The 57,671-nt window shown below is 72.7% G+C and carries 37 protein-coding genes (2 of these 37 only partly in view); 19 read left to right on the top strand and 18 right to left on the bottom strand.

Translation table 11 applies throughout. From position 1 onward, the window contains the following. Window positions 1-380 carry the 3' portion of a LacI family DNA-binding transcriptional regulator gene (locus ACFYWX_RS19775; protein WP_389425336.1) on the top strand. The gene continues 637 nt to the left of window position 1, outside the view, so 380 of the gene's 1,017 nt are visible here — the last part of the coding sequence; its start codon lies beyond the left edge, outside the window; its stop codon occupies window positions 378-380. A gap of 138 nt (window positions 381-518) precedes the next feature. On the opposite strand, the gene ACFYWX_RS19770 is transcribed toward ACFYWX_RS19775, so the two are convergent. After that, window positions 519-2,123, bottom strand: coding sequence for an MFS transporter (locus ACFYWX_RS19770; RefSeq protein WP_389425335.1), 1,605 nt, complete (start codon window positions 2,121-2,123; stop codon window positions 519-521). A gap of 163 nt (window positions 2,124-2,286) precedes the next feature. Continuing rightward, entirely contained in the window at window positions 2,287-3,138 is an 852-nt protein-coding gene (locus ACFYWX_RS19765; RefSeq protein WP_389425334.1) for a PaaX family transcriptional regulator C-terminal domain-containing protein, read from the bottom strand. Window positions 3,139-3,326: 188 nt separating this feature from the next. Here ACFYWX_RS19765 and rox point away from each other — a divergent pair, with 188 nt between their 5' ends. Further along, window positions 3,327-4,754, top strand: coding sequence for a rifampin monooxygenase (rox, locus tag ACFYWX_RS19760; protein ID WP_389425333.1), 1,428 nt, complete (start codon window positions 3,327-3,329; stop codon window positions 4,752-4,754). A gap of 41 nt (window positions 4,755-4,795) precedes the next feature. Here rox and ACFYWX_RS19755 read toward each other — a convergent pair whose 3' ends face one another. After that, the gene (locus tag ACFYWX_RS19755; RefSeq protein WP_389425332.1) at window positions 4,796-6,157 is read right to left on the bottom strand and encodes a 6-phospho-beta-glucosidase; all 1,362 of its coding nucleotides are present in this window, start codon (window positions 6,155-6,157) and stop codon (window positions 4,796-4,798) included. Beyond that, window positions 6,154-6,906: a DeoR/GlpR family DNA-binding transcription regulator gene (locus ACFYWX_RS19750; protein WP_389425331.1), complete on the bottom strand. Its 753-nt coding sequence runs from the start codon at window positions 6,904-6,906 to the stop codon at window positions 6,154-6,156. Before ACFYWX_RS19750 ends, ACFYWX_RS19755 begins: the two co-directional genes overlap by 4 nt. 348 nt (window positions 6,907-7,254) lie before the next feature. On the opposite strand from ACFYWX_RS19750, the gene ACFYWX_RS19745 reads away from it, so the two are divergent. From ACFYWX_RS19745 to ACFYWX_RS19735, 3 genes are read left to right on the top strand one after another with little or no spacing between them, the layout of a single operon-like run. Continuing rightward, on the top strand, window positions 7,255-8,535 hold the full coding sequence (locus ACFYWX_RS19745; RefSeq protein WP_389425330.1) for an extracellular solute-binding protein: 1,281 nt from the start codon (window positions 7,255-7,257) through the stop codon (window positions 8,533-8,535). A gap of 1 nt (window position 8,536) precedes the next feature. After that, a complete protein-coding gene (locus ACFYWX_RS19740) occupies window positions 8,537-9,595 on the top strand; it encodes a carbohydrate ABC transporter permease (RefSeq protein WP_389425329.1) in 1,059 nt (352 codons plus the stop codon). Then, the gene (locus tag ACFYWX_RS19735) at window positions 9,592-10,425 is read left to right on the top strand and encodes a carbohydrate ABC transporter permease (RefSeq protein WP_389425328.1); all 834 of its coding nucleotides are present in this window, start codon (window positions 9,592-9,594) and stop codon (window positions 10,423-10,425) included. Before ACFYWX_RS19740 ends, ACFYWX_RS19735 begins: the two co-directional genes overlap by 4 nt. A 7-nt stretch (window positions 10,426-10,432) precedes the next feature. On the opposite strand, the gene ACFYWX_RS19730 is transcribed toward ACFYWX_RS19735, so the two are convergent. Beyond that, window positions 10,433-11,062, bottom strand: coding sequence for a substrate-binding domain-containing protein (locus ACFYWX_RS19730; protein WP_389425327.1), 630 nt, complete (start codon window positions 11,060-11,062; stop codon window positions 10,433-10,435). A 51-nt stretch (window positions 11,063-11,113) separates the two neighbouring features. Here ACFYWX_RS19730 and ACFYWX_RS19725 point away from each other — a divergent pair, with 51 nt between their 5' ends. The 4 genes from ACFYWX_RS19725 (at window position 11,114) to ACFYWX_RS19710 (ending at window position 18,004) form a co-directional block, all read left to right on the top strand. Then, window positions 11,114-14,101: a SpoIIE family protein phosphatase gene (locus ACFYWX_RS19725; RefSeq protein ID WP_389425326.1), complete on the top strand. Its 2,988-nt coding sequence runs from the start codon at window positions 11,114-11,116 to the stop codon at window positions 14,099-14,101. Between the two features lie 39 nt (window positions 14,102-14,140). Further along, complete coding sequence (locus ACFYWX_RS19720) at window positions 14,141-15,640, top strand: sugar ABC transporter ATP-binding protein (protein ID WP_389425325.1); 1,500 nt, start codon at window positions 14,141-14,143, stop codon at window positions 15,638-15,640. Continuing rightward, window positions 15,637-16,776, top strand: a complete 1,140-nt coding sequence (locus ACFYWX_RS19715; protein ID WP_389425324.1) for an ABC transporter permease — start codon at window positions 15,637-15,639, stop codon at window positions 16,774-16,776. Before ACFYWX_RS19720 ends, ACFYWX_RS19715 begins: the two co-directional genes overlap by 4 nt. A 64-nt stretch (window positions 16,777-16,840) precedes the next feature. Next, window positions 16,841-18,004 (top strand): substrate-binding domain-containing protein, encoded by a 1,164-nt coding sequence (locus ACFYWX_RS19710; RefSeq protein WP_389425323.1) that lies wholly within the window; start codon window positions 16,841-16,843, stop codon window positions 18,002-18,004. 37 nt (window positions 18,005-18,041) lie between these two features. Here the strand turns inward: ACFYWX_RS19710 and ACFYWX_RS19705 are convergent, their stop codons facing one another. From ACFYWX_RS19705 to ACFYWX_RS19695, 3 genes are all read right to left on the bottom strand, one after another. Then, entirely contained in the window at window positions 18,042-20,564 is a 2,523-nt protein-coding gene (locus ACFYWX_RS19705) for a SpoIIE family protein phosphatase (RefSeq protein WP_389425322.1), read from the bottom strand. Between the two features lie 83 nt (window positions 20,565-20,647). After that, window positions 20,648-21,547 carry an amidohydrolase family protein gene (locus ACFYWX_RS19700; protein ID WP_389425321.1) on the bottom strand — a complete coding sequence of 300 codons (900 nt, stop codon included), beginning with the start codon at window positions 21,545-21,547 and terminating at the stop codon, window positions 20,648-20,650. Window positions 21,548-21,683: 136 nt separating this feature from the next. Continuing rightward, window positions 21,684-22,946, bottom strand: coding sequence for an ROK family protein (locus ACFYWX_RS19695; RefSeq protein ID WP_389425320.1), 1,263 nt, complete (start codon window positions 22,944-22,946; stop codon window positions 21,684-21,686). 183 nt (window positions 22,947-23,129) lie between these two features. Between ACFYWX_RS19695 and ACFYWX_RS19690 the strand changes: the two genes are divergently transcribed. The 7 genes from ACFYWX_RS19690 (at window position 23,130) to ACFYWX_RS19660 (ending at window position 33,523) form a co-directional block, all read left to right on the top strand. Next, complete coding sequence (locus ACFYWX_RS19690; RefSeq protein WP_389425319.1) at window positions 23,130-24,464, top strand: ABC transporter substrate-binding protein; 1,335 nt, start codon at window positions 23,130-23,132, stop codon at window positions 24,462-24,464. Between the two features lie 17 nt (window positions 24,465-24,481). Then, window positions 24,482-25,432, top strand: coding sequence for a carbohydrate ABC transporter permease (locus tag ACFYWX_RS19685; RefSeq protein WP_389425318.1), 951 nt, complete (start codon window positions 24,482-24,484; stop codon window positions 25,430-25,432). Then, a complete protein-coding gene (locus ACFYWX_RS19680; RefSeq protein WP_389425317.1) occupies window positions 25,429-26,253 on the top strand; it encodes a carbohydrate ABC transporter permease in 825 nt (274 codons plus the stop codon). Before ACFYWX_RS19685 ends, ACFYWX_RS19680 begins: the two co-directional genes overlap by 4 nt. A gap of 14 nt (window positions 26,254-26,267) precedes the next feature. After that, window positions 26,268-27,284: a Gfo/Idh/MocA family protein gene (locus ACFYWX_RS19675; protein WP_389425316.1), complete on the top strand. Its 1,017-nt coding sequence runs from the start codon at window positions 26,268-26,270 to the stop codon at window positions 27,282-27,284. After that, window positions 27,281-28,330: a Gfo/Idh/MocA family protein gene (locus ACFYWX_RS19670; protein ID WP_389425315.1), complete on the top strand. Its 1,050-nt coding sequence runs from the start codon at window positions 27,281-27,283 to the stop codon at window positions 28,328-28,330. The genes ACFYWX_RS19675 and ACFYWX_RS19670 overlap by 4 nt, the downstream gene beginning before the upstream one ends. 74 nt (window positions 28,331-28,404) lie before the next feature. Continuing rightward, a complete protein-coding gene (locus ACFYWX_RS19665; RefSeq protein ID WP_389425314.1) occupies window positions 28,405-31,779 on the top strand; it encodes a pyruvate carboxylase in 3,375 nt (1,124 codons plus the stop codon). 190 nt (window positions 31,780-31,969) lie between these two features. Continuing rightward, window positions 31,970-33,523: an MFS transporter gene (locus ACFYWX_RS19660; protein ID WP_389425313.1), complete on the top strand. Its 1,554-nt coding sequence runs from the start codon at window positions 31,970-31,972 to the stop codon at window positions 33,521-33,523. 26 nt (window positions 33,524-33,549) lie between these two features. Here the strand turns inward: ACFYWX_RS19660 and ACFYWX_RS19655 are convergent, their stop codons facing one another. The 3 genes from ACFYWX_RS19655 to ACFYWX_RS19645 form a co-directional block, all read right to left on the bottom strand. Beyond that, complete coding sequence (locus tag ACFYWX_RS19655; RefSeq protein WP_389425312.1) at window positions 33,550-36,462, bottom strand: ATP-binding protein; 2,913 nt, start codon at window positions 36,460-36,462, stop codon at window positions 33,550-33,552. 167 nt (window positions 36,463-36,629) lie between these two features. Further along, window positions 36,630-37,637 (bottom strand): (-)-alpha-amorphene synthase, encoded by a 1,008-nt coding sequence (locus tag ACFYWX_RS19650; RefSeq protein WP_389425311.1) that lies wholly within the window; start codon window positions 37,635-37,637, stop codon window positions 36,630-36,632. Continuing rightward, window positions 37,621-39,102 carry a cytochrome P450 gene (locus tag ACFYWX_RS19645; RefSeq protein ID WP_389425310.1) on the bottom strand — a complete coding sequence of 494 codons (1,482 nt, stop codon included), beginning with the start codon at window positions 39,100-39,102 and terminating at the stop codon, window positions 37,621-37,623. The genes ACFYWX_RS19650 and ACFYWX_RS19645 overlap by 17 nt, the downstream gene beginning before the upstream one ends. Window positions 39,103-39,435: 333 nt before the next feature. Here ACFYWX_RS19645 and ACFYWX_RS19640 point away from each other — a divergent pair, with 333 nt between their 5' ends. The 3 genes from ACFYWX_RS19640 to ACFYWX_RS19630 all read left to right on the top strand — a co-directional run bounded on the left by ACFYWX_RS19640 (window position 39,436) and on the right by ACFYWX_RS19630 (window position 42,678). Then, window positions 39,436-39,615, top strand: a complete 180-nt coding sequence (locus ACFYWX_RS19640) for a CsbD family protein (protein WP_389425309.1) — start codon at window positions 39,436-39,438, stop codon at window positions 39,613-39,615. 199 nt (window positions 39,616-39,814) lie between these two features. Then, window positions 39,815-41,584: a glycoside hydrolase family 15 protein gene (locus tag ACFYWX_RS19635; protein ID WP_389425308.1), complete on the top strand. Its 1,770-nt coding sequence runs from the start codon at window positions 39,815-39,817 to the stop codon at window positions 41,582-41,584. A 74-nt stretch (window positions 41,585-41,658) separates the two neighbouring features. Beyond that, entirely contained in the window at window positions 41,659-42,678 is a 1,020-nt protein-coding gene (locus ACFYWX_RS19630; protein ID WP_389425307.1) for a sigma-70 family RNA polymerase sigma factor, read from the top strand. A gap of 30 nt (window positions 42,679-42,708) precedes the next feature. Here the strand turns inward: ACFYWX_RS19630 and ACFYWX_RS19625 are convergent, their stop codons facing one another. The 7 genes from ACFYWX_RS19625 to ACFYWX_RS19595 all read right to left on the bottom strand — a co-directional run. Next, entirely contained in the window at window positions 42,709-44,574 is a 1,866-nt protein-coding gene (locus tag ACFYWX_RS19625; RefSeq protein WP_389425306.1) for a hypothetical protein, read from the bottom strand. After that, on the bottom strand, window positions 44,571-48,503 hold the full coding sequence (locus ACFYWX_RS19620) for a DUF5682 family protein (protein WP_389425305.1): 3,933 nt from the start codon (window positions 48,501-48,503) through the stop codon (window positions 44,571-44,573). The genes ACFYWX_RS19625 and ACFYWX_RS19620 overlap by 4 nt, the downstream gene beginning before the upstream one ends. Window positions 48,504-48,507: 4 nt before the next feature. After that, the gene (locus tag ACFYWX_RS19615; protein ID WP_389425304.1) at window positions 48,508-49,677 is read right to left on the bottom strand and encodes an AAA family ATPase; all 1,170 of its coding nucleotides are present in this window, start codon (window positions 49,675-49,677) and stop codon (window positions 48,508-48,510) included. Further along, window positions 49,674-54,773: a hypothetical protein gene (locus tag ACFYWX_RS19610; protein WP_389425303.1), complete on the bottom strand. Its 5,100-nt coding sequence runs from the start codon at window positions 54,771-54,773 to the stop codon at window positions 49,674-49,676. The genes ACFYWX_RS19615 and ACFYWX_RS19610 overlap by 4 nt, the downstream gene beginning before the upstream one ends. Further along, complete coding sequence (locus ACFYWX_RS19605; RefSeq protein ID WP_389425302.1) at window positions 54,770-55,624, bottom strand: DUF4132 domain-containing protein; 855 nt, start codon at window positions 55,622-55,624, stop codon at window positions 54,770-54,772. Before ACFYWX_RS19605 ends, ACFYWX_RS19610 begins: the two co-directional genes overlap by 4 nt. Window positions 55,625-55,743: 119 nt before the next feature. Then, window positions 55,744-57,396 carry a protein kinase gene (locus ACFYWX_RS19600; RefSeq protein WP_389425301.1) on the bottom strand — a complete coding sequence of 551 codons (1,653 nt, stop codon included), beginning with the start codon at window positions 57,394-57,396 and terminating at the stop codon, window positions 55,744-55,746. Between the two features lie 124 nt (window positions 57,397-57,520). Next, window positions 57,521-57,671, bottom strand: the 3' end of a protein-coding gene (locus ACFYWX_RS19595; protein ID WP_389425300.1) for a cold-shock protein. The gene runs 239 nt beyond the window's last position; the window shows 151 of its 390 coding nt (coding positions 240-390); the start codon falls outside the window, past its right edge — the gene reads right to left on this strand; the stop codon is at window positions 57,521-57,523.

Below are 57,671 nucleotides of genomic sequence, written 5' to 3'. Positions count from 1 at the left end.
CCGGGCTGCCGTACGACAGGGCGCTGGTGGTGGGTGGTCACGACGTGCGGGCGGCAGCCGTCGAGACCGAGCGTCTGCTGAGCCTGGCGGAGCCGCCCACCGCGCTGTTCGCGGCGAACAACTTCGCGTCGATGGGGGCCGTGCTGGGCCTCGCCCGGGCCGGCCGCAAGGATGTCGCGCTTGTCGGGTTCGACGACATCCCGCTCGCCGAGGCCCTCGAACCCGCCCTCACCGTGGTCGCCCAGGAGCCGGCGGCCATGGGGGCGACGGCCGCGACGATCGCGCTGGCCCGGCTGGACGGCGATCGCTCCCGGGCGCGCTCCACGGAGATCCCCACCCGTCTCGTTCCACGCGGCTCGGGGGAGCTGCGGCCCCGCTGAGGTCCTCCGGCTGAAGCAGGGCACCCACGGCTGACGGCCGGAGCGCTGCGGCGGCCGGTCCCCTCCGCGTCGGGGACGCGAGCGCGCGTGGTGCCGGACCCGGGGGCACCGGCACCACACACTCGGGGTGGTCGCCGTTCAGGCGGCCGCGGATTCCTCCGTCTTCGTGATGCCCACCGTCGCGGCCGCGGTCTCCTTGCCGCGCAGCGCGATCACGCTGAGGAGGCAGCAGGCCAGGGCGGCCATGCCGCAGACGACGTAGCCGATCGCGTAGCCGTTGCCGAGGGCTTCCAGGGCGATGGGCACCGCGCCTCCCGGCGGGGACGACGGCGGGACCGAGTTCGACGCGAGGGGACCGCCCTCGGCCGCGACCTGGGCCGCCGCCGCCTTGACGTCGGTGGAGAGGCCGGACGCGGCGAGGTTCCGGGTGAACTCGTCGGCGGCGCGGCTGAGGGCGATCGCGCCGATGACGGCCGGGCCGAGCGTGAAGCCGAAGTCGCGCAGCAGGCTCGTCGACGCGCTGGCCATGCCGGCGTAGTGGACCGGCACCGTGTTGACGGCGGTCGCGGTGATGGAGGACACCGTGAGGGCGAAGCCCACACCGACCAGTCCGATGGGGAGGATCAGCGAGGTCAGGGCGCGGTCCTCCACCGGAAGCGCCGCGGCCAGGAAGTCTCCCGCGGCCATCAGCGCCAGGCCCAGGCCGAGCACCCAGCGCGCGCTGACCCGCTCCAGCAGCCGGGAGATCACCGGCATCAGCAGGAGCGTCCAGCAGTTGAGCAGGATGAAGGCGAACGAGCCGCGCAATGGGCTCTGGTGCTGGATCGGGCCGAGCCGGATGCTGGTCGCGTAGGCGGTGCCGAGGTAGCTGAACATGCCGACCACCGCCACGAACGACGCCACCGCGAACGCCCGGTTCTTGAACAGGTCGAGGCGGAGCAGGGGAGAGGCGGCACGCCGTTCCGCGACGACGAACGCAGCGATGAACACCGCGGCGACCACGTAGGCGATCACCACCGGTGTCGCCGTCCAGCCGTCCGCCGGGCCCTGGATCACCGCGTACAGCAGGGCGAACATGCCGATGCCGATGGTGATCTGGCCTGCGAGGTCCAGTGAACGGCCCTCCGGTGCGCTGGAGTTCTGCGCGAGGAACTGACTGAGCAGCGTGCTGACGACGGCCAGGCCCGTGACCACGATGAAGGCCCAGCGCCAGGAGCCGTAGTTGCCGGTGATGCCGCCCAGGACCGGGGCGATGAAGCCGCCGCTGGACAGGGCGGCGGCCCAGATGGTGATGGTGCGGGCGCGGTCCCGGGCCGAGTGGGTGCCCGCGGCGATCATCGCGAGCGAGGTCGGGAAGAGCGCGGCCGCGCCCAGGCCGGCGATGGCCTGGCCCACCCAGAGCATGTGGATGCCGGTGCTGGCGGCGGCCACCGCCTCGCCGGCGACGAGCAGCGCGCCGCCGCCGACCAGCAGCCGCTTGCGTCCGAAGAGGTCGCCGAGGACGCCGAAGGTCAGCTCCAGGACCGAGACGGGCAGCAGGAACGCGTCCGAGATCCAGGTCAGCTGCGATCCGACGGGATGCAGGTCCTCCTGGAAGAGTCCGTTGAGGGTGGCCGGCATGGCCAGGGCGATCTGGGCCAGGCAGACCGCGAAGCAGCCGGCGACGAGGGTGCCGATGGGCAGACCGCCGGACGGTTGAGGATCGGCGGTGGAATCAGGCTGGGTGCGCGTTTCGGTGGACACGTGATGCTCCCCTTTGAGCGGAATGAGCAGGATGTTCGGGGAAGGCGACGCCGAGAACGCGATGAATGTAGGGCAGTTTTTCGACGGCGGTCAATGTGTTGCCCAGCTTTGACGGGCAGGGCTCTCCGCTGCGGGTGCTACGGGATCACAGCGGGGGTGGGTCCTACGGCGTGGCCACCGCGATCACGTCCAGCGCGCTCGCGGCCTCCTGGCGGGCCGACTCCTCGTAGCGGTGCGCCAGTTCCTGGAAGCGTTCCTCCGCGGCGGCCGCCGGCCAGCCCTGCGGCAGGTGCTCGGCGGGCAGATGCGGATCCTGTCGCACCTGTTCCAGCCAGTCGGTGTGCAACAGCAGCTGCCGTACGAGGGTGGCGGCCTCGCCCGCGTCCTGCGAGTCGGCCCCGTGGGCGTCCGCGCTCCACCGGGTCAGGAACGCCTCGTACCCCTTGGCGATGGACTCCACGTCGAACGCCGTGTGCAGCACGGTGCGCGCGTCGGTCGGGCCGACGGCCGTGGCCCCCTGGAAGACCCGCAGATACGAGTCGAGGCCGAGCCCCGCCACCACCTCGGGCACGTCCACCGTGCCGGGTGCCACCCACAGGCCGTTCTGGAGCGGGCCGAAACCGTTCCAGACCAGCCGGGACCGCAGGTCGTGCCGCTCACTGCGCCATGCCTCCGGGAGCGAGAAGCCGACGAGGGTCCAGGTGCCGTCCCAGTCCCGGTTGACCGCCCCGGTGTGCCAGATCCGGTCGTGGCCGTCCTGGAGGACGCGGGTGGCTCGCTCGGTCGGCCCGAAGTACGTCTTGCGGCCCCGGCGGTGCCGTTCGAGCAGCCCGCGTTTGACCATGCGGGTGAGCGTGGACCGTACGGCGTCCTCGGTGATCCCGGCCTGTCCGAACACCTCGATCAGGCTGCCGGCCGACAGGGCGACGTCCCGTCTCAGGGCGTGGACACCGAAGAACGTCAGCATCAACGACTGCGGCCTGGGGGCACTGCCTGCCTGATCGAAGCTGGTCACGGGGGAAGCGTAGAGCCGTGACGCTCTTGAGGTCAGCGCGCCGGCAGCCACGGCAAAAGAAAAAGCAAGGAGAGAACCACTCCTTGCCACTCTCAACGTATAGCGCACCGGGGGGCTTGCGGCAAGACCCCGGTCCTGCCGCAGAATCATCGGCCGAAGGAAGAATCTGCGCACCTCATGGGGGTTTTGTGATCGACGCGATCGTCGCCGGCGGTGGACCGACCGGGTTGATGGTGGCCATCGAACTGCGGCTGGCCGGGGTGCACACGGTCGTACTGGAGAAGCTGGTCGAGCCGACCCGGCAGTCCCGCGGGCAGGGCCTGCACGCGCGCAGCGTCGAGGTGATGGACCAGCGAGGCATGCTGGACCGGTTCCTCGCGGTGAGTGAGAAGTTCCAGGTCGGCGGTCTCTTCGGCGGCATCGCCAAGCCGTGGCCGGACCGGCTGGACACGGGGCACCCGTACGGCCTCGCCACCCCGCAGCCGGTCACCGAGCGGCTGCTCAACGAGCGTGCCCTCGAACTCGGTGTCGAGATCCGGCGTGGCTGCGAAGTGGTCGGGCTCAGCCAGGACGAGGACGGGGTGGCCGTCGAGCTGGCGGACGGCACGCACCTGCGCTCGCGCTACCTCGTCGGGTGCGACGGCGCCCGCAGTACGGTGCGCAAGCAGCTCGGCGTCGGTTTCCCCGGTGAGCCCGCCACGGTCGAGACGCTGCTTGGGGAAATGGAGGTGACCGAGGATCCGGCGACGGTCGCCGCCGTCGTGGAGGAAGTCCGCAAGACGCAACTGCGGTTCGGCGCCATGCCCCTGGAGGACGGGGTGTACCGCCTCGTCGTGCCCGCCGACGGGGTGGCCGAGGACCGCACGACCCCGACGACCCTCGAGGAGTTCAAGCAGCAGCTGCAAAACGTCGCGGGCACCGACTTCGGCGCGCACTCGCCGCGCTGGCTGTCCCGGTTCGGCGACGCCACCCGGCAGGCCGAGCGCTACCGCGTCGGCCGGGTGCTGCTGGCCGGTGACGCGGCGCACATCCACCCGCCGACCGGCGGGCAGGGCCTCAACCTCGGCGTGCAGGACGCGTTCAACCTCGGCTGGAAGCTGGCCGCCGAGGTCAACGGCTGGGCGCCGGAGGGCCTGTTGGACAGCTACCACGCCGAACGGCACCCGGTGGGCGCCCGCGTGCTGGACAACACCCGCGCGCAGATCACGCTGCTGGGAACCGATCCGGGTGCGACCGCGCTGCGGGAGCTGTTCTCGAAGTTGATGGACTTCGAGGAGGTGAACCGGTACGTGACCGGGATGATCACCGCGGTCGAGGTGCGCTACGACTTCGGCGAGGGCCACGAACTGCTCGGTCGGCGGCTGCGGGACGTGCAGTTGAAGCGGGGTCGCCTCTACGAGCTGATGCACGGCGGCCGCGGGCTGCTGCTCGACCAGACCGGCCGGCTCTCGGTGGAGGGCTGGGCGGACCGGGTCGATCACGTCGTCGACGTCAGCGAGGAACTGGACGTACCGGCGGTGCTGCTGCGTCCGGACGGCCACGTGGCGTGGGTCGGTGAGGATCAGCGGGATCTGCTCAGCCGACTGCCACGGTGGTTCGGAGCTGCCGCCGGCTGAGCACCCATGCGTGGGCTGCGCCGACACCTGCCGACCTGGGCTCAGCGGCCCAGGTAGGCGAGTTCGGAGAAGTGGCGCTGGTAGGCGTCCAGCAGGCGTTTCGCGACGGCGTACGAGTCGATGAGCGGGTGGATCGTCAGTGCCTTGACCGCGTGGGCGCGGTCCGCGGTGGTGGCGGCGTGGATCACCGCGCGTTCGACTGCCTTGACCGCGCACACCAGGCCCTGGCCGTGGTCGGGCAGCGAAGCGCCGGCGATGGGGCGTGCGCCGTTGGCGTCCACGTGGCAGGGGACCTCGATCACGGCGTCGTCGTCGAGGACCGGGATCCGGCCGCGGTTACGGACGTTGAGGACGAGGGTGGTGCGCTCGTCCAGGGCGATGGCCCGCATGAGGGCGAGGGCGACCTGCTCGTATCCGCCGGACTCCAGGTCGCAGGAGTCCCGTTCGCCCATGCCGACGGCGTCGCGGTTCTCGGCCATGTAGGTGGTCTCGCGCTCCAGGCGGGTGGCGTCCCAGGCGTTCCAGGCGGCGCGGGGCGCGGGCGGGTCGCCTGCGACGGTGCCCATGGAGTCGTAGAAGCGCTGCTGCTGGGAGTGGAGGAAGGCGCCGCGGGTCTGTTCCAAGGCTCGGGCGGAGCCGACCGACTCGCGGTGGAAGTAGTAGTAGTGGAGGTACTCGTTGGGCAGCGCGCCGAGGGTGCGCAGCAGGTCGGCGCCGAAGAGTTTGCCCTCCTCGAAGGAGGTCAGCGCGGCCTCGTTCTCGAACAGGGAGGGCAGCAGGTCCCGGCCGTCGGCGTACAGGCCGCACAGCCAGCCCAGGTGGTTCAGGCCCACGTAGTCCAGGCGGACGCGGGTGGGGTCGGCGCCGAGCGCGCCGGCCACGCGTCGGCCGAGGCCCACCGGGGAGTCGCAGATCCCGATCACGCGGTCGCCCAGGTGGGCGGTCATGGCCTCGGTGACCATGCCGGCGGGGTTGGTGAAGTTGATGACCCAGGCGTCGGGCGCCAGGGCGGCGACGCGACGGGCGATGTCGAGTGCCACCGGGATGGTGCGCAGCCCGTAGGAGATTCCGCCCGCGCCGACGGTCTCCTGGCCGAGGACACCTTCCTCCAGGGCGATCCGTTCGTCCGCCGCGCGCCCGGCGAGCCCGCCGACGCGGATCGCGGAGAACACGAAGTCGGCTCCGGTGACCGCCTCGTCCAGGTCGGTGGTGACGGTGACGGCGGGCGGGTCGGGGTGTCCGGCCGCCTGGTCGGCGAGGACCTTGCGGATGGTCGTCAGCCGGGAGGCGTCCAGGTCGTACAGGGTCACGTCGGTGACCCGCCCTTCGCCGCGGTCGCCCAGCAGCGCCCGGTAGACCAGCGGGACCCGGAAGCCCCCGCCGCCCAGGATCGTGAGTCTCATACTTCGACCACCTCAACTCCTGCCTCACGCAGTCGGCCACACGTCTTCTCGTCCGCCGGGGCGTTGGTCACCACGACGTCGAGTTCCTCGGGACCGCACACTCGGGCCATTCCGGTGCCGGGGAACTTGCCCGCGTCCGCCAGCAGGACCACCTGGGCGCTGGCGGCGATCATCGCCCGCTTGACGGGCACCTCGACGGCGGTGGTGTCCAGCACCTGGCCGTCGGGGCGGACCCCGCTGGTGCCGAGGAACAAGCGGTCGGCGTGGACCTGCCGCAGGTTGTCCTCGGTGAGGAAGCCGACCAGTGAGCGGTAGTCGCGACGGACCACGCCGCCCAGCAGGATCAGCTGGACGTCCTTGTCGTCCTGGAGCTCCTCGTAGACGGCGAGGTTGCTGGTGATCACGGTCAGCGACCGGCCGTGCAGATGGCGGGCCACCCGGTGGGCGGTGGTGCCGATGTCGAGCAGTACCGTCTCGCCGTCCCTGACCAGATCGGCGCACCACGCGGCCAGCGCGTCCTTGGCCTCGACGTGGACCGCGGCCACGTCGGCGAACGGGTCGTCCTCGCCGACGACGGGGGCGGCACCGCCGTAGACCCGCTTGAGCAGCCCCTCGTCCTCCAGCTGTGCGAGGTCGCGCCGGATCGTGGCCTGGCTGGCCCCGATCTTCTCGGCCAGGGAGACCACCGTGGTGGGCCCGTCCGCGCGCAGGGCACGCAGGATCAGCTGATGTCTTCGGTCAGGGAGCATGCCGCTGACCATACTCGCGAACTCGCCAAACTCAAGCAAAGTCGCGCATGAATGTCTCGATTGCTGCTTGACCCTTGTCAAACTCGCGCACCGGGTGCACTCTCTTGCGTAATTCGGAGCCAGGTCCGGACCCCACTCCGGTCGGCCGAAGCGGATCAACGGCGCATTCCGCCGTCACTGACGCGTCGGCACCGTCTGAGAGGACCAGGTCACAAACCCCGGGTGGCTGAAGGGTTCAACTCCACGCCGATGCTCTTCAGCCACCCGGCCCTCGCCGCAGCCCGTCGTAGCCACGACTCACCGGTCCTCGCCGGACATGCCTGACACGTCGAAAAATAGGAGTAGATCGTGGACCTTTCCCGCAGACGATTCCTTCAGGCCGCCGTACTGACGGCCGCCACGGCCGGCGCCACCGCGGCGTGCGGCGGTGGCGGCTCCGGGTCGAGCGGCAGCAAGGACAGCAAGAACCTGACCCTCTGGTACTGGGCCGGCGGTCTGAGCGACAAGGTCGTCGCGGACGCCAAGAAGCACTTCTCCGACGTCACCCTCAAGACCTCCGTGGTCGGCGGCGACTTCAAGACCAAGCTGCTCACCGGTCTGCGGGCCGCTCAGTCCGCCCCGGACATCACCGGCATCAAGGGCGAGGACATCGCCTCCTTCCTGCCCAACGCCAACCGCTTCATCGACCTGAAGACCGTCGGTGCGGACAAGCTGGTCCCGCAGTACCTGTCGTGGAAGCTGAAGCAGGCCACCACGCAGGACGGCAAGCTCATCGGCTTCCCGATCGACATCGGCCCCTGTGCCACGTTCTACCGCGAGGACCTCTTCGCGAAGGCGGGGCTGCCCACCGACCCCGCCAAGGTCTCCGCCGAGCTGTCCACCTGGGAGGACTACTTCAAGGCCGGGGTCGAGCTGCACAAGGCCGTACCCAAGACCTTCCTGGTCAACAACATCGGCTCCGTGTTCTCGATGATCATCGGCCAGGGCACCCAGCGGTTCATCGACGAGGACAACAAGTTCATCGGCGACCAGGACCACATCCGCGCCGCCTGGACCACCGCCGTGAAGCCCTACACCCTCGGCATCGACGCCAAGATCAACGACAACACCTGGAACGCCGCGATCGGCAACGGAGCCCTGGGCACCGAGATCGGTGCCGCATGGCACGCACTGGACATCAGCAACGCCGCCCCGGGCACCAAGGGCAAGTGGCGGGTGGCGAGCCTGCCGGGCGGGCCGTCCAACCTCGGCGGGTCCTTCCTGGCCATCCCCGCGACCAGCGGCAACCCCGACGAGGCCTTCAAGATCATCAGCTGGATCCTCAGCCCGGAGAACCAGGCCCGCGGCTTCACCGACGCGGCCCTGTTCCCGACCGCCCCGGCCGCGTACAAGCTGCCCGCGCTCACCGGGGGCGACGCCTTCTTCGGTGGCCAGAAGACCATCGAGATCTTCGGCCCGGCGGCCGAGAAGATCCCCGCCGCCTACGAGGCCCCGGCCGACGCGGCGGTCTCGGCGCCCTACTTCGCCGAGCTGACCAGCATCGAGGCCAAGGGCAAGGACCCCGACGCGGCCTGGAAGGACGCGGTCAGCCAGGCCAAGCAGATCGCCCAGCGGCAGGGAGTGAAGTGACATGTCGTCAAGCCCGGTAGCCGGCCCGGCCGCCACCGGACCGTCCTCCGGAACCGACACCGCACCCACCGGCCGACCGGCCCCGGACCGCCCGCGCGGCGGTCCGGGCCGGCACGGCCGCAGGGTCCGGCCGGTGTCGGCCGGGGCCCGGCCCGGGCCGCGGCGGCGGGTCGCCAGGCACTGGCCGCAGTACCTGGCAGTCTCGCCGTACTACCTGCTCTTCTCGGTCTTCATGCTCTTCCCGGTGATCTACACCGTGTACCTGGCGTTCCAGAAGTGGGACGGCATCGGGGACATGCACTTCGTCGGATTCCAGCAGTTCCGCTTCCTGTGGGACGACCCGATTTTCTGGATGTCCATCCGCAACACCCTGGTCATCTGGGTGCTGTCCACGGTGCCGATGCTCTTCCTCGCGCTGGTGCTCGCGGTGCTGGTGAACTCGACCAAGCGTTTCACGGCCTTCTACCGGGTCGCCCTGTTCATCCCCAGCATCACCTCGCTGGTCGCCATCGCGATCTTCTTCGGCGCGATCTTCAGCAACAACTTCGGCCTGATCAACGCCATCCTCAGATCGGTGCACGTGTCCGCCGTGCCGTGGATGAGCAACGAGTGGACGATCAAGCTGGTGATCGCGGCGCTGATGACCTGGCAGTGGACCGGCTACAACGCGATCATCTATCTGGCCGGTCTCCAGGCGATCCCCTCGGAGCTCTACGAGGCCGCCAAGATGGACGGGGCCAGTCCGCTGCGGATCTTCTTCTCCATCACGATCCCGCTGCTGCGGCCCATCATCCTGTTCACCGTGGTCGTCTCCACCGTCACCGGCCTGCAGAGCTTCACCGAACCACAGGTGCTGTTCGGCAGTGACGCGGCCACGAACCCCAACTCCGGAGGGCCCGGCCAGGCGGGCCTGACCACGTTGCTGTACTTCTACCACCAGGCCTTCGACAACAACGACTTCGGCTACGGCGCCGCCATCGTCTGGGCCTTCTTCCTGCTGATCCTGCTCATCGTCCTCATCAACTGGCGCCTGGTGCAGCGTAAGGAGCGACGGCCATGAACGCCCTGAACCGCAAGCGTGTCCGGGGGCTGAGCGTCCATCTGATCCTGATGCTCGGTGTGGTCATCTCGGTGTTCCCGTTCTACTGGATCGTCGTCATGGCGACGAACACCTCGCAGGACATCTACAGCTACCCGCCGAAGCTGTGGTTCGGCGGCAACCTGATGACCAACGTCCAGCACCTCTTCGCCAAGATGGACTTCTTCGGCTCGCTGTTCAACACGGTGATCGTGGCGGTCTGTACGACGGCGCTGGTGCTGTTCTTCGACTCCCTGGCGGCCTTCGCCTTCGCCAAGTACGAGTTCCCCGGCAAGAAGATCCTGTTCGGCGTGCTGCTGTCGATGTACATCCTGCCGACGCAGCTGGCGATCATCCCGCAGTACGAGATCATGGTGCAGCTGGGCTGGCTGGGCACGCTCCAGGCGCTCATCGTGCCGGCCGCGGCGAACGCCTTCGGCATCTTCTGGATGCGCCAGTACACCAGCAGCGGTGTCCCCGACGAACTGCTGGACGCGGCCCGCATCGAGGGCGCCGGGTTCTTCCGCCAGTACTGGCACGTGGTGCTGCCCTGCGTGCGCCCCGCCCTGGCGTTCCTCGGCATCTACACCTTCATCGCCGCCTGGAACGACTACGTCCTGCCGTTGGTGATGCTGGTCAACCCGGACAAGCTCACCCTCCAGGTCGCGCTGGCGCAGCTGTACGCCGGTCACTCCACCGACTACAGCATGGTGATGGCCGGAGTGCTCCTCGCGGTCATACCGCTGGTGCTGGTGTTCACCTTCTTCGCCCGCGGTTTCATCGCCGACGCGACGAAGGGCGCCCTGCGCTGAGGAGCGCTCAGCCGCCGGCGTGAGCCTGCGTCCTGCGGGTGGTCGTCGAGGTCCGCAGCACGAGTTCCGTGGCGAGTTCGATGCGCGGGGACGCGGGCGGCCGCCCCTGGGAGAGGTCCAGGAGCACCCGGGTCGCCTCGCGCCCCAGCTCCTCGAACGGCTGTCGCACCGCGCTCAGCGGCGGGCACGCCATGGCCGCCACCAGGGTGTCGTCGAAGGACATGACGGCCAGGTCGCCGGGGACGGCGAGCCCGTGCCGACGAGCGGCCTCCAGCACGCCGAGCGCCTGCGCGTCGCTGGCCGCGAAGACGGCCGTGGGCGGGTCGTCGGCCCGCAGGATCTGCAGGCCGGCGGCGAGCGCCTCGGCGTAGTCGAAGTCGGTCGAGCGGACGATCGCCGGGTCGTAGGCGATCCGGGCCTCCTCCAGCGCGGCCCGGTAGCCGTGCACGCGCGCAGCCCCGGCCAGGGAGTGCGAGCGGCCCGCGACCATGCCGATGCGGGTGTGCCCGAAACACTTTCGGAAACGCGGCGCGTCGCCCGGAGGCGGAGCCGGGGCCAGGAGCTGTCCAGTCGGCGTGTATCGGGCCCACGACGGTCCGACAGTGACTCGTACCCCTGATGCCCGTATCCTCGTCAATGCCAGATTTTTCCGAAATGTGGATTATCGCAGGCGCGAATGAGGCGAGATGTGATTCGGTCCGGCGGGGATCCGACACCTACGGGGCGTGCGGCAGGTGGCACGGGACCCGCCCGTTCCCGTGAGCGGTTTCTCCAGGGCGAGCCGGTCGAGACCGGTGTGCGCACGTCGATCCTGGACTCCTGGCGACGCTGCCGGTCCCTGGCCCTCGCGCCGGACCGGTCGGACCTTCCCTTCCGGGAGGACTTCGATCCGGACGGCCGGATCGTCCGCGCGGCCGTGCCCGTGCTCGACCGGCTCCAGTCCAGGTTCGCCGGCAGCGAGATGAACATCTCCGTCGCCGACGCGAACGGGACGGTCCTCCTGCGCCGTTTCGGCCGGGCGTCCATGGCGGACCGGCTCCCGGCGATCCAGACCGTCCCGGGGTTCGTGTTCGCCGAGCAGTTCGCCGGTACCAACGGCATCGGCCTCGCCCTGGCGGAACGGCAGCTCATCCGCGTCTACGGCGCCGAGCACTTCGCCGAGCGCTCCCAGGGCAGCGCCTGCCGCGCCCTGCCCGTCCGCGACCCGCTCAGCGGGCGCATCGAGGGCGTCCTGTGCCTCGGCTATCCGCGCAGTGCCGAGGACCCGGCCCTGACCACCGTGATCCGTAAGGCGGCCGAGGCCATCGAGCGGCGGCTCCTCGCGCAGAGCTCCGAGCGTGAGCGGGCCCTGCTGCGGGCGTACCTGGACACCACGGCCGCCCCTCACCACGGTGTCGCGGTGGACGCGCTGTCCCTCGAACTGCATCCCCGCGACCACGCGATCGTCATGGAGAAGGCCGCCGAGCTGATCTCCGGCGGCCAGCGGGCCGCCGTCGACGTGCCCCTTCCCGACGGGCGACGGATCACGCTGGTGAGCCGCCCGCTCACGAGCGCCTCCGGGGTGGAGGGCGTCGCCATCGAGGCCGTCCTCCCTGGCTCCGCACCGGGCGAGCTCCTCGTCATACCGCGCCAGACCGACGAGCCCGCGCGCACGTCCGGCGAGCCGGGGCGTCGCATCGACGAGCCGCCGCGCCAGAACGACGAGCCGCTGGGGCCGCTCGTCGTGCCCGGCGTCACCCCCTTCCTTCCGCTGTTCGGGCCCGTTCCCGTCGCCGCCGCGCCCGCCCGCCTCTCCGTCGGCGGGCCGCCGTCCGCGCACCTTCCCGACGGCGCACCCGGCCAGATCCTCACGAACGGCACGGACGGTGCGGACGGCAGGACCGTGGCGGCCGCCGAAGCCGGCGGTGTGACGGGTGACGGCTCGGACCCGCCGTCCGGGGCGAGGGGGCTCGTGCTGGTGGGGGAGCCGCACGTGGGGACGTACGCCCTGGACGCGCGGCGCCGCCTGGAGCTGCTGTCGGAGGCCGGCGCCCGGATCGGCACCACCCTGGACGTGCGCCGCACCGCCGAGGAACTCGCCGAGACGGCGGTCCCACGACTGGCGGACTACGTCACCGTCGACCTGTCCGAAGCCGTGCTGCGCGGCGAGGAGTCCGCCGACCCGATCGACGACCTGCTGCGCACGGTGGTCCACGGCATCCGCGACGACCTTCCCTTCAGCCCCGTCGGCGCGCGGGTCGGCTTCGGCCCGACGACACCGCAGCTGCGGAGCCTGACCAGCGGGGAAGCGGTGCTGGAACCCGACCTGAAGGCCGCGGCGGGCTGGCTCGCGCAGGACCCCGAGCACACCGAACGGCTGCTGGGCCACGTCCACTCGCTCATCGCGGTCCCGCTGGTCGCCCGCGGTGTCGTCCTGGGGGTCGTCGGCTTCTACCGCGGGCACGACCCCACCCCCTTCGACGACGACGACTGCTCGCTGGCCCGGGAGCTCGCCGCACGCGCCGCCCTCTCCGTCGACAACGCCCGCCGCTACACGCACGAACGCGCCATGGTCCTGGCCCTGCAGCGCAGCCTGCTCCCGCACGGCCTGCCCGAGCAGGACGCCGTCGAGGTCGCCCATCGCTACCTGCCCGCCGAATCCGACGTGGGCGGAGACTGGTACGACGTCATTCCCCTCTCGGGGACCCGCGTCGGCCTCTTCGTCGGCGACGTCGTCGGCCACGGCATGCTCTCCGCCGCCACCATGGGCCGGCTGCGCACCGCCGCCCGCAGCTTCGCCGAACTCGACTTCCCGCCCGACGAGGTCCTCACCCACCTCGACAACGTCGTGGGGCGCCTGGACCGGGAGGATCCCGTCGCCGGTCCCGGCATGATCGGCGCGACCTGCCTGTACGCCGTCTACGACCCGACCTCGCAGCAGTGCACCATGGCCCGCGCCGGCCACCCCCCGCCCGCGGTGGTCCGCCCCGACGGCACCGTGTTCTTCCCCGACCTGCCGGCCGGGCCCCCGCTCGGCCTCGGAGGGCTGCCCTTCGAGTCCGTCGAGGTCCACCTCCCCGAGGGCAGCGAGCTGGTCCTCTACACGGACGGACTCATCGAGGACCGGCACCGCGACGTCGACGCGGTCCTCGACCAGCTGCGCGGAGCCCTGGCCCATCCGCAGCTCACACCCGAGGAGGTCTGTGAGACGGTCCTTGACACCGTGGCTCCCGCGCACCCCTGCGACGACATCGCCCTGCTCGTCGCCCGCACCCATGCCCTGGACCCTCGCCGGATCGCCACCTGGGATCTGCCCGCCGACCCGGCCCTGGTCAGCGAGGTCCGTGCCGGCGCCCTGCGGCAGCTGGCCGAGTGGGGACTCGACGAGGCCGCGTTCGCGGCGGAGCTGATGCTCAGCGAACTGGTCACCAACGCCATCCGGCACGGTGCCGGGCCCATCCGGGTACGGCTGCTCCACGACCGCACCCTGATCTGCGAGGTCTCCGACAGCAGCAACACCGCCCCGCACCTGCGCCGGGCGGCCAGCACCGACGAGGGCGGCCGCGGCCTGTTCCTCGTCGCGCAGCTGGCGCTGAGCTGGGGGACGCGCTACATCCCGGAGGGCAAGGTCATCTGGGCCGAGTGCGGGCTCGACGGCGTGCAACGCACGGAGGGTGGAATGCCTGAAATGGCATGATTTGACCCGCTAGTATCCCTCGTGATGAACGTCGGGAAGATGGAACCTCTGGTCCGTGTCCGAGGGCTCCGCAAGCAGTTCGGCGGGACCCTCGCGCTGGACGACGTCGACCTCGACGTCCACGCCGGTGGCGTCCTCGCCCTCCTCGGCCCCAACGGTGCCGGAAAGTCCACGCTCATCAAGGTGCTCGCCGGTGTCCACCACGCCGACGCCGGGCAGGTCACGGTGGCCGGGCACCCGCTCGGGAGCCATGCCGCCACCCGCAGCATGTCCTTCATCCACCAGGACCTCGGTCTCGTGGAGTGGATGACGGTCGCCGAGAACATCGCCCTCAGCACCGGATACCAGCGACGCGCCGGTCTGATCTCCTGGCGGCGCACCCGCGAGCACTGCTCCGACGCCCTGCGGACCGTCGCCGGACACCTCGACCCCGACGTGCCGATCGCCCGGCTCGCCCCGGCCGAGCGTTCGCTGGTCGCCATCGCCCGGGCCCTGGCCGCACGCGCGAGGCTCATCGTCCTCGACGAGCCCACCGCCCGCCTCCCCGCCGCGGACTGCGCCCGGCTCTTCCGCGTCCTGCACGCCCTGCGCGACCGAGGGCACGGCATCCTCTACGTCAGCCACCGCCTGGACGAGGTGTACGAGGTCGCCGACTCCTTCGCCGTCCTGCGCGACGGGCACCTCGTCAGCCACGGCCCGCTGGCGGCCCACAGCCCCGCCCGACTGGTGCGCGACATCGTCGGCGAGGAACCGACCGACTACCGCCCCACCACGGTGCCGGCCGGCGGCCCGGCCGTCCTGACCCTCGACGGCGTACGGACCCCCGGTGCGGGACCGGTCGGCCTCCAGCTCGGGGCGGGCGAGGCCCTGGGGCTGGTCGGCCTCTCGGGCGCCGGACACATGAACCTGGGCCGGGCCCTCGCCGGTGCCCGGCCCCTCCTCGACGGGCGGGTCCTCCTCGGCGGCCGGCGCTACCACCCCGGCACGGTCGCCGACGCCGTCGGCCTCGGTGTCGCGCTGGTGCCCGGCGACAGACAACGCGAGGGGTGCCTGGCCGACCTGACCGTGCGGGAGAACCTGCTGGCCAACCCCCACGCGGGAGGCCTGCCCGCGTCGCGCTGGATCAGCCCCCGCCGTGAACGCGCCGCGGCCACCGCCCTGGCCGAACGCCTCTCGGTGCGTCCCCGCGACAGCGAGGCCGTCATCGCCACCCTGTCCGGCGGAAACCAGCAGAAGGTCGTGATCGGCCGATGGCTGCGGGGTGGCCTGCGCGTGCTGATCCTCGAAGAGCCCACGGCCAGTGTGGACATCGGTGCCAAAGCCGCGATCCACCGCCTGCTCGACGAGGCGCTGGCCGCGGGGCTCGCGGTCCTGCTCGTCTCCAGCGACTTCGAGGAGGTCGCGAGCGTGTGCCGACGTGCCCTGGTCTTCGTCCGCGGGTCCGTGACGGCCGAGCTGAGCGGTGCGGCCCTCACCGTCGCCGGGCTCACCCGGGCGGCTTCGGCCGTGCCCCCCGCCGGGACCGCGGCGAACCCATGACCGCCCCGTCCTCCCCGTTTCCGCCCCGCCCGCGACGGCGACGACAGGACGGGCCGAGCCGACTCGGCCGCCTGGGCGGGCACCTCGTCGGCGCCTACGGCCTCGTCGCCCTCACCGTCCTGCTCTGCCTGTTCTTCTCCCTCACCCTGCCGCGCACCTTCCCCACGCTGGACACCGTCGACGCGATCCTGTCGAACCAGTCGATCCCGGCCGTCCTCGCGCTCGCCGCCATGGTCCCCATCGTGACCGGCTCGTTCGACCTCTCCATCGGCTATGCCCTGGGACTGGCGCACGTCATGGTGCTGCAGCTCGTCGTGAACGACGGCTGGCCCTGGCCGCTCGCCTGCCTCACCGTGATCGTCGGAGGGGCGGTCGTGGGCGTCCTCAACGGTGTCCTCGTCGAGTTCGGCCGCATCGACTCCTTCATCGCCACCCTCGGCACCGGCAGCATGCTGTACGCCGTGACCGGTTGGGTCACCGACGGCGGCCGGATCGTCCCGGGCCCGCAGGGCCTCCCGGCCGCCTTCACCGACCTCTACGACTCCACGTTCCTCGGCCTGCCGGTCCCCGCCTTCTACGTCCTCGCCCTCGCCGTCGTCCTCTGGGTGGTGCTGGAGCGGCTGCCGCTCGGCCGGTACCTCTACGTCATCGGCTCCAACCCGCGCGCCGCCGACCTCGTCGGCATCCCGACCCGCACCTACACCGTCTACGCCTTCACCGCCTCGGGGCTGATCGTCGGCTTCGCCGGTGTGCTGCTCGCGGCCCAGCAGCAGATCGGCAACCCGAGCGTCGGCCTCGACTATCTGCTGCCCGCCTTCGTCGGCGCCCTGCTCGGCTCCACGGCGATCAGACCCGGGCGGCCCAACGCCATGGGCACACTGGTCGCCGTCGCCGTCCTCGCTGTCGGCCTCACCGGCATCGGCCAGATGGGCGCCGACTTCTGGACGGTCCCGCTGTTCTACGGCGGCACCCTGCTCGTCGCCGTCGGCCTGGCCGGTTACGCCGCCCGCCGCAGGCTGCGCACCGGCGCCGCCCTGGCCCGCGACTCGCCCGCCGCACCGCCTCGCCCGCCCGCTCCGCCAAGTCCGCCGACCTCCCCGACCGACGACACCGGCCCGGCAGACTCCCCTCCCTGACCCACTCTCCCCAGGGCACCACCTCCGTGCCCTCCCGCCGCTCATTCCTCCGCGAGGAGCTCCCGTGCACGGCAACCGCAAAGCCACCCCCGGCGCCCTCACAGTCCGGCTCGCCGCCTGCGCGCTGCTGGGCACGGCAACCGTCCTCGTCGGCTGCGAACGCGGCTCGTCGGACGGCCCGGGGGGCTCCACGACGGCCCCGAGCGGCTGCCCCGCGGTCCAGGCCAGGGCCCAGGCGTCCGTGAGACAGGCGGAGAAGGCCGACATCCCCTGGAACGGGCCGACCAGCGGCCCGACGGCGGTGTCCGGCAAGACCCTCGTCTTCGTCGCCCAGACCATGACCAATCCCGGAGTCGCGGGCGCGGCGAACGGCGTGAAGGACGCGGCACGGGAGATCGGCTGGAACGTCCGGGTGATCGACGGCGGAGGCACCCCCGCCGGCGTCCAGGCGGCGATGAGCGAGGCCCTGACCCTCAAGCCCTCGGGCATCGTCATCGGCGGATTCGACCCCGACTCGACCTCGCGGCAGGTCGCGCGGGCCGACGCGGCACGCATCCCGCTCATCGGCTGGCACGCGGTCGCCACCCCCGGTCCCAGCCGGCGGCCCCCGCTCTTCACCAACGTCACCACCAAGGTCGAGAACGTGGCCGCGATCAGCGCGCAGTGGGTGATCGCGCAGTCCAACGGCAACGCCGGGGTCGTGCTCTTCAGCGACGCCTCGATCCCCTTCGCCCGGAACAAGGCAGAGCTGATCAGGAAGCAACTGCGCACCTGCTCAGGGGTGAAGCTCCTGTCGTACGAGAACATCCCGATCCCGGACGCGAGCAGCCGCACCCCCCGTGAGGTCTCCTCCCTGCTGTCCCGCTTCGGGAGCAAGTGGACCTACTCCGTCGCCATCAACGACCTGTACTTCGCCGACGCGGCCCCCGCCCTCCGGGCGGCCGGTCGGAAGGGCTCCGGCCCGCCGTTCAACATCGGCGCCGGTGACGGTGACCCCTCCGCCTTCCAGCGCATCGAGAACAGGCAGTACCAGGCGGCCACCGTGCCCGAGCCGCTGTCCCTGCAGGGCTGGCAGATCATCGACGAGTTCAACCGCGCCTTCTCCGGCCGTCCCGCCAGCGGATACGTGGCCCCCGTGCACATCACCACGGCCGCCAACAGCGCGGGTGCCACCACGTGGGACCCGACGGGCTACCAGGAGGCGTACCGGAAAATCTGGGGCAGGTAGAAGAACGGTCGTCAGCGGGCCGCACGGCGTGGGTGCCTCACGCCGGGACGTACTCGGTGAGCAGGAGTGCGATGTCGTCCGCCCGGTCCGTCGACCGGCGGGCCTCCCGCAGCAGGGCGTCGGCCACCTCGTCCAGGCGGCTCCCGCCCATGCGGGCCAGTGAGGCCCGGAGCCGCTCGAGGCCGGAACCGATGTCCGAGTGGCGCCGCTCGACCAGCCCGTCCGTGTACAGGGCCAGGACCGATCCGGGCGCGAGGCGCAGCTCCGACTCCGGATAGGCGGCCGGCGCCTCGACGCCGAGCAGCGGGCCGCCCGGCACGTCCAGGATCTCGGTGTGTCCGTCGGGCAGGCGCAGCAGGGGAGGGCAGTGGCCCGCGCGGACGATGCGCACGACGCCCGAGGGGGGATGGACGCGGGCGTAGCAGCAGCTGGCGAGCAGCACGGGGTCGAGGTCCAGGTGGAGCCGGTTGGTGCCGGCGACGACCTCGGCGGGCCGGTGGCCGGCGGTGACGAAGGCCCGGACCGCGCTGCGCAGCTGGCCCATGACGGCCGCGGCGGCGACGTTGTGCCCCTCGACGTCCCCGACGATCAGCGCGACCTCCTCGCCGGTCGGAATGACGTCGTACCAGTCGCCGCCGATGTCCATTCCCCTGGTGCTCGGCAGGTAGCGCCCGGTGACGCGCAGGCCGGGCACTGTGGGCAGCCGGTGCGGCAGCAGTCCGTCCTGGAGCCCGCGGGCGAGGGCGAACTCGGCGTCGTAGAGCCTGGCGCGTTCGAGGGCCTGGGCGATCAGGCCGCCCAGCGCGGTGAGGACGCCGCGCTCCTCCTCGGGGAACCGGTGGACCTCGTCGAAGCCGAGCATGCAGGCGCCGACCGGGCGGTTGGAGGCGATCAACGGCAGGAACGCCCAGGAGTTGGAGTGGGCGGCCAGGATCCCGGGGTACGTCTCGAGGAGCTTCTCCCGGGACTCGATGAACAAGGGAGCGCCGGAGGTCAGCGCGTCCGTCACCGGCAGCCGGGCGTGCAGCGGGGTGCCTTCGAACCGGGCGAGGAAGCGCTTCGAGTAGCCGCGCTGCGCGATCTGGCGCAGGCGCCCCTCCTCCACCACGGCGATCGCCAGCCTCTGGCCGCCGAACGCGGGCAACAGCTGGTCGGCGACGGCATCGCACACCTCGCGCGCGGTGACGGCCTCGGTGAGGGCGCTGCCCAGCTGGAGCACGCGGTAGAGGGCGCCGAGGCGCGGGGCCACGGGCGGGGGTGCGGAAAGGACGGGCGGCGCCTCCTCCGGGACGGGCGTACCGGGTCCGGTGTCGGCCGGGACGGGCTGATTCACGGGTGCCGCCCACCCCGTCATGCCCTGTGCGCCCGGGTGGAGGGAGAAGACCAGCCACTCGTCGGGCGGGCGGCGGACCAGGAAGGAGACCGGTTGCTGGGAGACCACGGCGGCGCGGTAGCGGTCCTCGTACACGGGATCCGCCAGCCACGGCAGGACGTCCCAGGGGCGGTGGCCGAGCAGTTCGTCCTGGCGGACCCGCAGCAGACTCTCCAGGCTGTGGTTGGCGTAGGCGACCCGTCCGTCCGGGGAGAGCGCGAAGAAGCCGTCCGCGAGCCGCTCGATCGCCGCGACGGCGGCCATGCCGCTCCCCGAGTCGAGTACGGCGCCGACCAGATGGGACGACGCCTGCGGGTCGTCCGGGCTGCCGGGCACCCGTCCCCACAGCTCCACGAGGCGGTGGCCCCCACCTCTGTCCAGGATGCGCAGGCAGTGCGCGAGCACACGGCCCCGCGTGACGGCGGCACGGGCGGCGGACCGGAAGCCGGGCAGATCCACCGGTTCGATCCTGGCCGCCAGGGTGTCCGCCCGTCCGTCGAACTCGCGCGGCGGGATCGCGAAGATCGCGCACAGTTCGTCGTCGGCCGTGAGATCTCCCGTGTCCAGGTTCCAGTCGAAGAGGCCCACCCGGATCACCGGTGCGGACGGCACCGGGACCACCATCGGAGCCGTCTCGTCGTCGTACTCGCCGAGTGCCCCGTGTGCGCTCAGGCCGGCGAGGGTGGTGCCCAGACGGTCGGCCACGGCGTGCAGCTGTCGGCGTTGCCCTCTCGACAGCCCCGTCCCGTCCGGCATGGACGTCCACACCACCGCCAGCGCCCCGAAGGTTCGCCCGCCGGATCGCACGGGGACGGAGGCGGAGCCGAACGGGTAGGGCACGGCCAGCGAGAGCTGGGGGAAACGCCGCATCGTCTCCTGCGCGCCGGCCAGGTGAACCATGCGGCCCGAGCGGTAGGCGTCCGCCACCGGGATACGGCTGTTCACCGGGATCCGCCGCCACCCGCCGAGCAGGGAGGGTGGCGTCCCGCACGCCGCGGCCAGGACGAGCGAGCGACGGTCGCCGGAGACCAGGAACACGCTTCCGGCATGCGCTCCGGTCGCCTCCACGGCCCGGACCACGGCGCTGACCAGCGCGTCGTCGCGCTCGGGCGCCTCGCTCACCGGCGCGGCGCCGAACGGGTACGCGTGCGATGCCACAGCGTTGGCCGACACGTTGCCCTCGATCACCCGGCAGAGTTTGTCCCATTTTAATGGGATTATCTGCGGTCGACGGCCCTCAGAGGCGGCCAGTGGACGCGGCAGGCCCTCCGTCAGTCCTTTCCGGTGAGGAGCCGTCGTGGATTGGTGATGCGGAACGCGTACGCCGCTGCTCCGCCCAGGCCGAAGCCGGGGTGCTGGGGCGGCTGGGCGTAGGGCCGGTCCGAGCCCTGTACGACGGCGTCCACACCGAGGGCGCGGACGACGGCGTCGACGGCGGTCGGACCGTACGAGGACGTCTCGACGAACACGTCCGGGTCCCCGAGGCCGCCCCCGTCGCCGCGGGCGGCGAACCGCTCCCCGTGCAGCGGGGCGAGCCCCGCCAGCAGCGCGAAGCACACCCGCAGCCGTGGATGGCGCGGCCGGCCGAAGGCACGGAAGGCGAACCAGGCGGCGTGCATCTGCTGCACGTAGGGCACCATCGCGGGCCACCAGCCGGGCCCCGTGGGCTCGGCGGCCGCGGGGCCCGGGTGGACGAACAGCGGCAGGCCGCGCTCTTCGAGCAGGTCGAGCAGGGGAGCGCAGCGCGTGTAACCGGTCGCGTCGGCAAGGGCGTTCGCGGGGAGCTGGAGGCCGGCGAAGCCCTGGTCGAGCACGGCGGCCGTCGCCCCGGCGTCGATGTCCCGTACGCAGGCGGCGGCCCAGGCGCCGAACGGCTCGGGGAGTGCGGCCGCGCCCTCGTGGTAGGCGTCGAGCAGGGGCCGCGCCTCGGCCGCGGGCAGCCACTCCACGCCGATCGGGGCGGACAGCGAGACGAGCGCCCGGCCGAGCCCGTCGGTGGCGGCGAGCTCCGTACGCCGGGCGACATCGTGGTCGGCGGGCGGGATCCCGTAGGGCGGCTCACCGTCCAGGAACAGGGTCCAGCCGTCCAGGAACGGGGGTGCGCGGCGGGAGCGCAGGGCCGCCACCAGCGAGGGGGTCCACAGATGCTGGTGCACGTCGACGTTGGTCATGACGCTCCTCCCACCAAGGCTGACGCCCCTCCTGTCAAGGCGCCCCGTGCGCTTTGGACGCCGTCGGAATCCAGGATCTCGCGACTCACCACCTTCACGTCCACCCCGCGGGGTCGACTTCGTCCAGGAGTAGCCGTCATCGCTGCCCGGGCCCGGGCTGAGGGGTGTTGAGGCTGGTCGGCCGGGTCCGGAGGACCACCTCGACCGAGGACAGCGCGAAGCGCACCGCGCCGGTGAGGACGGCGTCGTCGCCCAGGGCGGACAGGTGCCAGCCCGGCGGGTCGACGAGGAGGCCGTCGGCGTGGTGCTGGGCGGCGGCCAGCAGGGTCTTCGCCGCGGGGAGCAGGGCCGGGTCGGGGAAGAGCCCGGTGCCGAGGACGACCAGGGCCGGGTCGAGGGCGAGAAGGACCGGGGCGAGTCCTTCGGCGAGCCGCCGTCCGTACGCCTCGACGGCGGCGACCGCGTCCGCATCGGCCGCAGCCGCGTCACGAACGGTGCCGGTGGGGAGCGGATCCAGTCCGGGGCTGTCGGTCGGGCCGCCACCGGAGAAGCGGATGAAGCCGATCTCGCCGGCCGCGCCGTGGTGGCCGCGCAACAGGCGGCCACCGGTGATGACGCCGGAGCCGAGGCGTTCGCCGAGCAGGACGAAGACCATCTCACCTGTCGCGGGGTCGGGCACCGCCTCGCCGGCCGTCCCCCCGACCCCGCGCCACTGTTCGCCGAGCGCGGCCAGGTTGGCGTCGTTCTCGACGGCCACCGGACAGCCGAGGAGGTCGCGCAGGACGCCGGCGACGTCCACCTCGGTCCAGGTACGGAGGTTGTCGGCCTGGCGGACGCGGGTGTTGTCCCGGTCGACCAGGCCGGGGGTGCCGAGCGTGGCGGCCCACACTCGGGAGGCGTCCACGTCCGCCCGGTCCAGGGTGGCCCGGATCGCCGAGGTCACCGCCCGCGCGCGGGCCGGTCCCGTGACGTCGGCGCGGACCGCGCGGCGCTCGACGGTGACCGGTTCGCCGTCGAGGTCGGCCAGGCAGGCGGTGACGGACCGCGGCCGCACGTCGACGCCGACGACGAAGCCCGCATGGGGCTGGAAGCGGAAACGGCGGGCCGGGCGACCGGGGGAGCGCTGCCCGCGGGCGGACGGCGTGGGAGCGACCTCGATGAGGCCGCGGTCGACCAGTTCCTCCACGATCGCCTCAACGGTGGGCCGGGACAGGCTGGTTGCTTTCACCAACTCGGACAGCCGGGGGTGCGGGTCGGCGGAGCGGACGACGGCGAGCACGGCCGCCGCGTTGGTGGCGCGCAGGTCGGCCACGCCCACGACCGAGGGGACCGCCGACGGCGTGCGCGGCTCCGTGGCACCGCTGAGCGGCCACAGGGCATCCGGTTCCGATGTGGGCAAGGGTCGACCTCCTGCTGTCGGGAACAGTCTGCACGCCGCTCTTGACGCGCCCTGGCCGGAACTCGATTATGAAACGCAACTGCTTTATTAAAACACTCGGCGCCCGCATCTGCCCGCGCCCCCCGCACCTCCATGGCACTCGCCCGCGCAGCACCCCCTCTCCCGCCGTTCCAGGAGTCCGCCATGAGCCACGTTCCCGCTCCACCGTCCAGACGCGCGTTCCTCGCAGCCGCCGCCGGCTCCTCGCTGCTCGTCGCGTGCGGCAGCTCTCTCACCCCCGGCGCCAAGTCCTCCGACGCGAACAGCGCGTCCCCCGTCTCCACGGCCGTCCCGACCGAAAAGATCACCCTGGTCGTCGCAGACGCGGACGACACCACCATGACCCCGGAGCTGCTCGCGGCGTTCCGCGAGAAGTACCCCAACGTCAGCTTCAAGCGCCAGTACACCGGCTGGGACGACTACCTCAAGAGCATCAACACCACGATGTCGGCCGACTCCGCCCCCGACATAGCCCAGTTCGTCTCCGGCATGAACAACCTGGTCAAGGGGCACCTGCTGCTCGATGTCGGCGGCTACGGCAAGGCGTACGGCTGGGCGGGCAAGTTCCCCGGCCTGGACCAGATCACCTTCAGCGCCGACGGGAAGACGGCCGGCACCGGCGCCCTCTACGGCGTGCCCGGCGGGCTGTCCTTCGAGGGCGTCTACTACAACAAGGCCAAGGTGCGGAAACTGGGCCTGACCGTGCCCCCGGCCACGGTGGCCGAGCTGGAGGCCCTGTTCGAGAAGGCCAAGGCCACCGGGGAGACCGCGCTCGTCGCGGGCAACCTCGACGGCGGCCTCAACCACCCCTTCAACGTGCTGCTGTCGGTCCACCTCAAGCCGGCGGACCGCGAGGCCTGGGCGTTCGGCCGCAAAGGCGCCAAGATCACCGGCCCCGAAGCGGTCACGGCCGCGAGTACCCTCAAGCGCTGGGTCGACAAGGGCTATGTCACCCCCAAGGTCAACGGCACCAGCGACAACGACGCCACCGCCGCCTTCGCCAAGGGCGAGGGCGTCTTCCGGATCAGCGGCAACTGGGCCGCCGCCGCGGTCGACAAGGGCCTCGGTGAGAACGCCGGGCTGTTCACCATGCCACCGAGCACCGAGGGTGGCCCCCTGCGCACCACCGGAGCCGGCGTCTACTACTGCGTCTCCAGCAAGTCGAAGAACCAGTCCGCCGCAGCCGCCTTCCTGGACTTCTGCGCCACTCGGCAGGCCTCCGCCGTCACCGCCAAGGCGGGCTTCATGGCGCCCGACGCCGGCGCCATGCCACACCAGACCGGCCTCCTCGGAGACGTACGGACCGGCTGGCAGGCGATCGTGAAGGACTCCGGGCTCCAGCCGTTCATCCAGAACGCCTCCACCCCGACGATGCCCGACACCCTCACCACGCAACTCCAGCTGCTCGCCGGGGGCAAGGTCACCGTCGAGAAGTTCCTCGCGGCCCTCCAGGCCGACTTCGACCAGTTCCACTCCTGACCGGCCCGCCTCACGACATGACGACGACCACCACACCTCGACGGGCAGCGCGCCCCGTCCACAAGGACACCGGCCCGCCGACCCGCTCGCCGTGCACGACCCGCAGGCGCCGCCGCGCCGTGGCGCTGCTGTACGCCCTGCCGGCGCTGCTGCCGTACACCCTGTTCGCCGTCCTCCCGGCCCTGCACACCGCCTACCTGTCGCTGTTCGACTGGGACGGGGTGACCCTGCCGTCCTTCACCGGACTCGACAACTACCGCCGGGTGGCCACCGATCCGCAGCTGCGGGCGGCGGCCTGGCACGCCGGGGCGCTCATCGTCTTCTTCTCCGTCCTGCCCATCACCATCGGCCTGGTGTCGGCAGCCCTGGTCGCCCGCCGGTCGGGCCGCCGCGGCACCTCACTCATCCGTACGCTGCTCTTCCTGCCACAGGTCGTGCCGCTGGTCGCGGTCGCCGTCATCTGGCGCTGGGTGTACGCCGAGGACGGCACCCTCAACCAGGCTCTGCGGGCGGTCGGCCTCGGCCGGCTGACCGACTCCTGGCTGGGCAGCTTCACCTGGGCGCTGCCGGCCGTGGGACTCGTCGGGACCTGGGTGGTGGCGGGCCTGTGCATGGTGCTGTTCCTGTCCGGGACGCAACGCATCGACCAGGAGATCTACGAGGCCGCGCGGATGGACGGCGCGGGCCCGGTCCGCGAGTTCTGGTCCATCACCGTCCCGCTGCTGCGGCCGGAGATGGCGGTTGCCCTGTCGATCACCGTGATCGCCGCCCTGTCCAGCTTCGACCTGATCTACATCACCACCGGCGGCGGCCCCGGCAACAGCACCGTGGTGCCCGGGATCCTCATCTACCGACTGGCCTTCGGCGGCGGCGCGGTGGGCTTGGCGAGCGCGCTCGCGGTGGTGCTGACAGCCGTCATCTCAGTGGCCGTCGTCATCATCAACCGACTTGCCAGGAGCCCATCATGACGGCGCGTCAGCCACGAGGACTCGCGGCACCCGTCGTACTGACGGTCTTCGTGGCCGCGGTGGTCGTACCGTTCCTGTCCCTGCTCCTCGCGTCCCTCCAGCCCGCGGGGACACCGCTGACCGGGCTCGCCCGGCCGGACGGCGTCCACCTGGAGAACTTCGTCCACGCCTGGTCCGCCGCGGGCTTCGGGCCGCTGCTGCGCTCCAGCGCCGTGATCGCGCTCGCCGTCGTCCCCGCGGCCGTGGTGTGCGCCACCCTGGCCGGGTACGCGCTGGCCACCATGGACGTCCCTGGCGGCGGCAAGCTCTACGGCTACCTGCTGCTCGGGCTCTCCATCCCGACCGAGGTCACCGTCATCCCGCTCTACTACGACCTGCGCGCCCTCGGGCTCACCAACACGGTGCCGGGACTGGCCCTCGCCGAGATCGCCGCCTTCATGCCGTTCGGCGTCTTCTGGATGCGGGCCCACTTCGCCACCGTTCCGCGCAGCCTCATCGAGGCCGCCCGGCTGGACGGGGCCTCCTCCTGGACGACGCTGTGGCGCGTGCTCATGCCCAGCTCCCGCCCGGCCGTGACCACCCTCGGCGTCCTGTACTTCGTATGGAGCTGGAACCAGTTCCTGCTCCCGCTGATCCTGATCCAGGACCCCGCGAAACGCACCGCCCCGGCCGGACTGGGCTTCTTCACCGGCCAGTACGACGTCGACGTTCCCCTGCTCGCGGCGGCCACGCTGATCGTGATCGCCCCGGTCGTCCTCGTCTACCTGTTCTTCCAGCGGCATTTCATCAACGGCGTGCTCAGCGGCGCCCTCAAGGGCTAGGAGACCCCCACCCGATGGCACAACTCGACGTCGCGCTGATCGGCGCGGGCGGCATAGCACGCGCCCATCTGCCCGCATGGACCGCACTCGGCGCCCGAGTGCGCGTCTACGCCCCCGACGGCCAAGCCCCCACCCTCGCAAGCGAGTTCGGCCAGACCGCGGTCGCCTCACGCGAGGAGGCCATGGACGGTGCGGACGTGGTCGACGTCTGCACCCCCACCGACACCCACCACGAGATCACCCTGGCCGCCGTGGCCTCCGGGGCACACGTCCTGTGCGAGAAGCCGCTGGCGCTGCGGGCCGCCGACGCCGCGGAGATGGCCGCCGCGGCCGCGGCCGCGGGGGTCCGGCTCTACCCGGGGCACGTGGTGCGCTTCTTCCCTGCCTACGCCAGGCTGCGCGCCCTCGTAGCCGACGGCGGACTCGGCCGGGTCGCCGTGGCCCGCTTGACCCGCACCGGCCGGTACCCGACGTGGAGCGGCTGGTTCGCCGACCCGGCGCGCTCCGGCGGGATCCTGGTCGACCAGATGATCCACGACATGGACATCGCCCGCTGGCTGTTCGGCGAGGTCGTCCGCGTCCACGCACACCAGAGCGGCCACCTCACCGCCCCGGCACCCGAGGGCGCGGTCGCCACCGGGACCGCGGTGCTCACCCACGAGAGCGGCGTCATCACCCAGATCGTGGGCGTGTGGGCGCCGCCCGCCACACCGTTCCGCACGACCTTCCACCTCGCCGGCACCGGCGGAACGGTACGGCACGACTCGCTCGCCTCGCCCGGTCTCCGGACCGTCGGCGCGGTGGGCGCCGGCGCGGCGGAGGGCATCCCGGCGGGCGACTTCGGCGAGTCGCCGTACACCACCCAGATACGAGAGCTCGCCGACGCCTTCGCGGGGGGACCCGAGCCGCGCGTGGGCCCGGCGGACGGTGTGGCGGCCGTCCGTATCGCCGCGGCCGCCGCCGAGTCGGCCCGGACCGGACGGGCGGTCGAGCTCGGCACGCCGCGCGAACCCGAAGGAGCATCCGCGTGAGGATCGCCGTACTGTCCTTCGCCCACGTCCACGCCCCGACCTACGTCGAGCTGCTGCGCGACCGCGACGACGTGGAGCTGCTCACCGCCGACCCCGACGCCCCGCCGGACGACCCGGACCGGGGGGCGGCGCTGGCCGAGCGGCTCGGCGTGGCGTACCTCGCCGACTGGGACGAGGTGTTCGCGCTGCGGCCCGACGCGGTCATCGTGACCAGCGAGAACGCCCGGCACCGGCATCTGGTGGAGCGGGCCGCCGCGGCCGGCGCGCACGTCCTGTGCGAGAAGCCGCTCGCCACGACGGAGACGGACGCCCGGGCGATGATCGACGCGTGCGCCCGCGCCGGAGTCGGCCTGATGACCGCCTACCCGGTCCGCTTCGGCGCGGCCTTCGCCGCCCTCCACGGCGCCGTCGCGGACGGCTCGCTCGGCTCACTGGTCAGCGTCCACGGCTCCAACAACGGCTGGAACCCGGCCGCTTCCCGGCCGTGGTTCGGTGACCGGGACCTCGCGGGCGGAGGCGCGGTGATGGACCACACCGTGCACATCGCCGACCTGATGGACGTGCTGCTCGACGGCGAGCAGGCGGTGGAGGTCTACGCCCAGGCCAACGACGTCCTGGGCCCGGCGGACGCGGACGTCGAGACGGCGGGACTGGTCACCGTCCGCTACCCCGGCGGTGTCGTCGTCGCCATCGACTGCAGCTGGAGCCAGCCGAAGGACCACCCGACCTGGGGCGGCCTGGCGCTGACCTGCGTGGCCGAGCGGGGGATCGTGGAGTTCGACGCCTTCCCCCGGCTGCTCGGCGGTTTCGACTCCCACACCGCCCGCCCCCGCTGGGAACCCGGTGGCGACGACCTCGACGCGGCCATGCTGGAGGAGTTTTTCGACGCCGCCCGTACCGGCCGCCGCCCCCGGCCGGACGGCGAGGCGGGACTGCGCAGCCTGCGCGTCGTCCTGGCGGCCTACGCGTCACTGCGGACCGGGCAACCCGTGCCCCTGCCCGACACAAGCGAGGACAATCCGGTACGGATCCTCCCGCCCGAGTGACTTGGCTCTCATGGCAAGGTGGGCACATAGCCGCGACCATGGTGTTCCTCACCAGCAGCCCGAAGGGACCGAGGATGCTCCGCAAGGTACTGGTCGCCAATCGCGGCGAGATCGCGATTCGCGCCTTCCGCGCCGGATATGAACTGGGCGCGAGGACCGTCGCGGTCTTCCCCCACGAGGACCGCAACTCGCTGCACCGGCTCAAGGCCGACGAGGCCTACGAGATCGGCGAGCCGGGGCACCCGGTGCGGGCGTATCTCTCCGTCGAGGAGATCATCCGCGCGGCCCGGCTGGCAGGCGCCGACGCCGTCTACCCGGGCTACGGTTTCCTCTCCGAGAACCCCGAGCTGGCCCGGGCCTGCGAGGAGGCCGGCATCACGTTCGTCGGGCCGAGCGCGCACATCCTCGAGCTCACGGGGAACAAGGCGCGCGCGGTGGCAGCCGCCCGCGCGGCCGGCGTACCCGTGCTGGGCTCGTCGGAGCCGTCCACCGACGTCGACGAGCTGGTGCGGGCCGCCGAGGACGTCGGCTTCCCCGTGTTCGTCAAGGCGGTCGCGGGCGGCGGCGGCCGTGGCATGCGCCGCGTCGAGGACCCCGCCGCGCTGCGCGAGTCCATCGAGGCGGCCGCGCGCGAGGCGGCCTCCGCGTTCGGTGACCCCACCGTCTTCCTGGAGAAGGCCGTCGTCGAGCCCCGCCACATCGAGGTGCAGATCCTCGCCGACGGACAGGGCAACGTCATGCACCTGTTCGAACGCGACTGTTCGGTGCAGCGCCGCCACCAGAAGGTCATCGAGCTGGCACCCGCCCCGAACCTCGATCCGGCGCTGCGCGAGCGGATCTGCGCCGACGCCGTACGGTTCGCCCAGGAGATCGGCTACCGCAACGCGGGCACCGTGGAGTTCCTGCTCGACCGCGAGGGCAACCACGTCTTCATCGAGATGAACCCGCGCATCCAGGTCGAGCACACGGTCACCGAGGAGGTCACCGACGTCGACCTCGTGCAGTCACAGCTGCGCATCGCCGCCGGGGAGACCCTCGCCGACCTCGGTCTCTCCCAGGAGACGGTCACCCTGCGCGGCGCCGCGCTCCAGTGCCGTATCACCACCGAGGACCCCGCCAACGGCTTCCGCCCGGACACCGGCCGCATCAGCGCCTACCGCTCGCCCGGCGGCTCCGGCATCCGCCTCGACGGCGGCACCACCCACGCCGGTACGGAGATCAGCGCGCACTTCGACTCCATGCTGGTCAAACTCTCCTGCCGGGGCCGGGACTTTCCCACCGCGGTCCGTCGCGCCCGGCGTGCCGTGGCCGAGTTCCGCATCCGCGGCGTGGCCACCAACATCCCGTTCCTGCAGGCCGTCCTCGACGACCCGGACTTCCAGGCCGGTCGGGTCACCACGTCGTTCATCGAGCAGCGCCCGCACCTGCTGACCGCACGCCACTCCGCCGACCGCGGCACGAAGCTGCTCACCTACCTCGCCGACGTGACCGTCAACAAGCCCCACGGCGAGCGGCCCCAGCTGATCGACCCCACCACCAAGCTGCCGCGCCCGACCGTCACCGAGCCGCCCGCCGGTTCCAAGCAGAAGCTCACCGAACTCGGTCCCGAGGGCTTCGCCCGGTGGCTGCGCGAGGCACCGACCATCGGCGTCACCGACACCACGTTCCGCGACGCCCACCAGTCGCTGCTCGCCACCCGGGTGCGCACCAAGGACATGCTCGCCGTCGCCCCCGTCGTGGCCCGCACGCTGCCCGAGCTGCTGTCCCTGGAGTGCTGGGGCGGCGCCACCTACGACGTCGCCCTGCGCTTCCTCGCCGAGGACCCCTGGGAGCGCCTCGCCGCACTGCGCGCCGCCGTCCCCAACATCTGCCTCCAGATGCTGCTGCGCGGCCGCAACACCGTCGGCTACACGCCGTACCCGACCGAGGTGACCGACACCTTCGTCCAGGAGGCCGCGGACACCGGCATCGACATCTTCCGGATCTTCGACGCGCTCAACGACGTCGGCCAGATGCGTCCCGCCATCGACGCCGTACGGGCCACCGGCACGGCGATCGCCGAGGTCGCCCTGTGCTACACCTCCGACCTGTCGGACCCGTCGGAGCGGCTGTACACCCTGGACTACTACCTGCGCCTGGCCGAGCAGATCGTCGAGGCGGGCGCACACGTCCTGGCGGTCAAGGACATGGCCGGGCTGCTGCGCGCCCCCGCCGCCGCGAAGCTCGTCTCCGCCCTGCGCCGCGAGTTCGACCTGCCCGTCCACCTCCACACCCACGACACGGCGGGCGGCCAGCTCGCCACCTACCTCGCCGCGATCCAGGCCGGCGCCGACGCCGTCGACGGTGCGGTGGCCTCCATGGCCGGTACGACCTCGCAGCCGTCGCTGTCCGCGATCGTCGCCGCGACCGACCACTCCGAGCGGCCCACCGGCCTCGACCTGCGCGCCGTCGGCGACCTGGAGCCCTACTGGGAGAGCGTCCGGAAGATCTACGCACCGTTCGAGGCGGGCCTCGCCTCACCGACCGGCCGCGTGTACGACCACGAGATCCCCGGCGGTCAGCTCTCCAACCTGCGCACCCAGGCGGTGGCGCTCGGCCTCGGTGACCGCTTCGAGGACATCGAGGCGATGTACGCCGCCGCCGACCGGATCCTCGGCCACCTGGTGAAGGTCACTCCCTCGTCCAAGGTGGTCGGCGACCTCGCCCTGCACCTGGTCGGCGCCGGGGTGGCGCCGGAGGAGTTCGAGGCGACGCCGGACAGGTTCGACATCCCCGACTCGGTCATCGGCTTCCTGCGCGGTGAGCTCGGGACCCCGCCCGGCGGCTGGCCCGAACCGTTCCGCAGCAAGGCGCTCCAGAGCCGCGCCGAGGCCAAGCCGGTGCGGGAGCTGGCCGCGGAGGACCGTGCGGGACTGGAGAAGGACCGGCGCGCCACGCTCAACCGGCTGCTGTTCCCCGGGCCGACGCGCGAGTTCGAGACCCACCGCCAGACCTACGGCGACACCAGCGTGCTGGACAGCAAGGACTTCTTCTACGGCCTCAGGCCCGGAAACGAGTACGCCGTCGACCTCGAGCCCGGCGTCCGGCTCCTCATGGGGCTCGAAGCCGTCGGCGAGGCCGACGAACGCGGTATGCGCACCGTGATGTCGACCCTCAACGGCCAGCTGCGGCCGATCCAGGTACGCGATGCCGCCGCGTCCTCCGACATCCCTGTGACCGAGAAGGCCGACCGCTCCAACCCCGGCCATGTCGCCGCCCCGTTCGCCGGAGTCGTGACGCTCGCGGCCGCCGAGGGCGACGAGGTCGACGCCGGCGCCACGGTGGCCACCATCGAGGCGATGAAGATGGAGGCCGCGATCACCGCCCCGAAGGCGGGGCGCGTCTCCCGGCTGGCGATCAACAAGATCCAGCAGGTGGAGGGCGGCGACCTCCTGGTCGAGATCGTGTGAGGCGAGATCGTGCGGGGCGAGATCGTGCGGGTCGGACCGCGGGTAGGCGCCCGCGGTCCGACCGTGAGGGGCACCACTGATCGACTGGTGACGACCGGGACTCCGGCGTACGGTCGAACGGTGGAATCAGCAGTGGACGGAGACGTCCACTGACCCTCGTGAGGGCTGGACCCCCGAGAGTGCGAGCGCGATGACCAGCAGCCCAAAGCCGACTTCCTCACCCCAGACCACCACCCGCGAACCGGGCGGTGGCGGAAACGCCATTGCGCTGCTGGTCATCGCGTCGTGTCAGCTCATGGTGGTGCTGGACATCACCATCGTGAACATCGCGCTGCCGGACATCCAGCGCTCCCTCGACTTCTCCACGACCAGCCTGTCCTGGGTGGTCAACGCGTACACCCTCACCTTCGGCGGTCTGCTGCTGCTCGGCGGCCGGGCCGGCGACATCCTGGGCAGACGGCGCGTCTTCATCTTCGGCGTCCTGCTGTTCGTGCTCGCCTCTCTCCTCGGCGGGCTCGCCCAGAACGAGGCCCAACTCCTCGGCGCCCGCGCCCTCCAGGGCGTCGGCGGCGCCATCGCGTCCCCCACGGCCCTGTCCCTGATCAGCACGACGTTCCCCGAAGGCCCGGACCGCAACCGGGCGTTCGGGGTCTTCGCCGCGGTCTCGGCGGGTGGCGGTGCGATCGGCCTGCTCGCGGGCGGCGTGCTCGTCGAGTGGCTGAACTGGCGGTGGGTGCTCTTCGTCAACGTCCCCATCGGCCTGCTCATCGCCCTCGCCACACCCCGCTACATCAAGGAGTCCGAACGTCACCCGGGCCGCTTCGACGTCACCGGCGCGCTGACCTCCACGGTGGGCATGGTGCTGCTGGTCTACGGCTTCATCAGAGCGGCCCAGGAAGGCTGGCGGGACGCCCTGACACTGGCCTCGTTCGCCGCGGCCGTAGTCGTCCTTGCGGTGTTCGTCCTGGTGGAGAGGCGCTCCCGGCAGCCGATCACCCCGCTGCACATGTTCGCCGACCGCAACCGAGCGGGAACCTACGGCATCATGCTGTGCCTCGCCGCCGCGATCTTCGGCATGTTCTTCTTCCTCACGCTCTTCGTGCAGAACGTCCTGGACTTCAGCCCGCTGGCGGCCGGGCTGGCGTTCCTGCCGGTGAGCGCGGTCATCGCGATCGGCGCGGGTCTGGCCTCACGGTTCCTGCCCACGTTCGGCCCCAAGCCCTTCATGGTGGTGGGCGCGATCCTGGCGGCGGCGGGACTGGCCTGGCTGACCCTGACCGACGTCCACTCCACGTACGCGGGCAGCGTCCTCGGCCCGATGCTCGTCTTCAGCCTCGGCATGGGCATGGAGTTCGTCTCGCTGACCCTGATGGCCCTCTCCAACGTCCAGACCGAGGAGACCGGCGCGGCCTCCGGCCTCCTCAACGCCACCCAGCAGGTCGGAGGCTCGCTCGGACTGTCCATCCTGGTCACGATGTTCGGTACGGCCAGCACCAACGAGGCGGAGAAACAGATCCCCCTCTTCCTCGAGCAGGCCACCCCCGCCGAACGCCTCCAGTTCCAACGCACCGGCCAACTTCCGCCCCCCTGGGGCGACGAGGTCCTCACCGCCGGAGTGTCGGCCGCCTTCATCATGGCAGCGATCTTCACCGCCCTCGCCGCCCTGGTGGCCGTCGTCGTCATCCAGGTCCGCCCCTCCGACCTGGAACGCCTCCAGGGCGGGTCGGGCGCCGGACCGGTCTGAGGGGTCCTGCACCATGCCCGCCCGGGTCACGGCAGCGGGCGAGGATACGTCTGCAGGGCGTCCGCCAGGCCGGCCGCGTCCGTGCCGATCTTGCGGTAGACGGCGGAGAGCAGCTGGCGCACTCCCTGCTCGGTGATGTGCAGGCCCTTGGCGACCACCGCCACCGGGTGGCCCTGGGCGGTCATCTCGGCGGCTCGGCGTTCGTGCGCGGTGAGCGTGTCCGTCTGGGCGTACCGCAGGGGCAGTGGCCGCAGCCCGGCCGCGGAAAGCTCCTCCCTGGCCCGGGACGCCAGGGTCTCGGCACCGCAGTGGACGGCGCTCTCCAGCCCCTGGTAGAGCCGGTCGGCGGCCTCCTGCAACCGGCCGTTGCGCGACAGCGCGGCACCGTGGCCGACCAGTGCACGGGCCAACTCGTAGGAGGCGGGCGACCGTTCCAGATGTTCGACGGCCTCCGCGTGCAGGTCGAGCGCCGCCGGTCCGCCGGTCACCTCGGCCTCGGTGTGCAGCGCCTGACCGATCATGGAGGCCGCCCCGAAGTCCCGGGCCCGCTTGGCGGCGTCCCGCGCCAGGTTCACCGCCCGCTCCGGATCGGTGGGGGCCAGGACGGACGCCAGGTCCAGCTGCCAGGAGCACCAGGAGGGGTTGCGCCACGCGCGTGTCTCCAGCCGGTCGCCCACGGCGGACAGCAGACACTCCGCCTCCGCGAGCCGTCCCTCCGCCAGGAGCAGCTCGGCGTACACCGTGCGGGGATCCGGGTAGATCACGGCGTTCGGGACCACGTCGCCGTACCCGTACTTGTCGGCGAGCCGACGCGCGGCGCCGATCCGGCCACGGGCCAGCAGCGTCTGGATGAGGATGCCGATCGCGAACCACTGGGCGGGTACGGCGCCCTCCACGCGGTCCGCCGTACCGAGGCCCTCCTTGACCCAGTGCTCTGCCTCCACCAGCAGACCTCGCCGGTAGCGGATGTAGCCGAAGAGGGCCTGGCCGACGGCCAGATGGGAGCCGCGCCAGCCTTTGTCCTCGCACTCGGCCATGCCCTTGGTGAAGAGCTCCTCGGCCCGCCGCGGCTGGTCGCAGTACATGAAGGTCAAAGCGACCGAGACGGGTACCTCGAAGCCCCGGTTCTCATCGGTCCAGCTCATGCCTCCGCGCAGGGCGTCCTCCGCATGCGACAGGACGGTCCGCCGCGGCTCTCCGCGCACCAGGGCGTCCCACGCCCGCAGACCCAGGATGTAACGCTCCTCCAGCCCACGGCCGGCCAGCTTCCCCGCCATCCGCGCCAGCTTGCGGGAGCGGGCGGGCGAATCCGGCTCGTCGGTGCGGAACGCGCTCCACACGAAGTGATCGGCCTGCATACGCAGCTTGATGCGCGCGCTGGTGGCCTGCTTCGCCTCGTCGGCGGCCACGGCCGCGGCCTCGGCCAACCGGTCGGTGTGGGCCAGCGCCTGGGCGAGCCGGTAGACGATGGAGGCGCGCAGGTCGGGGTCGACTCCCGGCTCCGCCAGCGCTTCCTGGAGATGACTGACCGTGGCCATGGGTTCGCTCAGGAAGGTCGAACAGGCGAGTTCGTGGAGGATCGCGGCGCGGTCCTCCGGCAGGGGCGGTTCCTGGAGCGCCCGGGTCAGCATGCGTCGGGCGGCCTCCGGGGCTCCGGCGCGCAGGTACTCCCGGGCAGCCGCCCGCAGACAGTCGACCGCCTCGGGCTTTCCGTCGCAGGGCACCTCCAGCAGGTGTCGGGCCGCGGCTGTCGGGCCCAACCCCGCGGCGCGGACGGCCTCGGCAGCCGCGTTGTGCAGGCCGACGCGAAGGGTGGAGGAGATGTCCCGGTAGATCGTGGTGGCGATCAGGGGGTGTGCGAACTCCAGGCCGCCCCCGCCCAACCCGTTGCTCTCGGCCAGAATCCGGGCGGCGCGCAGCTTCTCGGTCGCCTCGGCGGCGTCCTCGCTGCCGATCACCGCGAGGCTGGCCGCGAGCTCCGGTGAGATGGACTCACCCAGCACAGCGGCCGCCCACGCGAAGCGGACGGTGGGGCCACCGAGTCGCTTCAGGCGCTCGATCAGTCCGGGTCCCTTGACCGCCGCAGCGAGGCCCCTCATCACGGGCAACTCGTGCTGGAGGCCCTTCACATGCCGTTCGCCGAGTCGGATGGCGAGTTCGACGGTCTCGAACGGACTTCCGCAGGTCGCCCGCCAGCATTCGTCGCAGAAGCCGTCCTCGGCTTCCTCCCCGACCTCGGCCCGGACGATCCGTGCCACGGCGTCGGCGCTGAGCGGCTCCAGAGCCAGCGGACGGTTGCCATGGCCCTCCATCAGCGTGCGGAGGCCGCTCGCCTCGGGCGGCAGTTCGTCCGGCCGGTAGGCGACGACGATCAGGAGCGGGAGGTCCGCGGCCCGCGGTGCGAAAGAGGCGAGCCAGCTCAGGGACTCGGCGTCGGCCCAGTGCAGGTCGTCCAGGAGCAGCACGACGGGCTTCTTCATCATCGTCAGGCGCGTCATGACCCAGTCCAGGCCGACGCGCACGCCTGTCGGGTCCGGCACATGGGCGGTGTCCGCGGCCTCCAGACCGAGCGCGGTGGCGACGATGTCGTACCAACTTCCCAGGAAGTCCCGACGCTCCGGCTCGTCCATCGCGGCCAGGCTCGGCTGCAGGAGCTGGCGGACCACGCGGAACGCCAGCCCCTGCTCCTGCTCGCCACCCTTGCCCGAGAACACGGTGAACCCGTGTGCGGCGGCCCGGGAGCGCGCCGTCGTGATGAGGGTGGTCTTCCCCAGTCCGGCCGAGCCGGCGAAGGCGAGGAGCCCGCCGTACGACACGGTCGGCACGCCGTCGACGGCGCCCCGGAGGTCGGCCAGGGCGGAGTCGAGCGCGCCCAGTTCCTCGTGGCGCTCGAGCAACGGAAGGTGTTCGGTGTTCGGTTGCCGCAGCTCAGGTGCCATGTGCGCTACCGCTTCCTGTCGTTGATCCCCCTGCGGACGGGCGCCGAGCGTATGCCTTCTGGGTACCCGATGGCCGTATTAGCGCATGAGGACGGCAGGGAAGGGTGAAATTATCCGCAAGATCGGTTCATCTGCGCGAGCTGCGGCTACCATGCACCGGGCTTACCTCACCGAAACGCGGATACCAATGCCGTGTCGGCGTATCGCGGGACGGTGCGGGACCAGAAGTAGCACCCGCGGATCCAGCCGACCATCCCTTCCACGTAGCCGACGCCGGCAGCACTCAGCTCCGGCCTGATCTCTGCATGGAGCTCCTCGAATTCTCGAATGGCGTGGTTGATCTGATGAATGGCCAGCCGGATGGCCATCGGCAGCGTGCACCGGTGTGAACGCTGGTGAGCGAGGGCCAGATTGATCACTTCCCCCGCTTTCTGTTCTTTCACCGCGGAGAAGAGGTCGGCCGTCCACACCGCGGCGTCGACCGACAAACGCCTCAGACGCCGCATCACGGGGTGATGGAGATCCCGGTGCGTGAGCTCGTAGGCCTGCTCTGCCTCGTACAGCGGGTAGAAGGGCTCAATGCCCGCCGTGAGCGAACGAATCGACTCGCACAACCCCGTCCGCACACCCCCCGACTGCCCCTGCGCCACCGCCTCGTACAACAACCCGTGCACATACTCACGGCTGTTCCACGCCCAGCGCGCCGCCTGGGCGGGGGTGCACCGGTCCTGGACCTGATGGTGGAGGTCGGCCAGGGCCGCGCCGAGGGGAGTGCTGGGCGGTTCGCCGTCCCGGAGGATGGCGATGCTCTCGCACAGCATGGGCAGCAGTGAGGCCGCGTCGCGTCGGCCGACGTCCTCCGCGCGGTCGTCGAAGATGAACTGGTAGGCGATCTGGTTCGCGACGATCTGGAGGAGCTCGGCGTCCATGGTCGGGCTGTTGTAGGCGGCGAGTTCGGCGGGGCGGGTGCGGGCGATCATCGTCGCCACCCCCGGTTCGTCGGTCAGCCCCAACCGGCGCAACCAGGTCTCGACGCCCGCCGCGGCCTCGGACGCGTGGCGATTGCACTGGAAGGGGAAGGGCATGTAGAGGTCGGCGTCGATCAGATCCCTGAGACTGCCGGCCGAAAGAACGGTCTGCGGGGTCACCGCGATTTCCTCACGCGTCGTCGACACCGTTGTCACCTGCCGTTCGGGAGTCCTGCACTCGAGGTGCTGCGGTTGCTCGGATGGCGAGGGAACGTGCACGGGATGCCGCGCCGAGCGGAGCCTGAGCACGCGGTTCGCAGGTCATCACCAGCGAACGCGGGCCCAGCGTGGCGGCGGGGCGCAGTTGTTCGGTGTATCCGGGGCGATGGCGCAGCCGCCATCGGCCGGCGATGGCCGCGACGGCCACCGTGGCCTCCGCCACGGCGAACCGGTCGCCGATGCATTTGCGGCCACCCGCGGAGAACGGGAGCATCGCGCCCTGCGGGACGGCGGTGGCCCGCTCCGGCAGCCAGCGGGCGGGGAGGAAGTACTCGGGGTCGGGGAACGAGTCGGGGTCGTGCTGGAGGAGGTAGGGGCTGTACAGGACGGTGGACCCCGCCGGGAGGCGGCGCCCGGCGAGGACGGTCTCCTTCGTGGTCAGGCGCATGAAGAGCCAGCCGGGCGGGCGGTGGCGCAGCGTCTCGGTGACGACGCACCGGGTGTAGGTGAGGTGCGGCAGGTCCTCGGGCCCGGGAAGCCGTCCGCCGAGCACGGCGTCGACCTCGTCGTGCAGCCGGCGCTCGGCCTCCGGGTGCCGTGCCAGGAGGTCGAAGGCGGACGCGAGGCACAGGGCGGTGCTCTCGGCTCCGGTGAGCAGGAACGTGACAAGCTGGTCGTGGACCTCCTGTTCGCTGATCTCAGCGGTGCCGCCGTCGCCGCGCGTGGCGCCCAGCAGCGTGCCCAGCAGGTCGTCCCGGTCATCGCGCCCCGGGTCGCGCCGGCGCTGCGCGACGACCGCGTCGACGATCGTGTGGACGCGCTCGACGGCGCGCCGGTAGCGCCGGTTCGCGGGCGTCGGCACCCGGAAGAGGGCGTCGACCGGCACGGCCGTACGGGCGAACAGGCCGCGGACAATGGTGGCGAGGCAGTCGCGCACCTCGGCGGCCGTCGACCTGTCGAGGGAGTCGGAGAACAGGACGTGGCTGATCACCCGTGTCGTCAGGCTCAGCATCTCGGCGCTGACGTCGACCTGTTCACCCGCCTGCCACGCACGGAACGTCGACTCGGTCTCCCGGCCCATCAGTTCGGTGTGGTCGGCGATGCGGGAGGGGCGGAAGCCGGGTTGCAGCAGCCTGCGCTGCCGTCGGTAGGTGTCATGACGGCAGGTGACGAGGCCGTTGCCCATCAGCGGGCGCAGCCTGTCGTACAGCGGGCCCCCCTTGTCGAAGGTGCGCGTGTCCATGAGGAGTTGGTGGACCAGCTCCGGGTGACACGCCATCCAGGCGCGCAGGGGGCCCAGGCGTATCTCGACCAGATCGCCGTGATCCGGCAAGGAATTGAGAAAATCCAGCGGATGGCGGAACAAAGCGATACCGTGACCGATGAAGGGGAATATGCCTGGTGCAGTACCCACCGTCCAGGCTCGCTCTTTTTCAGGTGCGGCACCGTTCATCGAATACCACCTGCCTCAGTCGACACACGAAATCAGTGGCTGTTCCACCGACTTGCGTTTGAGTCATGTACTGCCCAGTTCAACCTCCCGTCGGTTGCCCGAATCATCTCTACGCCGGGGCGCACGGGAGCACGAAGGGGCATTCTGTGAACCACCTTTGGTGTGTATTGCATCGACCAGCGGTTCTCATTTGTCACTCAAGCGCTCTTTCGTGTCCACAACCCGCAAGAGAGCGACCGCGACTACAACGCGTGACGCTCCAGCGCGCGGCCGCTCCGACACCCGCTTACGTTGGGCGGGCAAGCGACTCACCCATCCCCCCAAGGAGGAGTCATGGCCCGCAAGGGTGGCACGGACAAGATCAAGGGCAAGGCCAAGGAAATGACCGGCAAGGTCACCGGCGACCGCGAGAAGGAGGCCGAGGGCCACCTCGACCAGGCGCGCGGCGAGGCCAAGAAGACCATGGGCAAGGCCCAGGAGACCGCCCGCTCCGAAAGGCGCGACCGCACCTGACCGACGCGCGACAAGCGGACCGCCGGTCGGCGAGACGCGGCTGGGGGACCACCCGGCCATCCCTGCGCCGCATCCGGCGGATCCGCTCCCCAGCGCCCCCAGCACCCCCGGTGCCCCCCAGTGCCCAGCGCCCCCGTTGCCTTCCGCGATCTCCGGGTACCCGTCCCCTCCCCAGAGCGCAGACGGAAGGCCGACAGCCATGAGCACCCCCTTTCAGCCACACGCGCTGCACGACTACGCGCTGCTGGCCGACGGGGAGCGCGGCGCGCTGATCGGACCGGACGGCGCCATCGGCTGGCTGTGCGCCCCCACCTGGCACGACGACGCGCTCTTCGCCGCACTGATCGGCGGCCGCGGTGCCTACGCCGTCACCCCCAAGGGCCGGTACGTCTTCGGCGGCTACTACGAAGAAGGCACCCTCATCTGGCGCAGCCGCTGGATCACCGGCGACGGCATCGTCGAGTGCCGGGAGGCACTGGCCTTCCCCGGCGACCCCGACCGTCTCGTCCTCCTGCGCCAACTGCGCGCCGTCGACGGCCCCGCCCACCTGGCAGTCGTCCTCGACCCGCACGCCGGATACGGCAGGGAGCCCACCTCCGCCCACCGGGACGACGACGGCGTGTGGCACCTGCGCACCGGCGACCTCCGGCTGCGCTGGCAGGGCGCGGGCGCCGCCGTCGTAGGGGAGCAGGGCCTGACCGCAGTCCTCGCGCTGAAGCCGGGAGAGCGCCACGACCTGGTCCTCGAATGCTCCCACTCCGCCACCGAGCTGCCGCGCGAGCGGCCGCACCCCGACCAGGCATGGGAGGCGACCGAGACCGCGTGGCGGAAGACGGTGCCCGGTCTGGAGAACACCATCGCCGTCGGCGACGCGCGACGGTCGTACGCCGTGCTGCGCGGCATGACGGGCCAAGGCGGAGGCATGGTCGCGGCCGCCACCACCAGCCTGCCCGAGCGCGCCGAGGAGGGCCGCAACTACGACTACCGGTACGTGTGGATCCGAGACCAGAGCTACGCAGGCCAGGCCGCCGCGGCCGTGGGGGCGCACGACCTGCTGGACGACGCCGTCCGCTTCGTCTCCGCACGGCTCAACGACGACGGCCCGCGTCTGGCCCCCGCCTACACCGTCCACGGCGGCCCCGTCCCCGAACAGCGAGAGCTGGACCTGCCCGGCTACCCCGGCGGCTTCGACCGTGTCGGCAACCGGGTGAACCGCCAGTTCCAGCTCGACTGCTTCGGCGAGGCCCTGCAACTGTTCGCCGCGGCCGCACACCACGACCGCCTCGACGCCGACCACTGGCGGGCCGCCGACCTCGCGGTGCGTGCCATCGCCGAGCGCAGGGGGGAACCGGACGCCGGCATCTGGGAGCTGGGCGACCGCTGGTGGACGCACAGCAGACTGGCCTGCGTCGCCGGACTGCGCGCGATGGCCACCGCGGCCCCCCGCCACCCGCTCGCCGACACCTGCGCCCGCCTGGCCGACACCGTCCTCACCGAAACCGCGCGCACCTGCGTCCACCCCGACGGGCACTGGCGGCGCAGCCCCGACGACCCCGCGGTGGACGCCGCCCTGCTGCTGCCCGCCGTACGGGGCGCGCTGCCCGCAGGGGACGTACGCACCCGCGCCACCCTCGACGTCTGCCGCCGCGACCTGACCCAGGACCACTTCATCTACCGCTTCCGCCATGACGGCCGCCCTCTGGAAGACGCCGAGGGCGCGTTCGTCATGTGCGGTTTCGTCATGGCCCTGGCCGAGCACCAGGAGGGCCGGACCGTCGCGGCGCACCGCTGGTTCGAACGCAACCGCGGGGCCTGCGGCGCCTCGGGCCTGTACGCCGAGGAGTTCGACGTCGCCCAGCGCCGGCTGCGCGGCAACCTCCCGCAGGCCTTCGTCCACGCCCTGCTCCTCGAGAGCGCGGTACGACTCGGCCGGACGCCGGACAGCGGCCCCCGATACGGCAGGGCCTGACCGGTTCGCCCGGTGCTCCCCGGGTACCCGTGCTTTTTCGCACGAGCACGAGGAGGGGACGGAGGAACCCAAACATGTCTCCCCTGGCACAGGCAGTCACAGCGGGCCACTGGGAGGACCGACGCGCTTCCGCCCGCACCGCGCGGCTGCGCAGCCGGATACCCGAGCCCGACGAGGAACCGGACCTACTGGGCCAGTACCTGGCGCAGATCGCGGCGACACCACTGCTCACCGCGGAGGACGAGGTGCGGCTCGCCCAGCGCATCGAGGCCGGCGTGCACGCCATGGAGGAACTGGAGCAGGCCGACACCGAGGGGCGGGACCTGCCGTCGGATCGGCGCCGGGAGCTGGAGGGGACCACCCGGGACGGGCTCGCGGCCAAGGACCACATGGTCCGCGCCAACCTGCGGCTCGTGGTGTCGATGGCCAAGCGGCACGCCCACCGGGGCCTGCCGCTGCTCGACGTCATCCAGGAGGGCAACCTGGGGCTGATCCGGGCGGTGGAGAAGTTCGACCACACCAAGGGGTTCAAGTTCTCCACGTACGCCACCTGGTGGATCCGCCAGGCCATCGAGCGGGGCCTCGCGGCGCACGCCCGCACGGTGCGCCTGCCGATGCACGTCGTGGAACAGCTCCAGAAGCTCGCCAAGATCGAACGGCGGCTGCAGCTCGGCCTGGGACGCGAGCCCTCCGTCGAGGAGGTGGCCGCCGAGAGCGGCTTCGCCGCGGACAGGGTCGCCTGGCTGCGCCGCGTCGGACGGGACGCGCTCAGCCTGGACACGCCGGTGGACGAGACCGGCGAGACCGTCGTCGGCGACCTCATCGCCGACACGGAGGTACTGCAGGCCCCGGAGGTCGCCGAGTACCAGGCCCTGGCGGAGGAGCTGCATGAGGCCGTCGGCACGCTCGCGCCCCGCGAGGCCATGATCCTCAGCCTGCGCTACGGCCTGCACGACGGCCGGCCGCGCACGCTGCAGGAGGTCGCCCAGCAGGTCGGCCTGACGCGCGAGCGCGTCCGCCAGCTGGAGAAGGAGTCCCTCGCGCGACTACGGGCGCCCGACACCCGGGAGCGCCTGCTGGCCTGGGCGAGCTGACTCCCTGCCTCACACCGCAAGCGGTGAGGGCTACCCCAGGTCCGCACCCCACGCGGCGGCGCACAGCGCACGGTCCACCTCGTCGGTGTAGAGCGCGGCGGCGAGCCAGGCACGGGCGAACCGGTCGGTGTCCGCCGGCAGAAGACGGCCGAAGGTGTCCCGGGCACGGTCCGCGGCAGCGGCGTGCAACTCGTCGAGGAGGTCCCCGGCCGTCGCGAAACCGTACACGCGCAGGCGCCTGCTGTCGTGGGCGCCGCTCCCGGGGAAGGCCAGCACCCGGCGGCCCCCGGAGACGGCCTGATGGACGCGGCGGCGCAGGAGGTGCAGCGGGGCTTCGTCCGACGGGGGCAGGGCGTCGGCGGACGGCAGCCCCGACGAGGCGGGCAGGTCCGCGTGCCGGAGACGGTCGAGGCCGAGATCGAGGCGGCTCTCGGGGTCCGTGGGGTGGTCGCCGGCGAGGAGCAGGGCGCGGGGGAGCGGGGCCGGGGTGAGACGGGCGACCACACGGAGCCGGGTGCCCGCGGCGGCCGCGAGCAGACGGAGGTTGTCGCGGTGGGGCAGCGCGGGGTCGTCGTGGGCGGCGGCCAGACGCAGCGTCAGACCGCCACAGTCGGCGAGCAGACAGTCGCCCGCGGCCTCGCGCACCGTGCCGATGAGGGTGACGTCGAGGAAGAGCAGGCCGTGACCGCCGTCGGTCAGCGCACGCGAAACCTGCTCGGCGACGGGCACCGCCCACAGACGGTCGAGGGGCTCGCCCCGCCAGGCGGCGCCGGACGCCCGCACCGCCCGTACGCCCGCTCCCGCGCCCAGTCGGCCCGTCGGCGAGACGGTGGCGCCGGAGACGGCGAGTCCGGCGCGCGACAGCTCGCGGTGCGTCAGGGCCGTGTCGCCGATGCGGACGGCCCGGTCGGCCGCGCCCACGGCCCGGCCGGAGCCGCCCGGGGCCACGTCGGAAACGGTGTAGAGCCGGCCGTCGGCGTCGGCGGTCCAGGTGACGGCGCCCGCGTATCCGGTCGCCGTGAGGACGGGCTCGGAGAAGAGCCCGTACAGGCGCAGCGACCCGTCCAGGGTGTACGGCTGCCGTGCCGTGCCGCGCAGGGCGGCCAGTTCCGGCCCGGTGGCATACGGGAGACGGTGGGCGGCGCCCAGCAGCTCGCGCACCGCGGCGACCAGGTCGGTGAGGCGGTACGCAGGATCGGCGGAGCGGGCCGCCCGCAGCCCGGTCACCACGGACACCGCCGACGCGGCCACCCTCGGCAGCCCCGCGAGCCGCGCGGTGTGCGCCGCACGGAGCAGCTCCGCCTGGAGGACGGCCCCGGCGCCGTCCGTCCCGGCCTCGAACACGGCGGCCGTGGCGTCGTGGACGGCACGGGCGGCGGCGTGCTGGGTGGGGGTCGGGGCGTCGGGGGCGGCCGGAGGTGCTTCGGCTGGGGCGGAAGCGGGGACGTTGGTGGCGGTGGAGGTGGCGTCGGACCGGGCAGCCGGATCGGAATCGGCTGCCAGTGGGCGGTCGGTTGTGGCTTCGGGACCGGTGTCGGCTTCGGGATCGGTGTCGGCTTCGGCTTCGGGATCGGTGTCGGCTTGGGGACCGGTGATCAGTGTCGCCGCTTCGGCGATCGGGGCGGCCGACGCCGCGGCGGCGCGGTGCAGGCAGTCGGGGGCGAGGAGACAGCCGCAGCGGATGGCGTCCGCGCTGGTCACGGCGCCGCCGGGGGCGTGCAGTTCGAGGTCTGTTTCGTCGTCGAGGGCGAGGCGCACGGTGTCGCCGTCGACGACCACCGGCCGGCCCGCCAGCTTGGCGATGCCCGCGTCGAGCCGCTTGCGGAGCCGGGGCGACAGCGCCCCGACGAGTTCGGCGGTCACGGACGGCGCGACCGGAGGAAGCTGCGGGCTCATGCGATCTTCTCCCCTACCCAGCGGGCGAGTTCGAGCGGGCTGAGGGCGGCGACCGGCATCCCCGCGGCGACGAGCTGTCCCGCCACGCCGGTGGAGTACCGGGGGCGGCCCGAGTCGTCGAGGCTCGCGCAGCCCAGGACGTGACAGCCGGACCCCACCAGGGCACGGACCTCCGCGAGCAGCCCGCCGAGCGGATAGCCCTCCTCGAAGTCGCTCACGACCACGACGAGGGTGCGGGACGGCACGGTGACGAGTTCGCGGGCGTGTCGCAGACCCGCGGCGATGTGGGTCCCGCCGCCCACGCTGACCTCGAGCAGCAGCGACAGCGGGTCGTCGACATGACCGGTGAGATCGATGACCTCGGTGGAGAAGGCCAGGAAGTGCGTGGACAGCGTGGGCACCCCGGCCAGCACCGAGGCCGTGAGAGCCGCCCACACCGTGGACGCCTCCATGGACCCCGACACGTCGGTCACCAGGATCAGCCGCCAGTCGGCGGCACGCCGGGCGCGCGTACGGAAGACCGGGTGCTCGGGGATGACCTGGACCCTGCCGTCGGGGCCCCGGCGGGCGGTCGCCAGGTTGGCGCGCAGGGTGCGGGGCAGGTCGAGCCCGCCGCCCGGCCGCCGGCTGGGGCGGGGCAGGGCCGTGCCGTGCAGCGCGGGACGCAACCGGGTGGCCAGCTCCCGGGTCAGTGCCTCGACCAGGCGCCGCACCAGCGGACGCAGCGCGGCGAGCCGTGCCTCGGGCAGGCCGCCCGCGTGCCGCAGCACCGTCCGCAGCAGGTCGACGGAGGGCCGCACGCTGTCCGGGTCCAGCTCGGCGAGCACGTCCCTGCGTCCCGCCGCGGCGGCCGCCGCCAGCACCTCCTCCCGGACCCCCGGCCCGAACAGCGCCGCCAGCTCCTGCGACCACTCCCGCACACCGGGATACGGCGCCTCCCGGCCACCCCCGGCCCCCGGCCCGGCCGACCCACCCCTGCTGCCTTCGCCACGGCCGTTGCCGTACAACTCGTCCAGCGCTGTGGCCAGCGCGGCCGCGGACGGCGGCAGTCGGTCGGCACGACGGCCGAGGAGGAGGCGCCAGCGGTCGGCGGGGGCGAGGTGGTGCTCTTGGGGGGCGGAGTCGGAGCCGACGCCGGGCCCCGTGTCGGAGTTGGATGAGCCGGAGCCGGAGCCGGAGCCGGAGCCGGAGCCGTCGCCTGAGCTGGAGCTGGAGCTGGAGCTGGAGCTGGAGCTGGAGCTGGAGCCGTCGCCGGAGCCGGAGCCGGAGCCGGAGCCGTCGCCTGAGCTGGAGCTGGAGCCGTCGCCGGAGCCGGAGTGGGAGCCGTCACCTGAGCCGACGCCCGAGCCCGAGACGAAGTGCGACCCCGACCCGACACCGGAACCCGAGCCCAGCTCGGCCGGGCACCCCGGCCCGGGCCGTGAGCCCGACCCGACGCCGGCATCCGATCCGGCAGCCGAGCCGGCAGCCGAGCCGGAGGCGCCGGAGTCGGACCGGGGTTGCTCAGCCCCGTCGGCGCCGTGTTCGGCGGGCGTCGGGCCCGAGCCGGGATCACCGTGCCCCCGAGGCGACGGCATCAGCCCCATTCGCTGGAGGGCGGCCCGGGCCGCGAGGTCCGCCCGGGTCCAGCCGGCGAGGGTGGTGGGGTCTACGCCGCCCGTGTCGGACAGGGGCCGGGTGGGGGAGAGGCGTTCCTCGACCATGGCGAGGAGTCGGTCCCGGGCCGCGGGGCTCAGCGTGTCGAAGCCGCCCCGCAGCGCGGGGAGCCGTTCGAGGAAGGCTCGGTCGGGCAGTTCCGACACCCGGCCGAGGAGCGGTTCCAGCGCGGGGGCCGCCGCCTCGAGGAGCGGGCCCGCGGCGGTGAGCAGTCCGGTGAGCCGCGCGGCGAGAGCGGACCGGGACTCTGCGTCCCAGGCCCCGTCGACCCAGGACGCGACACGCCCGCCGAGCACCTCGGCGTCCTCGTGCCCGAGCAGCACCCGTACGGCTCCGGCGGCGCCCCGCATCAGGGGCGAGCCGCCGGCGGCCAGCCGGGCGAGGGCGTCGGTGAGCCGCAGGCCGCCCTGGAGGTCGGCACGGTGGGCGAGTTCGAGCAGGGCGTGGGCGTCCGCCGGGTCCTCGGATCCGGTCAGGCCGTCCACCTGGCGCACCGCGGCGGCGGTGAGCAGCTCGGCCACGTCGGCGGCCCTGTCGGTGCGCTCCTCGTCCGCACCGAGCCCGGCGATATGACCGGCCCTCAGCCGGTCCAACAGCGAGAGACCGGCGAGGAGTTCGGACAGCGTGCCGGACGGTGGCAACACCTCGGCGACGTCGGCGATCCGCTCGTCCGCCAGCTCGGGCAGCCCGCACTCCGCCGCCTCCTGAAGCCCTCGCAGGGCCTGCGCCGCCGTGGGCCCACCCTCGTCCCCCGCCATGCGCCGCCGTTCGCGCAGCACGCCTTCCGCCGCCTGGGCGGGGGTGACTCCCCGCACGCCGGCCGCGGCCAGCATGGCCGCCGTGGCGGGCGTCCAGCTCACCTCCCAGCGCGAGGTGAGCGCCTCCGCACCACCCGCGCCGGCGACCTCCTTGGCCTCCGCGTACGGCACCCCGCACACGGTCAGCCTGCGCAGCAGCAGCTCGCGCCGCCGGTCGAGATCGGAACGCAGCGGGTCCAGCCGCAGATCCCGGCTCGCGTCGGCACCGCGGTCCGCCGGCCCGGGCAGCCCCAGCTCCGCCACCTCCGCCTCGACCGCCGGGGCGAGACCACTGCGGGGAGCGCCCGGCGCGGGCCGGCCTCCGCGCGTGCCGACGAGGACCCGCTCCATCGCCCGCGCGACGGCCCGCCCCCTCCCGTACGGTTCGCCCTGCGCCAGCACCGTCTGCACGGCCTCGACCAACTCGCCACGCCCGGCCGCGGGCAACCCCCGCAGCCGGGCCAGGTCTCCGGCGAGCCGGGTGATCTCGCGGGCGTCGGCAGGCCCGGACGGATGGCCCAGAGCCCGCAGCTCCGCGCACACCCGCACGGCCGCCCGGGTCAGGGCCTCCTCCAGCGCGGCCGGATCGCCCGCCGCCTCCAGCACCATGTGCTGCCACTCCGGATCCCGGATGCCCGCCGGGTAACCGGACCGCTCGTCGAGGAGCGCGTACGTGTAGGGAATGAGCGAGGTCGTCCAGACGGGCCGATCGGCGTCGGCAGGGGCGCCGAGGGCGTCGGACTCCTCCTTCCCCCCACCCCCGGTCAGCGCCGGCGCATGGAACGCCCCCACCACCATGGCGGCCCGCTCCCCGTTCGCGGTGGCGGCGGCCAGCCGTGCCCGCATCCACCGCTCCCGCCGCAGATCCAGCTCGGGCACTCCCCCCGACGCGACCGCGTCCTCCCGCAGCGCCCATCCGGTGAGCAGCGCCGCCCGCCGCAACGCCTCGACCGGAGACCCCGGAGCGGTCGCCTCGACGAGCCGATCCCACAGATCGTCCCCGGGACGCCCCGTGAGCCGAACCCGCAGGGCGTCGGACAGGCGCAGAACCTCGCCCACCCGACCCGGGGCCTGCCGTTCCTCCCCCCACGCCCGGTCGGCGAGCGGCAGGTCACAGGCGACCACCGGCACCCCACACCGAGCCGCCCACCGTACGGCGGCGAGTTCGGGCGAGAAGTCGGCGAAGGGATAGAAGGCCGGACCGCCACCCCTGCCGGCACCCCCGGCGCCGGGGGCGGCGGCGAGGGCGACCGGCGCCCGTGTCTCCTCGTGGGCGAGCCAGGGCAGCCACTCCTGCATCTCCGCGGGGAGCTCGACGAGCAGCACGTCCGGCTTCGCCTCGTCCAGCAGCGCGGGCACGGCCGCGGCGAGGGAGGGCGCGTGGTGCCGTACGCCGATGAGGTAGGGCCCTGCCGGGTCGGTGAGCAGCGCGACGGCTTCCTCGGGGGCCTCGGGGGAGAGGGAGGAGTGGGACATGGCCTCAGCTCTCCAGGACCGTGCGCAGGTCCCACAGGGTGCGCCAGGTGGCCGAGCCCTGTTCGGCGCGGCGCCGGACGGGACCGTCCCAGTAGCCGCGCAGCCGGGCCGCGTCGGCGGGGTCGTCCTTGCGGACGACGCCGAGGAGGTGCCCGGGGAGCAGCCCGAGCACGTCGCGGTCGCCGGGGAAGTACGCCGCCGCGAGCCCCAGCGCGCCCGCGACGGCGACGGCCTCCGCGGTGCTCATCACCGTGGAGGGCCGCTCGACCTCCCAGCCCTCGCTGGACCTGCCCTCCCGCAGGTCGCGGAAGGCGGTGACGAGGGCTTCGAGCACGGCGTCGTCGACCCGGAAGGCCGCCCCGGACCGCTCGACGGCGGCCCGCGCCTGGCTGCGTACCAGCGCGGTCTCGGCGTCGAGGTCCCCGATGGGGCCGACGGTCTCGAAGTTGAAGCGGCGCTTGAGCGCGGCGGACATCTCGGAGACGCCCTTGTCGCGCAGGTTGGCCGTCGCGACGAGGTTGAAGCCAGGTGCGGCGTGCGCCAGGGCGTCCTCGGTGCCCGCCAGTTCGGGGACGGCGATCCGCCGCTCCGACAGCAGCGAGACCAGGGAGTCCTGGACTTCGGGCAGACAGCGGGTGACCTCCTCGACCCGGGCGATCGCGCCCCGGGCCATGGCGGTGAGCACCGGAGAGGGCACGAGCGCCTGCCGACTGGGCCCCTGGGCCAGCAACAGGGCGTAGTTCCAGCCGTACTTGAGCTGGTCCTCGGTCGTCCCCGCCGTGCCCTGGACGACCAGGCCGCTGGTGCCGCACACCGCGGCGGACAACAGTTCGGAGAGCATGGACTTGGCGGTGCCGGGCTCACCGACGAGCAGCAGGCCGCGCTCACCGGCGAGGGTGACGACGCACCGCTCGACCAGCGCACGATCGCCGACGAACTTGCCCTCCACCACGAGCCGGCGCGGCACGCCGTCGGGCACCTCCGCGTCGTCGGGCAGCCGGAGCGCCTGCCCGTCGCTCCCCATGACGAACGTGACGACGGCACGCGGCGTGAGCCGCCAGGCGGGCGGACGCGGCCCGTCGTCGTACGCGGCGAGGAAGGCGAGCTCAACGGCGTGCCGGTCCTCGGGCGGCACGATCTGACGTACGGGGTCTGGAACGAGGGCGGTGGTCATCGGCGGCCCTTCCGGGTGGCGCGGGTGGTGAGCTCTTCGTAGGCGGGGGCGTCGCCGGAGCGGACGCGGTCCCAGGCGCGGGTGAACAGCTCGGCGACCGGGAGCAGGGGGACGGGGCGCGAGGAGCCGGTGACCGGGTAGAGGCCTTCCTTCCAGGTTTCCACCGGCAGCGCGGGGGCCTTGAGGTCGCGCCAGCCACACGGCAGGAAGAGGGTGCGCCCCGCGCGGGGCCGCTTGGCCTCGACGACCAGGTCGGTCGCGGCGAGTTCGGCGCGGGCCTTCTTCAGGCGGGCGGGCTTCCAGCCGGTCCAGCGGGCGCAGTTGCGGTCCGTCGGATCGGGAAGAGCCAGCAGTTGCAGGTAGAGCGCCGCCGCGTCCTCGCTCAGACCGTGGGACGCGGCGACCTCGCCGACGAGCGCGGGCGCGCTGACGGTGGGGTCCTGGGCGTGGCCGACGGGCCCTTCGGGGTGGGTCCCGGCCGCGAGGGCCCGGGCGAGGTCGTCGCCGAGGATCCTGCGCAGCGCCCGCAGCCCGCTGCCCCGCAAGGGCCCGACGAGCCCTTCCACGAGCCCGAACACGGCGTCGTCCGGCCCGGTGAGGGCCGCCGGGCGGACCAGGACGGTCTCGTTGTCACCGTGCCAGGGGCGCAGCACGAGCGCTTCGCCGACGGGTGTCAGGCCGTGCGCGTCGGCACCTCCCGCGGCCGGCAGCCCGTACGCCTTGCGGATCTCGGCGGCGGTCGGCCCGCCCTTCTCCGTCCACGCCACGTCCAGGTCGAGCAGCAGTCCCGGGTCGGCGACGCGGCGGCGCAGGGCGGCGAGGCCGTCCGGCAGGGCGGCACGCAGGGGGTGGCCGAAGGGCAGGGCGTAGGCGAGCGCGGCCAGGGCTCCCACGGCGGCGGTCAGGTCGTACCGTCCGGGGAGGGCCCGGGCGTCCTCGGGGACGAGGTTGCCGTCCTTGTCGGGCCGTTGGACCGTCGTGCGGCTGATCCACGGGGTGCGCCCGGGGTTGAGCACGGCCTCCGCGGACGTGACCTGCACACCGGCGAGGTCACCGGCGACGTCCTCGGGCAGCCGCACGAACGAACCGAGGCGCTCGGCCCACACCCGGCCCGCGGCCTGCGTGTCCGGTCCGCTCGTCCACAGGTCGGCCGGCTCGTCGGGCAGCAGCGCCTCGATGAGCGCGGCCCGGTCCGCCGTACGGAGCGAGCCCAGCATGCCGTCGCCGAACTCCAGTTGACGCGGCTTCAGCCCGATCTCGGCGAGCACCTCGGCACGGGAATCCTGCGGCCGGGCGGCGAGCAGCACGGTCGCCTGGACGGGGCCCAGCGCACCGCCGGTCGCGGCGGCGAGCGCCTCCGGTGCCTCGGGCCGCCACGGCGCGGCGCCCTTGTCCCGGACCAGCCGGGTGACGGCGGCGAGCCGCTCGGCGGGGAACGCCGACGCGTGCCTGGTCTCCTTCTCCAGGGTGAAGTGGGCGACGGCGCCGAACGCGCCGGACGGGTCGTGGTCGAGGGCGAGCCAGACGATCCGGTCCCGTGTGGTGTCGATGCGCTGGCAGCCGAGCACGACCACGGTGCGGCCCTCCCGGCGCAGCACCTGACCGGCCCGCTCCTGCTTGCTGTGCGGCTCGCCCAGCATGACCGTGCGCAGGCCCGCCCCGGGCGCGGCGAGCGGCCCTTCGCCGACCGCATCGAGCAGCAGGAGCAGCGCCTCCCGGGAGGCGTCGGACAGCGTCGGCGATGTGGCGCGGTAGGCGAGCGGCGGCAGTGTCTCCAGGACGGACGGCCAGACCATGCCGATCCCGGGGACGGTGTACTCCTCACTTCGCCACCCCTCGCCGAGGGCGGTCAGTCGCGCGCGGTCTGGCAGCGGCTTGCCGTCGGCGGGCTTCCCCGACAGCACGTGGTTCACGGCCCGGATCTGGCGCAGCACGCTCCACTGGTGGTCAGCGCCCCACCAACCGCCCAGGTTGGCGAGGCCGTCGACCACCGCGCGCAGCGTGCGGTCGTCACCGTGCGCGGGACGGTAGTCGGCGAACATCCCCTCCGTCCGCCGGGGATCGAGCTGCGTCCGTTGCACGGGAGCTGCCGCGAAGGCGGTCGCCGTCTCGGTGACGCGCAGCGCCGCACGGACGAGCGTGCTGACGCCGATGAGCAGCCGGTCTTCGGTGAGCCCCGGCAGGGACCGGGCCACGGTGAGCCTGACGACCTCGTCCGTGGTCGGCACGAGGGGCTTGCCGGCGGCGTTCGCCGCGGCCGCCGCGGCGGGCCCGCCGGCCGCGGCCAGCTTCGCCTGGCGTTCGGCCAGGGCGGACGCCGTGGCGCGCAGTACGTCGGCGGCCTGCTCGTCCGTCAGCGCGCGCAGCAGGGCCGAGGCTCGCTCGTCGCGGGGGCGCAGCGCGTGCCAGAAGGCGACCGGCGGTACGAGCGGGGTGCCCGCGGCGTACTCCCCGCCCCGCTCGTTCGGTGTCACCCGGCCGAGTTCTCCGGTGCCGGAGGTGTCGTCGGCCGCGAACAGGGCGACCTGGCGGTACATCAGGGCCGCGACGGGCTCGGCGCCGCCGGGCAGCCGCAGCGCGCCGAGCGGAACACCGCGCGTGCGGCCCGGGACGACCGGCAGGGTGACGGTACGGCCGTCCGGTGTCCCGGTGGTCGTACGCGTGTCGGCTCCCGTGCCCTCCGTGCGCACCCAGCGGCCGAGGACGGTGCCGTCGGTGCCGAACGGGCTGCGCTCCAGGCCCGGTTGCAGGGGCAGGACCTCGCAGTCGTCCTGCGCGAGGGTCGCGTCCTCGCGGATGCCCGACCGCAGGAAGGCGGGCAGGGAGGCGCGCCCGTGCGTGCCCGTGTCGGGGTCGTACTCGAGCCACACCGACTGCCGGCCCTGCCTGCCCAGGCGCCACAGCGTGGTGCCGTCCCCGATGACGGGGCGACTGGGCGGCAGGGTGGTGTCCCCGGCGTGCAGCGTGCGGCCGCCGGTGGCGCGGCCGCCGCAGGGCAGCGGGACGGAGGGGGTGCCCGCGTCGCGGCCGTTCCACCAGTAGGCCAGTTGCTCGCCGCCGAGGACGAACACCTCGGCCGGCCGGGCGGACCAGTAGCCGAACTGCTTGCCGTCGTGCCGCCACACCACGAGCAGCTCACCGTCGGTGTAGCGGAAGTTCGGGCGCGTCCAGCGGTCCAGCTGGACCGGGATGCGCAGGTCGTGGTCGAGCAGCACCTTGTCCGGGCCGATCACGACCACCTTCTGCCCGCGCGCGAGGATCAGCGCCGGCCAGGCCTCGGCCAGGGTCAGCTCGTTGTCACAGGAGTCGCGTGTCGCGTCGTCGAGCAGGCGCAGGGCCTCGTCGAGGGCGGGCCAGCCCAGCTCGTCCAGGATGCCCGCGCGCAGCGTGCGGCCGAGCAGCGGCGCGACCTCGTGCGCGGCGACCCGGGCGACGGCCTCGGGGTTGACCTGCGCGGCGACCGGCCGGAAGGGACGCAGCCGGTGCAGTGCCGCCCCGGCCGCGGGCAGGCCCACCGCCGCGGTGAGCTCCCCGGCCGCGTCGTCCAGCCACTCGCGCAGCACCTCACTGAGCACGGGGTGCGCGGCGACCTCCTCCAGCAGTTCGGTGGCCGCCCGGTCCCGGCCCAGGGTGCCGATCGCGTGGTGCAGCAGGGGCCGGAACCGCGGATCCGCCGCGACGGCCGTCAGGTCCCGCCGCCCGGCCCGGGTGTCGCGCAGCCACCGGTCGAGGGCCAGATGTACGTCCGTCCCGGCGTCGGGCACCGCGAGGGGGATGCCCTCCGCCACGCACAGGTCCAGCAGGTCCAGGTCGGCCCCGGCATGCCAGCGGCCGGTGAACAGGTCGACGTCCCGACCGTCCGCCCGCAGCCGCGACGCCATCCGCTCGACGAGCCCGAGCGTCGCCGGGGACCGGTCGGACACCGACGCGCCGTGCTTCCGGAAACCGGCCCAACGACTCAGCCAGTCCGCGGCGTTGCCCCCTCTCACCGCCAAGGCACCGTGAGCCGCGTCGCCACCGTCCGCGCCGACGCCCGCATCCGCAGTCCCGGCGCCGAACGCGCCGGCCTCGGCACCGGAGCCCTCACTCCCATCGGTCAGCAGCCGCTCCGCCCCGCTCTCCGCCAGCAGGGCCAGCCAGAGTTCGTCGTTGTCCACGCCGCTGCCCAGCCCCGCCGGCATGATCTCCAGCAGCCGGGCCCGCACGGCCGGGCGCTGTTGGGCGAGGACGGGGAGGGTGGCGCGGTAGGCGGTCCAGAAGGAGGCGGGTGCCCGGACCGAGGCGGGAGAGGCGATCAGATCGGCGACGAGGCCGCACTCCTCGGTGACCCGGTCCAGACCGGCGGCTTTGATCAGCCCGCGCGCGTCCTGCGGCAGCGAGGCGTACGGCGGCATGCCCGCCGCGCAGCGCTCCACGGTCAGCTGCCGGAACTGGGCCCACGCCTCGGCGGGATCGAGCCGGTCGGCGAGGTCCTTGACGTGTTGCTTGAGCGCCTTGACCGTCAGTGCCCCGGCGAAGGCGAACTCCAGGAACACGGCGCGCTGCCGCTCCTCGTCGACGGCCAGGGCGTGCACGCGCTCGGCGTCACGGGCCTTGCCGAAGAAGGCGGCGGCGTAGGTCGTGTTCTCGTGCTGGAGGAAGACCCGGGCGGCCTGCTCGTAGAAGGTCGGCAGGAAGTGCGGCACCGCGCGGCCGAGCCGTTCGCCGAGTTCCTCGAAGCCGTCCTTGGCGGTGCCTGGGCGGGACTTGGCCTGCCGCGCGAGCCGTTCGACGTCCTTGACGAGGGTCAGCGCGTGGTGGCCGTTCGCCGGGTCGTTCACCAGGGCCCAGGCGGGGAATCCCAGGGTCTCCCGGCGGACCTGCCCGACCTCGGGGGTCTCCGGCGCCCGGCCGAGGCCCAGGAAGTCCAGAGCGAGGTCCTCCGCCTCACCGAGGGTGCCCGGCACCAGGCGTACGACACGCCGGTCGTCCAGGGCGGGGTGGGTGTACGTGCGCACGGTGAGCGTGTCGGCGTCCTCGCGGGTCGTCGTGCCCGGGGGGAGGACGGCGCCCGCGTCGAGCAGCGCGGCCGCGGTGGTGTCGTCGTACGGGGTCATGCCGCCCGCTCCTCGTCCTCGATGTCGCGTCCGGCGTACAGCACGGCCGCCATGCGCATGCCCTCCGACCAGGCGACGGCACCGACCTGACCGAGCTTCAGCACCCGCCCCGCGGTGTCGGTCCACATCAAGGGGCCCGTCTCGGTCTCCTCGTAGCTGTCGTAGTCGCCGATCCAGACCCGGGCCTCGACGCCGACGCCGTCCTCCCGGACGGAGCAGACGGCGTTTCCGCCGCGCACGCGGTAGCCGAGCTGGGTGGTCCTGCCGTGCAGGAAGCGCAGTTCCTTGAACGCGCCGCCCGCGTACTCCTCGACCGAGGTGCCCTCCGTGTCGAGGCCGGCGGGGCGGTGCCAGACCTCGCGGAAGAGCTGCTGGGCGCGCTGCTCGACGCCGAGTTCGACGGCGAACTCCCGCAGTTCCTCCAGGTCGTCCAGGAGAACCGGGTGCGGGAGGCGGACGAGTTCGGGGGCGATGCGCACGGTGTCTCCGTCGAGGTCGACGAGACCGAGTCCGCGCTCGAGGTCGGCGTCCCGGAGGAATCCCGCGACCTCGCCGTCGACTCCGGTGACCACGAGGTCGCGCAAAGCGCTCTGCCAGGCCGGGTCCGGCCACACCCGGGCGATCACCGTGAGAGGCACCGGGAGGGAGCGCACCATCCACCGCTCCACGTCGGTCAGGCACTGCCGTTCGTGCCGTTCCAGCCACTCGGCGAGCTGGCGCAGTCCCACCACGGCCGGGTCCTCCGCGAGTTTGGCCGGAACCGACTTCAGCCGTCGCCCGGCCGCGTTGCGGCTCACCACCTTCCCGCTGTCGAGGGCCACCTCGTAGTCGCCCGCCGTCACCCACCCCATACGTGCCTCCCCGCACCGCAGCGATCAAGTGACGGGAACTCTAGGGCAGGCCACTGACAACGCCCCCGGTGCCTGTGGAGCGGCCCTCGGCGGCCTCCCGGGCGTGGTCGGCGCCGGGGTCAGTCACCGAGTCGGGCGAACCCGTCCCGCACGTTGTCGAAGACGGGCCGGTACGTGTTCCACTCGGCCTCGGGCGCCGACAGGTAGATGTCGTACTCCCGGCCGCCCTCCCGGCCGAAGCCGAGGTCGATGGCGCGAAACACTCGGGCCCGCCCATGGAAGGTGAACTCCCACACCGCGGCCGGCTGCCCCTGGAACCGCGTCTCCTGCATGCGCAGCCGCCGGTACGTCGGGTAGTTGACCTTCGTGTTCGTCTCGATGTCCGTGAAGTGGTCCTTGGGGTTCGAACCCGCGGGGTCGACCATCCCGATGGTGATCCCGGCCTTCCGGGACGGGTCGGAGTAGACGACCTCGTCGTCGCTCCGCCTGGTCGCCTTCCACCCCTCGGGCACGGGGAAGGAGATGTCGAACCGCTCCTCCCTGACCGAACGGTAGCCCTCCGGCAGCGGTGAGGGGGTGGGGGAGGACGACGCCGTGGCGCGGCCGGGCGAGTGGGTGTCGGCACCGGGCGTGTGCGCGCCGGAGGGCGACATGGTGTGGATCACGCCGACGGTCACGGCCGTGGCGGCCGCCACGGCGGCGACGACCAGGACGAGCCCGCGGCCCCGACGACGGCCTCGGCGCCCTTCCCGGCCACTGTCCGCGACGGAGTGTTCGGACGGCACGGGCTCCCCGCCGGAGGCCCGCCCCGGCGCATGGCCGGCCGGCCGCACCCGGGCCTCGTCGGCCCACCCTCCCGCAGCCCGACCGGAGGACCACCCCTGGGGCTCCTCGGCCGACCGCCCCACCGCCGTGGCCGTCGTAAACGGGTCCGGCGCCAGTACTGCCGTCTGCGCGGAGGACCGCGCGGCCTTCAGCGCCCGCTCGGTCTGCTCCGCAGAGGGACGCTCCTCGGGCTCCTTGAACAGCAGCGCCTCGATGAGCGGTTCCAGCGGCCCGGCCCGCTTCATCGGCTCCATCGGGTCGACGACGATGGCGTACGCCGTCTCCACGGCGGTGTCCCGGCGGAACGGCGGCCGCCCCTCGACCGCCTGGTAGAGCGTCGCGCCCAGCGCCCACAGGTCCGAGGCGGGCCCCGGGCGCTGTCCGCGGATGCGTTCGGGTGCCATGAAGTCGATGGACCCGACCATCTCGCCGGTCCGGGTCAGCGTCGACGACCCCGCGGTCACGGCGATGCCGAAGTCGGTGAGCACCACCCGGTCCCCGGCGCCGAGCATGACGTTGCCGGGCTTGATGTCGCGGTGCAGCACTCCGGCGGTGTGCGCGGCCCGCAGGGCGGCGACCATCCCGAGGCCGATACGGGCCGCCTCCTCGGGCGGCACGGTCCGGCCGTGTTCGAGGAGCTCGCCGAGTGTGACGGCCGGCAGGTACTCCATGACGATGCAGGGCCGCCCGTCGTCGTCCACGACGTCGTGGACGACGACCACGTTCGGATGCACGACGCGGGCGGCCGCCCGTGCCTCACGGCGCGTGCGTTCGTACAGCGTGGCGAGCTCGGCGTCGGCGAGATGCGGCTGTACGTGCAGCTGCTTCAGCGCGACCCGGCGGTCGAGCACCTCGTCGTCGGCGCGCCACACCGTGCCCATGCCGCCACGGCCGATCAGCTCCACGAGCCGGTAGCGCCCGGCGACGAGCCGCCCCTCGTCCGACACCGCCTGTCCTCCGACGACTCTGCCCCGTTCGATTTCGTTCCGCCACCATATGCCGCCCCCGGGCAACGATCAGGTGATGACGATCACGCGGCGCCGACCGGGGCGGGTCATGAGTCCGGTGTGGTCAGCCCTCGACCCAGCCGTGCCCCCTGCCGAACTTCGCCAGCGCGCCGCGGACCTGGAGGATCTGCTCACCGGTGAGCGAGGGCGCCGCCGCCAGCAGGAGCTCGGTGACCTCCGCGGTGAACTCCTGCGTGTTCAGTACGTCGCACAGG

Source organism: Streptomyces sp. NPDC002888 (assembly GCF_042888465.1).
Taxonomy (GTDB): Bacteria; Actinomycetota; Actinomycetes; order Streptomycetales; family Streptomycetaceae; genus Streptomyces.
The sequence above is the reverse complement of the archived record's forward strand: the minus strand, read 5'-3'. Positions and strand labels throughout refer to the sequence as shown.

Excerpts from the sequence above, each read along its gene's own strand:
- ACFYWX_RS19740 (WP_389425329.1), top strand. The coding sequence starts at position 8,537 with ATGTCGTCAAGCCCGGTAGCCGGCCCGGCCGCCACCGGACCGTCCTCC.
- ACFYWX_RS19625 (WP_389425306.1), bottom strand. The coding sequence starts at position 44,574 with ATGAGCCCGCAGCTTCCTCCGGTCGCGCCGTCCGTGACCGCCGAACTC.
- ACFYWX_RS19755 (WP_389425332.1), bottom strand. The coding sequence starts at position 6,157 with ATGAGACTCACGATCCTGGGCGGCGGGGGCTTCCGGGTCCCGCTGGTC.
- ACFYWX_RS19700 (WP_389425321.1), bottom strand. The coding sequence starts at position 21,547 with ATGACCAACGTCGACGTGCACCAGCATCTGTGGACCCCCTCGCTGGTG.
- ACFYWX_RS19645 (WP_389425310.1), bottom strand. The coding sequence starts at position 39,102 with ATGAACGGTGCCGCACCTGAAAAAGAGCGAGCCTGGACGGTGGGTACT.
- ACFYWX_RS19750 (WP_389425331.1), bottom strand. The coding sequence starts at position 6,906 with ATGCTCCCTGACCGAAGACATCAGCTGATCCTGCGTGCCCTGCGCGCG.
- ACFYWX_RS19675 (WP_389425316.1), top strand. The coding sequence starts at position 26,268 with ATGGCACAACTCGACGTCGCGCTGATCGGCGCGGGCGGCATAGCACGC.
- ACFYWX_RS19630 (WP_389425307.1), top strand. The coding sequence starts at position 41,659 with ATGTCTCCCCTGGCACAGGCAGTCACAGCGGGCCACTGGGAGGACCGA.
- ACFYWX_RS19715 (WP_389425324.1), top strand. The coding sequence starts at position 15,637 with ATGACCGCCCCGTCCTCCCCGTTTCCGCCCCGCCCGCGACGGCGACGA.
- ACFYWX_RS19680 (WP_389425317.1), top strand. The coding sequence starts at position 25,429 with ATGACGGCGCGTCAGCCACGAGGACTCGCGGCACCCGTCGTACTGACG.
- ACFYWX_RS19720 (WP_389425325.1), top strand. The coding sequence starts at position 14,141 with ATGGAACCTCTGGTCCGTGTCCGAGGGCTCCGCAAGCAGTTCGGCGGG.
- ACFYWX_RS19640 (WP_389425309.1), top strand. The coding sequence starts at position 39,436 with ATGGCCCGCAAGGGTGGCACGGACAAGATCAAGGGCAAGGCCAAGGAA.
- ACFYWX_RS19610 (WP_389425303.1), bottom strand. The coding sequence starts at position 54,773 with ATGACCCCGTACGACGACACCACCGCGGCCGCGCTGCTCGACGCGGGC.
- ACFYWX_RS19660 (WP_389425313.1), top strand. The coding sequence starts at position 31,970 with ATGACCAGCAGCCCAAAGCCGACTTCCTCACCCCAGACCACCACCCGC.
- ACFYWX_RS19690 (WP_389425319.1), top strand. The coding sequence starts at position 23,130 with ATGAGCCACGTTCCCGCTCCACCGTCCAGACGCGCGTTCCTCGCAGCC.
- ACFYWX_RS19735 (WP_389425328.1), top strand. The coding sequence starts at position 9,592 with ATGAACGCCCTGAACCGCAAGCGTGTCCGGGGGCTGAGCGTCCATCTG.
- ACFYWX_RS19685 (WP_389425318.1), top strand. The coding sequence starts at position 24,482 with ATGACGACGACCACCACACCTCGACGGGCAGCGCGCCCCGTCCACAAG.
- ACFYWX_RS19605 (WP_389425302.1), bottom strand. The coding sequence starts at position 55,624 with ATGGGGTGGGTGACGGCGGGCGACTACGAGGTGGCCCTCGACAGCGGG.
- ACFYWX_RS19615 (WP_389425304.1), bottom strand. The coding sequence starts at position 49,677 with ATGACCACCGCCCTCGTTCCAGACCCCGTACGTCAGATCGTGCCGCCC.
- ACFYWX_RS19665 (WP_389425314.1), top strand. The coding sequence starts at position 28,405 with ATGCTCCGCAAGGTACTGGTCGCCAATCGCGGCGAGATCGCGATTCGC.
- ACFYWX_RS19655 (WP_389425312.1), bottom strand. The coding sequence starts at position 36,462 with ATGGCACCTGAGCTGCGGCAACCGAACACCGAACACCTTCCGTTGCTC.
- ACFYWX_RS19620 (WP_389425305.1), bottom strand. The coding sequence starts at position 48,503 with ATGTCCCACTCCTCCCTCTCCCCCGAGGCCCCCGAGGAAGCCGTCGCG.
- ACFYWX_RS19635 (WP_389425308.1), top strand. The coding sequence starts at position 39,815 with ATGAGCACCCCCTTTCAGCCACACGCGCTGCACGACTACGCGCTGCTG.